The 57,513-nt window shown below is 68.4% G+C and carries 54 protein-coding genes, 1 rRNA gene, 1 pseudogene and 2 riboswitches (1 of these 58 only partly in view); of the genes and pseudogenes, 16 read left to right on the top strand and 40 right to left on the bottom strand.

Annotated features, from left to right (window positions below; all coding sequences use genetic code 11):
• Window positions 1-100, bottom strand: partial view of an NAD(P)/FAD-dependent oxidoreductase gene (locus EV192_RS18480; protein WP_132116965.1) — the start only. 983 nt of this gene lie to the left of the window's left edge; the window shows 100 of its 1,083 coding nt (coding positions 1-100); its start codon is at window positions 98-100; the stop codon falls past the left edge of the window.
• A gap of 318 nt (window positions 101-418) precedes the next feature.
• Between EV192_RS18480 and EV192_RS18475 the strand changes: the two genes are divergently transcribed.
• Window positions 419-679 (top strand): hypothetical protein, encoded by a 261-nt coding sequence (locus EV192_RS18475; protein WP_132116963.1) that lies wholly within the window; start codon window positions 419-421, stop codon window positions 677-679.
• A gap of 203 nt (window positions 680-882) precedes the next feature.
• Here EV192_RS18475 and EV192_RS18470 read toward each other — a convergent pair whose 3' ends face one another.
• Together EV192_RS18470 and EV192_RS18465 are read right to left on the bottom strand one after the other, a co-directional pair.
• Entirely contained in the window at window positions 883-2,502 is a 1,620-nt protein-coding gene (locus tag EV192_RS18470; RefSeq protein WP_132116962.1) for a glycosyl hydrolase family 18 protein, read from the bottom strand.
• Window positions 2,503-2,680: 178 nt separating this feature from the next.
• Entirely contained in the window at window positions 2,681-3,769 is a 1,089-nt protein-coding gene (locus tag EV192_RS18465) for a hypothetical protein (RefSeq protein ID WP_243726925.1), read from the bottom strand.
• A 48-nt stretch (window positions 3,770-3,817) separates the two neighbouring features.
• On the opposite strand from EV192_RS18465, the gene EV192_RS18460 reads away from it, so the two are divergent.
• On the top strand, window positions 3,818-4,264 hold the full coding sequence (locus EV192_RS18460; protein WP_132116960.1) for a protein-tyrosine phosphatase family protein: 447 nt from the start codon (window positions 3,818-3,820) through the stop codon (window positions 4,262-4,264).
• Here EV192_RS18460 and EV192_RS18455 read toward each other — a convergent pair.
• From EV192_RS18455 to xerD, 8 genes are all read right to left on the bottom strand, one after another.
• Entirely contained in the window at window positions 4,233-5,249 is a 1,017-nt protein-coding gene (locus tag EV192_RS18455; RefSeq protein ID WP_243726924.1) for a dihydrofolate reductase family protein, read from the bottom strand. The genes EV192_RS18460 and EV192_RS18455 overlap by 32 nt on opposite strands.
• A complete protein-coding gene (locus tag EV192_RS18450) occupies window positions 5,246-5,995 on the bottom strand; it encodes a pseudouridine synthase (protein ID WP_132116958.1) in 750 nt (249 codons plus the stop codon). The genes EV192_RS18455 and EV192_RS18450 overlap by 4 nt, the downstream gene beginning before the upstream one ends.
• A complete protein-coding gene (gene scpB, locus EV192_RS18445; protein ID WP_132116956.1) occupies window positions 5,988-6,980 on the bottom strand; it encodes an SMC-Scp complex subunit ScpB in 993 nt (330 codons plus the stop codon). Before scpB ends, EV192_RS18450 begins: the two co-directional genes overlap by 8 nt.
• Window positions 6,977-7,807, bottom strand: coding sequence for a segregation and condensation protein A (locus EV192_RS18440; protein ID WP_243726923.1), 831 nt, complete (start codon window positions 7,805-7,807; stop codon window positions 6,977-6,979). Before EV192_RS18440 ends, scpB begins: the two co-directional genes overlap by 4 nt.
• An 11-nt stretch (window positions 7,808-7,818) precedes the next feature.
• Window positions 7,819-8,139: a hypothetical protein gene (locus tag EV192_RS18435; RefSeq protein ID WP_132116951.1), complete on the bottom strand. Its 321-nt coding sequence runs from the start codon at window positions 8,137-8,139 to the stop codon at window positions 7,819-7,821.
• Window positions 8,136-9,023, bottom strand: a complete 888-nt coding sequence (locus EV192_RS18430) for a ParA family protein (RefSeq protein WP_424923369.1) — start codon at window positions 9,021-9,023, stop codon at window positions 8,136-8,138. The genes EV192_RS18435 and EV192_RS18430 overlap by 4 nt, the downstream gene beginning before the upstream one ends.
• 582 nt (window positions 9,024-9,605) lie before the next feature.
• Window positions 9,606-10,082 (bottom strand): ArsR/SmtB family transcription factor, encoded by a 477-nt coding sequence (locus EV192_RS57135; RefSeq protein WP_132116949.1) that lies wholly within the window; start codon window positions 10,080-10,082, stop codon window positions 9,606-9,608.
• A 36-nt stretch (window positions 10,083-10,118) separates the two neighbouring features.
• Window positions 10,119-11,006: a site-specific tyrosine recombinase XerD gene (gene xerD, locus EV192_RS18420; RefSeq protein WP_132116946.1), complete on the bottom strand. Its 888-nt coding sequence runs from the start codon at window positions 11,004-11,006 to the stop codon at window positions 10,119-10,121.
• A 30-nt stretch (window positions 11,007-11,036) separates the two neighbouring features.
• Here xerD and EV192_RS56840 point away from each other — a divergent pair, with 30 nt between their 5' ends.
• From EV192_RS56840 to EV192_RS57130, 4 genes and pseudogenes are all read left to right on the top strand, one after another.
• Window positions 11,037-11,159, top strand: coding sequence for a hypothetical protein (locus tag EV192_RS56840; protein ID WP_279493588.1), 123 nt, complete (start codon window positions 11,037-11,039; stop codon window positions 11,157-11,159).
• Window positions 11,160-11,168: 9 nt separating this feature from the next.
• Window positions 11,169-12,833: a dihydroxy-acid dehydratase gene (gene ilvD, locus EV192_RS18415; protein WP_132116944.1), complete on the top strand. Its 1,665-nt coding sequence runs from the start codon at window positions 11,169-11,171 to the stop codon at window positions 12,831-12,833.
• Window positions 12,834-12,989: 156 nt separating this feature from the next.
• On the top strand, window positions 12,990-13,181 hold the full coding sequence (locus EV192_RS18410) for a hypothetical protein (RefSeq protein ID WP_132116942.1): 192 nt from the start codon (window positions 12,990-12,992) through the stop codon (window positions 13,179-13,181).
• Window positions 13,182-13,447: 266 nt separating this feature from the next.
• Window positions 13,448-14,365 (top strand): annotated as a pseudogene (locus tag EV192_RS57130) (HEXXH motif domain-containing protein); the annotation flags it as partial.
• Between the two features lie 696 nt (window positions 14,366-15,061).
• Here EV192_RS57130 and fxsT read toward each other — a convergent pair.
• The 6 genes from fxsT to EV192_RS18375 form a co-directional block, all read right to left on the bottom strand.
• Window positions 15,062-19,426 (bottom strand): FxSxx-COOH system tetratricopeptide repeat protein, encoded by a 4,365-nt coding sequence (fxsT, locus tag EV192_RS18400; RefSeq protein WP_279493586.1) that lies wholly within the window; start codon window positions 19,424-19,426, stop codon window positions 15,062-15,064.
• A 132-nt stretch (window positions 19,427-19,558) separates the two neighbouring features.
• The gene (locus tag EV192_RS18395) at window positions 19,559-20,662 is read right to left on the bottom strand and encodes an AAA family ATPase (RefSeq protein ID WP_132116938.1); all 1,104 of its coding nucleotides are present in this window, start codon (window positions 20,660-20,662) and stop codon (window positions 19,559-19,561) included.
• Window positions 20,652-22,451, bottom strand: coding sequence for a VMAP-C domain-containing protein (locus tag EV192_RS18390; protein ID WP_132116936.1), 1,800 nt, complete (start codon window positions 22,449-22,451; stop codon window positions 20,652-20,654). Before EV192_RS18390 ends, EV192_RS18395 begins: the two co-directional genes overlap by 11 nt.
• Before the next feature lie 250 nt (window positions 22,452-22,701).
• The gene (locus EV192_RS18385; RefSeq protein WP_132116934.1) at window positions 22,702-22,929 is read right to left on the bottom strand and encodes a hypothetical protein; all 228 of its coding nucleotides are present in this window, start codon (window positions 22,927-22,929) and stop codon (window positions 22,702-22,704) included.
• A 490-nt stretch (window positions 22,930-23,419) separates the two neighbouring features.
• Entirely contained in the window at window positions 23,420-24,019 is a 600-nt protein-coding gene (locus EV192_RS18380) for a DoxX family membrane protein (RefSeq protein ID WP_132116932.1), read from the bottom strand.
• 90 nt (window positions 24,020-24,109) lie between these two features.
• A complete protein-coding gene (locus tag EV192_RS18375; RefSeq protein ID WP_132116930.1) occupies window positions 24,110-25,033 on the bottom strand; it encodes an SMP-30/gluconolactonase/LRE family protein in 924 nt (307 codons plus the stop codon).
• A gap of 157 nt (window positions 25,034-25,190) precedes the next feature.
• Between EV192_RS18375 and EV192_RS18370 the strand changes: the two genes are divergently transcribed.
• Together EV192_RS18370 and EV192_RS18365 are read left to right on the top strand one after the other, a co-directional pair.
• A complete protein-coding gene (locus EV192_RS18370; protein WP_207926128.1) occupies window positions 25,191-25,877 on the top strand; it encodes a response regulator transcription factor in 687 nt (228 codons plus the stop codon).
• The gene (locus EV192_RS18365) at window positions 25,874-26,851 is read left to right on the top strand and encodes a HAMP domain-containing sensor histidine kinase (RefSeq protein ID WP_132116928.1); all 978 of its coding nucleotides are present in this window, start codon (window positions 25,874-25,876) and stop codon (window positions 26,849-26,851) included. The genes EV192_RS18370 and EV192_RS18365 overlap by 4 nt, the downstream gene beginning before the upstream one ends.
• Window position 26,852: 1 nt before the next feature.
• Here EV192_RS18365 and EV192_RS18360 read toward each other — a convergent pair whose 3' ends face one another.
• From EV192_RS18360 to glyA, 3 genes are read right to left on the bottom strand one after another with little or no spacing between them, the layout of a single operon-like run.
• A complete protein-coding gene (locus EV192_RS18360) occupies window positions 26,853-27,584 on the bottom strand; it encodes a FadR/GntR family transcriptional regulator (protein WP_243726921.1) in 732 nt (243 codons plus the stop codon).
• A gap of 18 nt (window positions 27,585-27,602) precedes the next feature.
• Entirely contained in the window at window positions 27,603-28,976 is a 1,374-nt protein-coding gene (locus tag EV192_RS18355; RefSeq protein ID WP_132116926.1) for an L-serine ammonia-lyase, read from the bottom strand.
• Window positions 28,973-30,223, bottom strand: a complete 1,251-nt coding sequence (gene glyA / locus EV192_RS18350) for a serine hydroxymethyltransferase (protein ID WP_424923365.1) — start codon at window positions 30,221-30,223, stop codon at window positions 28,973-28,975. The genes EV192_RS18355 and glyA overlap by 4 nt, the downstream gene beginning before the upstream one ends.
• Window positions 30,224-30,251: 28 nt before the next feature.
• Window positions 30,252-30,345, bottom strand: a riboswitch (glycine riboswitch).
• A riboswitch (glycine riboswitch) is annotated at window positions 30,346-30,439 on the bottom strand.
• A gap of 126 nt (window positions 30,440-30,565) precedes the next feature.
• Between glyA and EV192_RS18345 the strand changes: the two genes are divergently transcribed.
• Complete coding sequence (locus EV192_RS18345) at window positions 30,566-30,979, top strand: OsmC family protein (RefSeq protein WP_132116922.1); 414 nt, start codon at window positions 30,566-30,568, stop codon at window positions 30,977-30,979.
• On the opposite strand, the gene EV192_RS18340 is transcribed toward EV192_RS18345, so the two are convergent.
• Together EV192_RS18340 and EV192_RS18335 are read right to left on the bottom strand one after the other, a co-directional pair.
• Entirely contained in the window at window positions 30,976-31,701 is a 726-nt protein-coding gene (locus tag EV192_RS18340) for an ABC-2 transporter permease (protein ID WP_132116920.1), read from the bottom strand. The genes EV192_RS18345 and EV192_RS18340 overlap by 4 nt on opposite strands.
• The gene (locus EV192_RS18335) at window positions 31,695-32,384 is read right to left on the bottom strand and encodes an ABC transporter ATP-binding protein (RefSeq protein ID WP_132116918.1); all 690 of its coding nucleotides are present in this window, start codon (window positions 32,382-32,384) and stop codon (window positions 31,695-31,697) included. The genes EV192_RS18340 and EV192_RS18335 overlap by 7 nt, the downstream gene beginning before the upstream one ends.
• A gap of 109 nt (window positions 32,385-32,493) precedes the next feature.
• Between EV192_RS18335 and EV192_RS18330 the strand changes: the two genes are divergently transcribed.
• A complete protein-coding gene (locus EV192_RS18330; RefSeq protein ID WP_132116916.1) occupies window positions 32,494-33,573 on the top strand; it encodes a sensor histidine kinase in 1,080 nt (359 codons plus the stop codon).
• Complete coding sequence (locus tag EV192_RS18325; RefSeq protein WP_132116914.1) at window positions 33,570-34,196, top strand: response regulator; 627 nt, start codon at window positions 33,570-33,572, stop codon at window positions 34,194-34,196. Before EV192_RS18330 ends, EV192_RS18325 begins: the two co-directional genes overlap by 4 nt.
• Here the strand turns inward: EV192_RS18325 and EV192_RS18320 are convergent.
• The 4 genes from EV192_RS18320 to EV192_RS18305 are packed head-to-tail and all read right to left on the bottom strand — an operon-like array spanning window position 34,183 to window position 38,380.
• Window positions 34,183-34,944: a 3-oxoacyl-ACP reductase gene (locus tag EV192_RS18320; protein ID WP_132116911.1), complete on the bottom strand. Its 762-nt coding sequence runs from the start codon at window positions 34,942-34,944 to the stop codon at window positions 34,183-34,185. The genes EV192_RS18325 and EV192_RS18320 overlap by 14 nt on opposite strands.
• Before the next feature lie 10 nt (window positions 34,945-34,954).
• Entirely contained in the window at window positions 34,955-36,316 is a 1,362-nt protein-coding gene (locus EV192_RS18315; protein WP_165960461.1) for an aldehyde dehydrogenase family protein, read from the bottom strand.
• A complete protein-coding gene (locus EV192_RS18310; RefSeq protein WP_132116909.1) occupies window positions 36,313-37,035 on the bottom strand; it encodes a gamma-glutamyl-gamma-aminobutyrate hydrolase family protein in 723 nt (240 codons plus the stop codon). The genes EV192_RS18315 and EV192_RS18310 overlap by 4 nt, the downstream gene beginning before the upstream one ends.
• A complete protein-coding gene (locus tag EV192_RS18305) occupies window positions 37,016-38,380 on the bottom strand; it encodes a glutamine synthetase family protein (RefSeq protein WP_165960460.1) in 1,365 nt (454 codons plus the stop codon). Before EV192_RS18305 ends, EV192_RS18310 begins: the two co-directional genes overlap by 20 nt.
• 253 nt (window positions 38,381-38,633) lie before the next feature.
• Between EV192_RS18305 and EV192_RS18300 the strand changes: the two genes are divergently transcribed.
• Window positions 38,634-40,070, top strand: coding sequence for an amino acid permease (locus EV192_RS18300; protein ID WP_132118196.1), 1,437 nt, complete (start codon window positions 38,634-38,636; stop codon window positions 40,068-40,070).
• Here EV192_RS18300 and EV192_RS18295 read toward each other — a convergent pair.
• The 6 genes from EV192_RS18295 to steA form a co-directional block, all read right to left on the bottom strand.
• Entirely contained in the window at window positions 40,000-41,343 is a 1,344-nt protein-coding gene (locus tag EV192_RS18295; protein WP_132116907.1) for an MFS transporter, read from the bottom strand. The two genes, EV192_RS18300 and EV192_RS18295, sit on opposite strands and share 71 nt — an antisense overlap.
• A 68-nt stretch (window positions 41,344-41,411) precedes the next feature.
• On the bottom strand, window positions 41,412-42,221 hold the full coding sequence (locus EV192_RS18290; RefSeq protein ID WP_132116905.1) for a helix-turn-helix domain-containing protein: 810 nt from the start codon (window positions 42,219-42,221) through the stop codon (window positions 41,412-41,414).
• Window positions 42,222-42,270: 49 nt separating this feature from the next.
• Window positions 42,271-42,891, bottom strand: a complete 621-nt coding sequence (locus EV192_RS18285; RefSeq protein WP_207926127.1) for an NUDIX domain-containing protein — start codon at window positions 42,889-42,891, stop codon at window positions 42,271-42,273.
• Window positions 42,888-44,612, bottom strand: a complete 1,725-nt coding sequence (locus tag EV192_RS18280) for a CTP synthase (RefSeq protein WP_132118192.1) — start codon at window positions 44,610-44,612, stop codon at window positions 42,888-42,890. The genes EV192_RS18285 and EV192_RS18280 overlap by 4 nt, the downstream gene beginning before the upstream one ends.
• An 87-nt stretch (window positions 44,613-44,699) precedes the next feature.
• Complete coding sequence (locus EV192_RS18275) at window positions 44,700-45,626, bottom strand: copper transporter (RefSeq protein ID WP_132116903.1); 927 nt, start codon at window positions 45,624-45,626, stop codon at window positions 44,700-44,702.
• A complete protein-coding gene (gene steA, locus EV192_RS18270; RefSeq protein ID WP_132116901.1) occupies window positions 45,623-46,807 on the bottom strand; it encodes a putative cytokinetic ring protein SteA in 1,185 nt (394 codons plus the stop codon). Before steA ends, EV192_RS18275 begins: the two co-directional genes overlap by 4 nt.
• 283 nt (window positions 46,808-47,090) lie before the next feature.
• Here steA and EV192_RS18265 point away from each other — a divergent pair, with 283 nt between their 5' ends.
• Together EV192_RS18265 and EV192_RS18260 are read left to right on the top strand one after the other, a co-directional pair.
• Window positions 47,091-47,795: a helix-turn-helix transcriptional regulator gene (locus tag EV192_RS18265; protein ID WP_132116899.1), complete on the top strand. Its 705-nt coding sequence runs from the start codon at window positions 47,091-47,093 to the stop codon at window positions 47,793-47,795.
• Between the two features lie 67 nt (window positions 47,796-47,862).
• The gene (locus EV192_RS18260) at window positions 47,863-48,231 is read left to right on the top strand and encodes a VOC family protein (RefSeq protein ID WP_165960459.1); all 369 of its coding nucleotides are present in this window, start codon (window positions 47,863-47,865) and stop codon (window positions 48,229-48,231) included.
• Window positions 48,232-48,271: 40 nt separating this feature from the next.
• On the opposite strand, the gene EV192_RS18255 is transcribed toward EV192_RS18260, so the two are convergent.
• Window positions 48,272-48,937, bottom strand: coding sequence for an SDR family NAD(P)-dependent oxidoreductase (locus tag EV192_RS18255; RefSeq protein WP_132116895.1), 666 nt, complete (start codon window positions 48,935-48,937; stop codon window positions 48,272-48,274).
• Window positions 48,938-49,035: 98 nt separating this feature from the next.
• Here EV192_RS18255 and EV192_RS18250 point away from each other — a divergent pair, with 98 nt between their 5' ends.
• Entirely contained in the window at window positions 49,036-49,863 is an 828-nt protein-coding gene (locus EV192_RS18250; RefSeq protein WP_132116893.1) for a LysR family transcriptional regulator, read from the top strand.
• 53 nt (window positions 49,864-49,916) lie between these two features.
• On the opposite strand, the gene recN is transcribed toward EV192_RS18250, so the two are convergent.
• From recN to EV192_RS54830, 6 genes are read right to left on the bottom strand one after another with little or no spacing between them, the layout of a single operon-like run.
• Window positions 49,917-51,686 carry a DNA repair protein RecN gene (recN, locus tag EV192_RS18245; RefSeq protein WP_132118190.1) on the bottom strand — a complete coding sequence of 590 codons (1,770 nt, stop codon included), beginning with the start codon at window positions 51,684-51,686 and terminating at the stop codon, window positions 49,917-49,919.
• A 42-nt stretch (window positions 51,687-51,728) separates the two neighbouring features.
• On the bottom strand, window positions 51,729-52,613 hold the full coding sequence (locus EV192_RS18240) for an NAD kinase (protein ID WP_132116891.1): 885 nt from the start codon (window positions 52,611-52,613) through the stop codon (window positions 51,729-51,731).
• Window positions 52,610-53,419 (bottom strand): TlyA family RNA methyltransferase, encoded by an 810-nt coding sequence (locus EV192_RS18235; protein WP_132116889.1) that lies wholly within the window; start codon window positions 53,417-53,419, stop codon window positions 52,610-52,612. Before EV192_RS18235 ends, EV192_RS18240 begins: the two co-directional genes overlap by 4 nt.
• Window positions 53,420-53,422: 3 nt before the next feature.
• Window positions 53,423-53,617, bottom strand: coding sequence for a hypothetical protein (locus EV192_RS18230; RefSeq protein ID WP_132116887.1), 195 nt, complete (start codon window positions 53,615-53,617; stop codon window positions 53,423-53,425).
• A gap of 4 nt (window positions 53,618-53,621) precedes the next feature.
• Entirely contained in the window at window positions 53,622-54,650 is a 1,029-nt protein-coding gene (locus tag EV192_RS18225) for an HAD-IIA family hydrolase (RefSeq protein ID WP_132116885.1), read from the bottom strand.
• Window positions 54,647-55,309, bottom strand: a complete 663-nt coding sequence (locus EV192_RS54830; RefSeq protein ID WP_207926126.1) for a tetratricopeptide repeat protein — start codon at window positions 55,307-55,309, stop codon at window positions 54,647-54,649. Before EV192_RS54830 ends, EV192_RS18225 begins: the two co-directional genes overlap by 4 nt.
• A 33-nt stretch (window positions 55,310-55,342) precedes the next feature.
• On the opposite strand from EV192_RS54830, the gene EV192_RS54825 reads away from it, so the two are divergent.
• Complete coding sequence (locus EV192_RS54825) at window positions 55,343-57,085, top strand: hypothetical protein (RefSeq protein ID WP_207926125.1); 1,743 nt, start codon at window positions 55,343-55,345, stop codon at window positions 57,083-57,085.
• Between the two features lie 250 nt (window positions 57,086-57,335).
• On the opposite strand, the gene rrf is transcribed toward EV192_RS54825, so the two are convergent.
• A 5S ribosomal RNA gene (gene rrf / locus EV192_RS18215) occupies window positions 57,336-57,452 on the bottom strand.
• Window positions 57,453-57,513: the final 61 nt, after the last annotated feature.

The raw sequence follows: 57,513 nt of genomic DNA, 5'->3' as shown, positions 1-57,513 counted from the left end.
AAAATCCGGCGTCCACGGTGAGTACCTCGGCACCGTCCGCGGCCAGGTGATAGCTGGTCACCGCCCCGACGACGCCCGACCCGACCACGATGACGCGCATACCCACAAACGTAACTACCGGGCACCCCCGTGAGAACCCCCTGTTGTCTCACGAGGATGCCGCGCCCGGTCCCTGCATTGCCGGTGTCGCCCAGTGTGTCCGTGCCGTCATGGACAAACCTTGTATTCATCTTGAATCCGAAGGAACCAGGTGACGGTCGAGTTCCGAGCGCTCGGCGAAGTCGAGGCACGGCTGAACGGCCAGCCGGACCGGTGAACTCAGGTACCTGGCCGAGCACATGGCGGGTTCGGTCGCGGCGATCGACAGAATGGCGCGCCGGACCGGATTTCGACGTGCCCGCGGCGGCCGCGCTCGCCGATGTCCCGGTGCCGGAGGCCGACCGGCTGCTGGAGCGGCTGTTCGACGTGCACCGGGAACGACAAGTACACCAGCCGGCTGTCCGCGACGATCTGGCGGTACCGGTACCTGCGCGGTCACCGTCTTCGCCGCCGGGACCCGGCTGCTGGAGTCGAAGTCCTGATCAGCCTCGGGGGGAACAGTCTGCCGATGGACGACCCCGGTCGGGCCCGCGACCACCTGCGGCAGGCGCTGGCGATCAGCGACGAGACTGGGCTGTAGGTCGGGCAGGCGCACGCCCGTCACCGGCTCGGCCGCGCCTACCGCGGTCTCGGTGACACGGAGACCGCGAAATACCACTGGAAGCTGGCGCCGCGGATATCCGACGACCTCGGCCTGCCCGAGGCCCGTACCGTGCGCGAGCTGTTGGAAACCCCGTGAGTGGCAGGGTATCGGGGGCCCAGCCACTCACGAGGTGGCCTACTCTAGTTCAATCCTCCACGTAGTGCGGTGATGAGTTCCCCGTTGCTGGTGTCACCGGTCATCTCCCAGAAGAACGCGCCGCCCAGCCCCTGGGACTTGACGTAGCCCATCTTCCCGTTGATGGTGCTCGGCGTGTCGTAGCTCCACCAGTTGTTGCCGCAGAAGGCGTACGCCGTGCCGGCCACGGTCCCGTTCGACGGGCAGGAGTTCTTCAGAACCTTGTAGTCCTCGATGCCCTGCTCGTACGTTCCGGGCGCGGGGCCGGTCGCGGTCCCGCCGGGCGCGGCCTGCGAGACACCTGTCCAGCCGCGGCCGTAGAACCCGACACCCAGCAACAACTTGTTCGCCGGGACGCCCTTCGACCTGAGCTTCTGGATCGCCGAGTCAGCGTAGAACCCGGCGATCGGGATGCCGTTGTACGAGGTCAGCGGCGAGTGCGGGGCCGTCGGTCCCTGCGCCGCCCAACCGCCGAAGAAGTCATAGGTCATCACGTTGTACCAGTCCACGTACTGCGAAGCGCCGGCGTAGTCGGCCGCGTCGATCTTGCCGCCGCTGGTGCCGTCGGCGGTGATGGCCGCGGTGACCAGCATCGACGAGCCGAACCGGGTGCGCAGCGCCTGCAGCAGGGTCTTGAGCGCGGCGGGACCGCTGGTGTCACAGCTCAGGCCGCACGCGTTCGGGTACTCCCAGTCGATGTCGATGCCGTCGAACACATCGGCCCACCGCGGGTCCTTGACCAGGTTGTAGCAGGAGTTCGCGAACGCGGTCGCGTTGGCCGCGGCCTGGCCGAAGCCGCTGGACCAGGTCCAGCCGCCGAACGAGTAGATGACCTTCAGGCCGGGGTGCTTCTTCTTCAGCTCGCGCAACTGGTTGAAGCTGCCGCGCAGGGCACCCGCGTCCCACGTGTCGCTCGTGCCGTCCACGCTGGACGAAGCGTCGTAGAACCGGTCGTAGTCCGCGTAGCTGTCGCCGATGGCGCACTGGCCGTTGGTGACGTTGCCGAACGCGAAGTTGATGTAGTTCAGTTTCGCGGCCGTGCCGCTGGTCTCGATGTTCTTCACGTGGTAGTTGCGCCCGTAGACGCCCCAGTCCACGAAGTAGCCCATCGACTTCAGCCCACCGGGCGGCGGCGGGGTCGAAGTGGTCGTGCTGGACGACGGCGGGGTGGTCGTCGACGACGATGACGAACTGGAGGTGCTGCTGGGCGGGGTGGTTCCGCCCGCGTCACAGGAACCGCCGTCGAGCTTGCAGCCGGTCGGCGGGGAGTACGTGCCGGTGTAGGACACGTTGAAGCCGAAGCTGGCCGTGCCACCGGGCGCGATGTTCCCGTTCCACGAGTTCTTGGCGGTCACGTGCTGGCCGCTGGCGGTGTAGGTGCCGTCCCACAGCGAGGCGATCTTGGCGCCCGCGGGCAGGTCGAACTCGACCGTCCAGGACGTCCTGGCGGCCGTGGAGCCGTTGCTGATCGTGTACTTGCCCTCGTATCCGGTTCCCCAGTCGGAACCCTTGCTGAAGGTGGCCGACACACCACCTGCACCGGCCGCGGGCACGACGGCGATGCCGAGCACCAGCGCGGCAAGGGCCGCGAGCAGGCCCAGATAGTGCCATGTGAACTTGGACATCGGTCTCCTTGGAAAAGGCAGGGTGAGAGACGATGCCTGAACGATGTGGTTTGGACCACTCCGAACGCAAGGGTCTAGACCACTCCGTCACTCGAACGGAGTAACATTTCGGTTCACCTCCATGAAAATCGCAGGCCAAACCCTGTCCTCACTTGGTCAACTTCTCACCGACCTCCCGTCAACTTCTCGCCGACTTCCCCAAGCAGAACCGTGTAACGGTCCCGCCCGAACGCGACGACACCCGCGTACAGCGCCCGGAAACAACCCGTAACGGATCCTCCTCACTCGCCGCCAACAATGCCGGAAACGCCATCGCTTGCTGGAGAGCGTTGTCGTACCTGCGGTCCAGTGTGGTCACGAGCGTCCGCGGCACATCCGGGTCGGACAGCAGATGATCCCACCCTTCGCGGTCGCCGAACGGCAACGGCTCACCACGTTCCACCGCCGACAGGGCATCCGCGATCCAGCCGACACCCGTCAGCTGCGCCTCGGCGAGCACACGACGGATCACCCAGTACGCGATCTCCTTGTGGGCAGCCGGATCCGTCGCGGCGATGGCCTCGGCCAAGTCGCGGTCCAGAGCGACGATCGTCAGCGCCTCGCCACGTAACTGGCGCAGGCGCTCGCTGGGTAACCGGCCACCCCAGTCCTTGAGCTCACGTCGTCGGCTCGCCTCCTCGGCCTCGCGTTCTCGTTCGACCGCGGCTAGCCGCTCGGCCTCGGCGATCTCCTCCGGCGTCGGCGGCGGAGGTGGCGGCGGCTGCTCACGCGCGAACGCGTGCCAGTAGGCGGCTTGTTCGCTGGTCTCCTTCACTATCCGGTCCGCCTCGGGCGGCGCGGGCCAGAACTGCAGCAGGTACCGGTCGACTTCGGGCTCATCGTCCCACCGCGAGTCCTGGGCTCGGGCGGCGTCCATCCCGCTGCCGCAGTACCGGACGCGGTAGTCGGTCTCCGCCAGTTCGAGCGGCCACCCGTGCTCGCCGCCCCACGTGACGAGCGCGGCCTCGCCACGGGGGCGGTAGGAGACCTCGACGACCTCCTCCCACCTGTCGTCCGGAGGCGGCGGCGATTCATGGACCTCCACGGTGAAGCCGACTGTGCCCGTGTGCCGACCGGTGATCATGAACAACACGCCAGGCATGGCCGCGCCACACAGGCCGTTGCGTTGGCCGCCGAAACACATGCCAAGGTCCGGCGCGTGATCCGCGCTCTCCACGTAGATCTGGCCATAGTGGACGTGGGCTTCGCCGCTCATCATTGTTCTCATGAGGGCATCATGGCGTACGGCACCGACAATTTCGTGGCACCATGAATCATGACTGATTCGGCACTGCCTGGTGCGGTCCGGCTCCCCGACGGGAGCTGGGTCCGTGGCCGAGGGCTGCGCAATCCCACACCGGCCGGACCGTCACCGGAGTACGGCCTGTACCTGGGCTCCAAGAAGATGCGCGAAAAGTACACCATCGAGTGGGCGCACGACTGGATCGAGTGGCCCGATTTCCTGCTGCCGCGCGACTCCGCGCGGGCTCTTGTCCTCATCCGCGGGCTGCATGAGCGCGCCAAGGCGGGCGAGGCCGTGGAAGTGGCGTGTGGCGGCGGTATCGGGCGGACGGGCACGGTGATGTCCGTTCTCGCCGTGCTTGCCGGGGTCGCGCCCGCCGAAGCGGTGGCGTGGACGCGAGTCAACTATCACCCCAAGGCCGTGGAAACTCCGTGGCAGCGCAGGTGGATCATGCGGAGTACAGCGGACTTACCTGCCTGACCTCGTCGGCGAGGTCCGCCCGTTCGACAACTTCCACACCGGCGGCCGCGAGCCGTTCCGCGCCTTCACCGACAACGAAGCGGGACGGCTCGCGCAGGCCGAACACAACCTTGGGGAGGCCTACGTCGATTATCCACTGTGTACAGGAACGAGGTCGGGATTTCCTTGTGCTGCACGGTTCCAGCGAGCTGTAGATGGTCGCGGTCGACAGCCTGGGGTCCCCGGCGGCTTTGGTGAGCGCGACTTCTTCGGCGTGCGAGATCGGATCGGTCTCCCGGGAGTAGCCGCGCGCGATCTCGGTACCGTCGACGTCGATGATCACGGCGCCGACGGGATACGCGGTGTCCGAGGGCGGGCACTTGCGTGACTCCTCGACGCACTGCCGCAGCCAGTACCGGTCGGCGTCGGGAAAGTACTGCAGCACAGTCACATCACCGACTCTGGACACGTCACCGAGGACCATCCGCCCGACCGGGAACGTGCCGTCGTTGACGAACCGGGGCGCTTTCCGGTCCCCGACGAAGATGGGCGCCACCGCGAGCAGCAGCTCGTCGGCCAGGCCTTGGGTGAGGAACGCGGTGTGCACGGCGCTGCCGCCCTCCACCATGAGCCGGCGCACTCCCCTGCCGAACAGCTCACTGACCACAGTGGACAGTGATGCGCCCTGGTACACCACGTGGTGGTCGTCGGCGAAGAAGTTCGCGGCCGGGTCGATGTCGCCGGACCCGGTGACGGTCACCCGCAACGGGTTCGCGGGCAGGCCACGGGCCTCCCGCTCGGCCCGGCGCCGCTCGGAACGGACCTTGAGCCGGGGGTTGTCGGCGCGGATCGTGTTGGCGCCGACCAGGATCGCGTCGCTGCCGGCCCGCAGCTCGTCCACCCGGTCCCAGTCGGCGTCGTTGGACAGGATCAGGCGTTCGTCGGTGGCGTCGTCGATGTAGCCGTCGACCGACATCGCGACGCTGAGGATGGTGTACGGCCTCACAGGCCGACCGCGTTGAACAAGGCACCCACCTCGGCCCTGGTCAACGCGCGCAGCGTGCCCGGTCGCTGGTTGCCCAGCCGGATGTCGCCCACCGCCGTCCGCACCAGCCGCTGCACCGGGTGCCCGACCTCGGCGAGCAGCCGGCGGACAATGTGCTTGCGGCCCTCGTGCAGGACGATCTCCACGGTTGCCTTGCCCGGCAGCGAGTCGACGAGTTTGAACGAGTCCGCCTTCGCGAACCCGTCATCGAGCTCCACCCCGTCCCGGAGTCGCCGGCCGAGATCGCGCGGGATCGGGCCGGGCACCTCGGCCAGGTACGTCTTGGGCACCTCGAACGACGGGTGCGTCAACCGGTGCCCCAGGTCGCCGTCATTGGTGAGCAGCAGCAGGCCCTCGGTGTCGGCGTCAAGGCGACCGACGTGGAAGATGCCCGCGTTGGCGTTCCGTTCGTACTTGTGTATGTAGTCGCCGACACACGGCCGGCCGCGGTCGTCGGTCATCGTGCTGTACACCCCGACCGGCTTGTTGAACGCGAGATACACCAGGTCCTCGCTGAGCACGACCCGCACGCCGTCCACGTGGATCACGGCGTTGACCGGGTCGACCCGGGTGCCGAACTCGCGCACCACCTTGCCGTCCACACTGACCCGGCCCTCGGCGATCAGGTCCTCCGCCGCCCGCCGGCTCGCCACCCCCGCCTTGGACAGCACTTTCTGCAGCCGGACACCCTCCGGGCTTTCAGACATCGTCGATCGCATCCACTTCAGGCAACAGGGGGGCGATCGGTGGCAGATCCTCCAACGAGGACAGCCCCAACCGCTCCAGGAAAAGTTCGGTCGTCCGGTAAAGGATGCCACCAGTGTCCCGGTCCGTGCCGGTCTCCTCGATCAGCCCCCGCACAAGCAGCGTCCGGATCACCCCGTCGACGTTCACCCCACGCACAGCCGCGACCCGTGCCCTGGTCACAGGCTGGCGGTACGCGATGACGGCAAGGGACTCCAACGCGGCCCTGGTCAACTTGGCGCGCTGCCCGCCGAGCAGGAGCTTCTCCACGAACGGCGCGAACCGGTCCCGCGTGTAAAACCGCCAGCCGCCGCCGACATTCCGCAGGTCGATGCCCCGATCGTGGACGTGATAGTGCTCGGCCAGGGCTTCCAGGGCCTCGCGGACGCGTTTGACCGGCTGGTCGAGGGCGTCGGCCAGGCTCTCCTCCTCGGCCGGGCCGTCGATGACCAGCAGGAGGGCTTCAAGGGCGGCGTGGAGAGCGGGGTCCGCGCTGAGATCCGGCAGGTCGGAGGTGGTGGTGCCCTCTTCGCCGGCCTGGTCCGCCGGATCGGGCTCGGCCTCGGCGGGCTCGACCCCGGGGGAATCGGACCCAGCAGGCTGGGCATCAGCGGGCTCGACCTCAGCGGACTCGGACCCAGCGGGCTCGACCTCGGGGGACTCGATCCCAGCGGGCTCGACCTCGGAGGACTCGGACCCAGCGGGCTGGGCATCAGCGGGGGCGGACTCCGGCCCGACGAACTCCGGCCCGACCGGCTCAGACTCCGCCGACTCCTGGTCGGCGGGCTCCGGGCCAGTCGGCTCCGGGTCGGAGGGGTGGGCCCCGGCGACAGGAGGTTCGCCGTCGGTGACCGAGTCTGATTCGGTCTCGGCCGAGTTCGCCGAATCAGGTTCAGCTTTCTCGGTCGGGGGCGAATCTGATTCAGGGGGTGATGGGGGCGTGGTCACCCGTACTCCTCTTCTTCGGTGCTGGCCCGGGATGCTTCGGCCGCCGCGGTGGCTTCCTCGACTGTTCCGCCGGTCCAGGTCACGCGCAGCGAACCCAGGGGTTCGTCCTGCTCGAACAGCACAGTCGCTTCGCGGTACAGCTCCAGCAGTGCCAGGAACCGGGCGACCACGTCCATGGTGTGCTCGCAGTCGGCGACCAGTTCCGCGAAGGTGGCCGTGCCCGCCGCGGCCAGTCGGATCCGGAGCATGGCCGCGGTTTCCCGGACCGAGACCTTGCCCATGTGCAGGTGGTCGAGGTTGACCGTGGGTGGCGGTTTCGGGCGGAACACGGCCGCCGCTATCTCCGCGAACTTCTCCGGGGTGACGCCGAGCATCACCTCGGGCAACAGCGCTGTGTACCGCTCCTCCAGCGCGACCGACCGTGGGTAGCGCCGCAGAGCGTTGGCTTCCAGTTCGGCGAAGAGGGCCGCGACCTGTTTGTACGCCCGGTACTGCAGGAGGCGCGCGAACAGCAGGTCGCGGGCTTCGAGCAGGGCCAGGTCCTCTTCGTCCTCGACGTCCCCCGCCGGCAGGAGCCGGGCCGCTTTCAGGTCCAGGAGGGTGGCCGCGACCACCAGGAACTCCGTGGTCTCGTCGAGGTCGAAGTCCTTGCCGAGGGCACGGATGTACGCGATGAAGTCGTCGGTGACCCGGTGCAGGGCGACCTCGGTGACGTCCATCTCGTGCTGCGAGATCAGTTGCAGCAGCAGGTCGAACGGCCCTTCGAAGTTCGCCAGCTTGACGGTGAACTTCGATGCGGTCGGTGCGGCGGCGGGATCCTCGGACACAGAACTTATTGTCACTGCCCCGATTCCTGGCGGAGCCTTCGGACGAGCATGGATTCCTCGCCGTACTCCTCCAAGTCGGCCAGGAGCACCGCGATCGCCTCACGGACCACGCGGCCACGGTCGACCGCGAGCCCGTGCCGGGCGCGCAGGGACAGGCGGGCCTGTTCCAGGGCGAGAAGTTCTTCGTCGGACACGTAGACCGTGATCTTCGTGTCGTGTTTCTGGCGCGGCGAGCCGCCTCGGTCCACCCGCGGACGAGGGGTGTCCGACGTCGGTGGGGTCGTTGGGCGGAAGAGCTCGGCCGCGCCCGGCAGGGGGGCGCGACGGGTCACCTGGCGATCACCTCGCGGGCGAGCGCGCGGTATGCCTTCGCACCAGCCGACCGCGGCGCCCAGCGGGTGATCGGCTCGCCGGCGACCGTGGTCTCCGGAAAGCGGACAGTTCTGTTGATCACGGTGTCGAACACGATATCCCCGAACGCCTCCACAACGCGGGCCATCACCTCGCGTGAGTGCAGCGTACGCGGGTCGAACATGGTGGCGAGGATGCCGGTGATCTCCAGCTTCGGGTTCAGCCGTTCGCGTACTTTTTGAATGGTGTCGATCAACAGCGCGGCACCACGCAGGCTGAAGAACTCACACTCCAGGGGGATCAGGACGCCGTCGGCCGCGGCCAGGGCGTTCACTGTGAGCAACCCCAGCGACGGCTGGCAGTCCACCAGGATGTAGTCGTACTTGTCCAGCACCGGACGCAACGTGCGCAGCAGCGTGTGCTCCCGGCCGACCTCGGCGACGAGCTGGACCTCGGCCGCGGACAGGTCGATGTTGCTGGGCAGCAGGTCCATGTCGTCGACGACGGTCCGGATGACGACCTCGTCCACCTCGACCGACCGCTCGATGATCACGTTGTAGATCGTCTGCTCCAGCGAGTGCGCCGGGATGCCCAGGCCGACCGACAACGCGCCCTGCGGGTCGAAGTCGACGAGCAGCACCCGCCTGCCGTACTCGGCGAGCGCCGCGCCCAGGTTGATGGTCGACGTGGTCTTGCCCACACCGCCCTTCTGGTTGCAGATCGCCAGGACCTTCGCGGGACCGTGCTGCGGCAGCGTCGCCGGCTCGGGCACATGCCGGCGCGGGCGGCCGGTCGGGCCGATCGCGCCGTCCGGGCCACTCGACGGGTCCTCCTCGTCGGTGTCCGGTGCGGCCTTGGCTGGCAGACTCAGGTCTTCCTCGCTCGGTCGGGGCGGCGCCGAAATGCTGGCCCGCTGGGGCTGAACAGGTGGAACGGGATCCGGCTGGGGCCGCGGTTGCTCGTACTGCGGCTGCGGATACTGCTGACCAGGCGGTGGGTACTGCGGCTCCACTGGCGGCTGCTGGTACTGCGGTTGCACCGGCTGCTGGTAAGCGGGTTCGACCGGCTGTTCGTACTGCGGCTGGGCCGGCTGCTGGTAGGCAGGCTGCGGCGGCTGCTCGTACGGCGGCTGGCCGGGCTGCTGGTATTCCGGCTGGCCGGGCTGCTGGTAGGCGGGCTGCTGGGGCTGGACGGGCTGCTGGTAGGTGGGCGGCTCGTACTGTGGCTGCGGCGCGGAGGCCTGCGGGTACGGTGTGTACGGCTCTGCCGAGGCGTGCCCCGGCACGCCGTAAGGCTGCGCCGCTGACTCGAATGTCGACATGCCGACCTAGCTCCTTGTCGTCCGGTCTGGGCGCAGCCTAAGGGCGACCTTGCCAGGCGGCAACGCGCCTCGCCGGGGAACAGGTCAGATTACGTGCTGGCAGAGTCGAGCGTCGGCGCAGACCCGTCAGCAGGGGTCGAGCATCGGCGCGGACTCGACCATCGGTGCGACAGACCTGCTCGCGGAGTCGAGCACCTGCGCGGACTGCCTGCTCACAGCGTCGACCATCGGCACGGAAGACCTGCTCACGACCTCAGTCATCGACGCGGACGACGTGCTTGCCGCGTTGACCATCGACACGGGGGTCGAGCGTGAATGCGCGGCCAGAACCGCGTCCAGCAGGTTCGGGAACTCCGTGTCCAGTGCCTCCCGGCGGATCGACAGCCAGCGCTGGTTGCCGTCCGGTCTGGTGTGCGTGACACCGGCTTCTCTGAGTACGCGCAGATGTTGCGACAGGGTGGACTTGGCTACCGAGACGTCCAGACAGCCACAGGACATCTCGCCGACGTGGTCGAGCTGGGCGACCACCGCCAGGCGAGTCGGGTCGCTGAGCGCGTGCAGCACGGCCGTGAGGTCGAACTGCTCAAGTGTCGGGTCGGCCACCCCAAATCACACCCTCCGTCTGCCAGTTGCCAGGTTCTACCCGTTCGCACGAGGGTGCGCCGTCGCGTACACCTCGCGGAGCGTGTTCACCGTTACTAGCGTGTAGATCTGCGTTGTGGTTACGGACGCATGGCCGAGAAGCTCCTGAACCACCCGAACGTCGGCGCCTCCTTCCATAAGGTGTGTGGCAAACGAGTGACGCAAGGTGTGCGGCGACACGATCGTGGTGATTCCCACCCGTTCGGCCGAGTCCTTCAGGACCTGCCAGGCGCTTTGCCGGGAGAACCGCCCACCGCGCCGGTTCAGGAACACCGCTGGGGTTCCTCGCCGGACGAGTGCGGGGCGTTCGCGCACGAGATACGCGTCGAGCGCGGCCAGCGCCGGCCGTCCAACTGGGACAAGGCGTTGTTTGCCGCCTTTGCCGTCCAGCAGCACGGTTCGCTGTTCCGCGTCGATGTCGTCGATGTCCAGGCCCACGGCCTCGGAGATCCGGGCGCCGGTGGAGTAGAGGAGTTCCAGTAACGCCCGGTCCCGCAGCCCGGCCGGTGCCTCGATCAGCCGCAGGACGTCGTCCACGGGCAGCGCCTTCGGCAGGCGCCTCGGGGTGTTCGGCGGCTTCACGTCCCGCGCCGGATCGTGATCGACAACGCCTTCCCGCACGGCGAACTTGTGCAACCCGCGGACCGCGACCAGTGCGCGGGCGGCGGATGTCGCCGCGAGCGGAGGGTGCTGCTCGTCGCCTTCCCGCAGCACGGCGAGGAACGCGGCCACTTCTCGTTCGGTGACCGCGTCGAACTTGGTCTCCCCCAAGTGTTCGGCGTACCGCCGCAGGTCGCGCGCGTAGCTGTCGAGGGTGTTGCGCGCGGTGCCGCGCTCCACCGCCAGATGATCGAGATAACCGGCGACGACATCCTCGACGGACATGGCCGCAGCCTACCGAGCGACGCTCCTGAGGTGCTCGAACCCGGCGGCGGCCATGTCCGGCAGCCGCTGGATCCGCCCGGCCCGCCGGCGCGGTGGGTCGTCGTGCCGGGGATGGGGCGGCCGACCTGGCCGACCACGTCGGCGCCGGGTTAGGGTCGCGGGATGGACCTGAAGCCGCGCAGCCGGGATGTCACCGACGGGTTGGAACGGGCCGCGGCCAGGGGGATGTTGCGGGCCGTCGGCATGGGCGACGAGGACTTCGCCAAACCGCAGATCGGGATCGCGTCGTCGTGGAACGAGATCACGCCGTGCAACCTGTCGTTGCAGCGGCTGGCGCAGGCGAGCAAGCAGGGTGTGCACGCGGCCGGCGGCTTCCCGATGGAGTTCGGGACCATCTCGGTGTCCGACGGCATCTCCATGGGGCACGACGGGATGCACTTCTCGTTGGTGTCCCGTGAGGTGATCGCGGACTCCGTGGAGACCGTCATGCAGGCCGAACGTCTCGACGGCGCGGTGCTGCTCGCGGGCTGCGACAAGAGCCTGCCGGGGATGTTGATGGCGGCCGCGCGGCTCGACGTGGCGGCCGTGTTCCTCTACGCCGGCTCGATCCTGCCGGGCACGGTCGACGGCCGTGAGGTCACGATCATCGACGCGTTCGAGGCTGTCGGCGCGTGCGCGCGTGGGCTGATCTCCCGCGAGGAGGTCGACAAGATCGAACGGGCCATCTGCCCCGGCGAGGGTGCCTGCGGCGGGATGTACACGGCGAACACCATGGCCTGCGCCGCGGAGGCGTTGGGGATGTCCCTGCCCGGCTCGGCCAGTCCGCCCTCAGTGGACCGGCGGCGGGACCGGTTCGCCCGGTCCAGCGGTGAGGCCGTGGTCGGCATGCTGGCCAAGGGGATCACCGCGCGGCAGATCCTGACCCGGGCGGCCTTCGAGAACGCGATCGCGGTGGTGATGGCCCTCGGCGGCTCGACCAACGCCGTCCTGCACCTGCTCGCGATCGCCCACGAGGCCGAGGTCGAGCTCACGCTCGCGGACTTCACCCGGATCGGCGACCGGGTGCCGCACCTCGCCGACGTGAAACCGTTCGGCCGGCACGTGATGACCGCGGTCGACCGGGTCGGCGGCGTGCCCGTGGTGATGAAGGCCCTGCTGGACGCGGGTTTGCTGAACGGCGACTGTCTCACCGTGACCGGCCGCACGCTCGCCGAGAACCTGACCCAACTGGCCCCGCCGGACCTGGACGGCGACGTGATCCGCGCCCTGGCCAACCCGATCCACCCCACCGGCGGCATCACGATCCTGCACGGCAGCCTCGCGCCCGACGGAGCCGTGGTGAAGAGCGCCGGCTTCGACTCGTCCCGGTTCGAAGGGACCGCGCGGGTCTTCGACGGCGAGAAAGCCGCCATGGACGCCCTCGGCACCTTGCGTGCCGGCGACGTGGTCGTCATCCGCAACGAAGGGCCACGGGGTGGACCGGGAATGCGAGAGATGCTCGCCGTCACCGGCGCCATCAAGGGCGCTGGCCTGGGCAAAGACGTCCTGTTGCTGACCGACGGCCGGTTCTCCGGCGGCACCACCGGACTGTGCGTGGGCCACGTCGCCCCCGAAGCCGCCCACGGCGGCCCCATCGCCCTGGTCCACGACGGTGACGCCATCGTCCTCGATATGGCGGCCCGGACTCTGGACCTCGTGATCGACCCGGCCGAACTGGACCGCCGCCGGCAGGAGTGGACCGCGCCGGAGCCGGCCCGCCGCACCGGCGTGCTGGCGAAGTACGCCCGCCTGGTCGGATCGGCCGCACAAGGCGCGATCTGCTCGTAACCTGCGCGGCAACCGAACTTGACCACTATTTGTCACCCGCCTGGATCAAGGACTGACCGCAAGACAACAAGTACACGCCCATCGGAGCCTTCCCGTGGCTCGGTCCGATACGACATCATGAATGTGGGCTGGAGAACGTCGTGGAGGGATAACGCCATGAACACACTCTCGGCAGACTCGCAGCAGGGCATCACGTCCAATTTGATCGACCTCGCCTCAGTTCCACTCGCGGTATTGCGTGGGCTGGACAACGATGAGTTGCACCGTTCAGTGGGTCATGTGGTCGAGCAAGCGGGCCACCCGACGATGTCGAAGGGCAACTCCTCCACAGTTGACGCGATCCACTGACCACCGGCGTGCCGACACAGGACCACGGCCTCGGACTGCACCGACTGTGCTGGGCTGACTTCGACGCGCTCGCCAGCGGAGCCGCGGGGCCCCGGGTGATCCGGGTCCTGCGGCGCGCCGAACGTAGTCGACGCCTGCTCCTGTTGCGTGCCTTGATCGACGAGACAACGAAGTCCTCGAACTTGACCGGTTCGCTCCCCGCACCGGACACCGGGTGGGAACTGCTTGCCCGAGTTCAGCAGCACGCGCCGCGCGTCCTCGACCGCATGCTCGCCCACCCCTACACCGGCAGTTGGCTGGGGTATACGACAAGACTGCTGAGCAAGCAGATCGACGGCGTATGTCCGCTGTGGATACACGTGGGCCATCTGCACGCGATCGCTGCGGCAGCGGCGATCCGGGCGCACATCGTGTTCGAGACGCGCATACCTGTGTGGCGAGGTGGCGCAGCCCTGCCGACACTCGGAATGGCCTGTTTCCCGGCCGAAGAATCCTGGTCCTCGGCCGAGATCCACGGCAACGGCAAGACGGTTGAGATCAAGGCCGGAGAGCACGTGGTTGTCCTTCCCGAGGACTGTTCCGCTGACACGACCGGCTGGTGGGGCGTGCGGCAGCTGAAGACGGACGCGTACGGCAAGCGACTCACGGTCCGGCTGGACGATCTCGACCCGTACCGAGGTCTGTACGAGCCAGTCCCACCTCAGCGGCTGACCGAACGCGAGGTGGCGGCATGGCGATCACTGCTGGACGACGCTTGGGAACTGGTCGTGTCGCTCCTCCCCGACTACGCCGACGCGATGACAGCGGGCCTGGACTCGCTGGTGCCGCAGCCGGCAGTCCCCTTCGAGAATCCCAGTGCTTCCACGGGCGAGGCGTTCGGCAGCGCCATCATCGCGATGCCCACCGACGCGGCCGCGCTCGCAGCCACTCTGGTCCATGAATTCCATCACATCCGGCTCGACGGACTGCTTCATCTGGCGCAGTTGTACGAAGACGATCCGCAGGAACGTTTCTACACTCCTTGGCGGGACGATCCACGCCCGGTCGGCGGCGTCCTTCAAGGCGTTTACGCGTTCTTCGGGGTGACCGCCTTCTGGCGCGCTCTCGCCAATTCCGCCAGCGGGATCCAGTCCACACGTGCGGCTTACGAATTCGCTTACTGGCGGGCTGGAGCGTGGCGCACATTGCAGGCGTTACGCAAAGATCCCGCCCTCACCGATCCCGGCCGGCGGTTCGTGGACGGTATCGCCGAGCGACTCGGCCCGTGGCAGCATGACCCGGTACCGCCCACTGTCGCGGCTCTGGCCGCGTCGATCACCGCGGACGACTACGCGGGTTGGCGCATCAGATACCTGCGGGCCGCGCCTGATGTCACGCGCAAGCTGGCTGACGGATGGATCAACAACCGGACATGGCCACTGGACGTCACGCTCGAGCCTGACCCGACCCCAACCCCGGTCCCCGACGGCTCGTGGACGACCAGGCGGGCGCGCCTGTCGAAGGTTGCCCTCCTCCAACCTGCTCTGTTCGAAACGGTATCGGGCACCAACACCGCGGACACTGCCTACGCCGCAGGCCACCTGGTCGAGGCAATGGACGAGTACCGGCTTGTTCTCGCCGCCGATCCGGACCGCGCGGAGGCCTGGGTCGGCCTGGGCCTGTGTCTGTCCGCCGTCGGGATGAACCTCAGCGCCGCTCGGGCATGCTGCGATACCCGGAAGTCGTGCGCGCGGTGCACCGGCAGGTCCGCAAACTCACCGACCGGGCCCCTGTCCCCGAGGAACTCGCGACATGGATCGGTCGTTACGCGCACTGACCGCTGGAACAACGAAACCCGTCGTCGTGATCGGCGACCACGACGACGGTTGCGACCCGTCACATCAGCCCGGCAGCGGGTCGATGTCGCAGTCGGCTCGAACACTCCGGTCGGCTGCGACCGTCGCCGGGTGTACGTCGGTCAACACTTTGCGGTACCGCGCGACCGTGTCATCGTACAAGCTCTTCGATTCTTCGGTCGCACCGAGCAAACGCTTGTCCAGAGCCAGGTTCAGGGCGGCTGCCAGTGTTGTCGGATGGTCCTGGCCCAGCACACGTTTCGACCGTTCGAGCGCCTCCGTCCCGGTGCTCACCGCGACCTCGGTCTCCTTCAGCGCGGCGATGTCGCTGGCAAGGTTGATCATGCAGACCACAGCGTGTGGATGGTCCGGGCCGAGCGCGACCCGGAACTGCTCCAGTGAACGTTCGGTCAACTGTCGAGCATTCATCGCTTCACCTTGCAACCGCAGGGTCACCGCCAAGTCCACCGCGGCCGACAACGTGTGCGGATGATGTTCACCCAGCTTGTTGCGATATCGCTCGAACGTCCCCTCGCCCAGGGCACGGGCGTCCTCCAACCGGTCCGCGTGCCGCAGATCGATGGAATGCGCGATGGCCGCCGCCATCGTGTTCGGATGGTCGTCGCCGTAACGCTGGCGGGAGAGGTGCAACGTCTCCTGCGACAGCAGGAGAGCCTCCGCGTGCGCACCGTCCTTGCGTTTGGCCACAGCGAGATAGCTGTTGCGGCGCAGCGTGTCTGCCTTGTCATCACCGAGGATCTCACGAACGCGCTTGGCGACCTGTTCGTGCTCGACCCGTGCGCGCGGATAATCCCCGAGCTCTTGTCGGTCCAGGATCAGACCGGTCAATGTGTTGAGGGTCCCCATATTGTCGTAGCCAAGGACCTCGCTGCGACGTTGGTAGGTGCGCTCGTCCAGGTCGAACGCCACCCGGTAGTCGCCGCACAGTCGCAGGGTGACGGCCAGGTCGTGTGCGGTCTGGAGGGTGATCGGGTCGTCCTCGCCGTAGAGCCCCTTGGCTTTCTGGTAAATCCGTTCGTTCATCTCCCGGGCCGCTGCGAACTCGCCACGCGCCTTGACATCCGCCGCCACCCGGAGCTCCGCCAGAATCGTCTCCTCGGAGTTCTCGCCGGACACCTGACGACGCAACGACAACGTCCGCTCGTTGATCTCGGCCGCCTCCGGGAACCGGCCGAGAGCCCAGAGGCACAACCCCAGGAAGCTGGCCGCCTGCAGCGAATACTGGTCGTTCTCGCCCAACTGCACCGACCAGTTGTCGAGAGCCTGCTTGAGCAGCGCCGCCGCTTCCTGGTGGTCACCCCAGAAGTACAGGAACCGGCCGATATTGATGACCAGCTGACGTACCCAGGGATCCTCGCACTCGACAACCTCCGCGTTGGCGATGTGCGGCAGCACTTCCTGATACCGCGGCCACACCTTCGACGACGTCGGGTCTCTTGGGTCCATGTTGGCGAGCAACAGATGGGCCCCATGCCGCATGTCGGCGTGCCGCTTCGGACTCATCCTGTTGCGTAGGACCGCCTGCACCAGCCTGTGCAACAGCAACGTGTTGCTACGGTGATCGATCTTGGCGAGACTGTACAGATAGATGTCCCGGATCGCCCGACTGAGCTGCATGGGGTCGCGCAGGGCCGCATCCAGCTCCGGTGAGATCTCCACGCCGCGCGCACCGGCGAACAGGTCACGGGAAATCGGCTCCGGCGCGAAGAAGGCGCACACCTGCAACAGTCGGTGAGCCGCTGGGTTGCGGTTCTTCAACTCGTCGAACGACACGTTCCACGCGGCAGCCACTGAGAGGTCGTATCCGGTCGCCGGCGAGGTATCCAGGATCTCGTTGACCTTCTCGTCGAACAGTCGCAGGTACTCGGCGACCGGCATGCCTGTCACCGCGCGCCAAGCCGCCGCTTGTTCGATGGCGAGTGGTAGGTCGCCGAGTTTGTCCGCGAGCGTGTTCGCATCCTCGTTGTTGACCTCGGGCCCACGGCGCCTGAGCAGTTCGATGCTCTCCTCGCGGCGGAACACAGTCACCTCAAGCGGACGGGCGATCCCGGCCCAGTCCGGGTTTCGGGACGTGACCAGGATTTCGCCGGGTCCGTTCGTCGGGAAGAACGGCCGCACGGCATCTGGACTCTCCGCCGAATCGAACACCAGCAGCCAACGACGATACGGCCTGCCGATCCGCAACGCCTCGCGTACCGCGGGCACCGCGGTGTGCGCCTCCTGGCTGCCCGGCAAGCCCATGTACTGGGCCAACTCGGTCAACCCCGCTCGAATCTGCGCCGGCTGGGTGGCCTGCAGCCACCACACGATGTCGTATCGGTGCAGACGACGATAGATGTACTCGACTGCCATCTGCGTCTTCCCGATCCCGCCCATGCCGTGCAGCGCGGCAGGCAGGATAGCGGTCGTACCACCGGCGACGAGCCGCTTGCTCAACTGGTCGAGCAGTTCCGCCCGGCCGGTGAAGTTCAGGTTGCGGGGCGGCACGTTCCCCCAGATAGGCGGAATGCCCTCGATTCCGGTATCTGCGACCTGGCTCACGACACCGAGCGGGCTCCGCGCCTCGCCGGCCGCGATGGTCTCGGTGCTGCCCGAAACCTCGCCAGCAGAGATCTCCGCCGGCGGGGCGTGTGTTGTGATAGCTGACTGCCTGAGCGAATCCGTACTCTGGGCTGTCTCCGTGTTGGGCATCTCGTTGCCTGTCTGCTCGTCCGTTCTGTTAACGTAGGACCCCTTCTTCGGGCTAGCACGAGATGTCACGGGTGACTGTATCGATCTCTGGATCGGTTCAGAAGGAGTGGGTTCTGGCAAACCCACAGGATTTAAGCGGTCCGCACGCGACGCGTACGGCCCACTAAGGGCGCGCATCACTACCCGGTCGTGGGCGATCTCATCGGCAAGAACAGGATCCGGCGTGGTGTCCGGGTCGCGCAGCGCGTCACGCAGACGGCCGAGTTGAGGGATGTCGTCACCGAATCTCGATGCCGCGACGTGGATCGCCTTCGCGGTGGCCGACCGACGTGCACCGCTGAGCAACAGCGCCCGCGCGGCGGCCACCATGTGAAACCGGATCTCATCCCAGTTGGCCAACCCGGCATCGTTCGCGGCTGGCTGTACCAGGCCGCTGACCAAGATCTCGACCAGATGCTCCGGCCCGGACTCGGGCGCCAGTTCCCGCTGCAGCATGCGGGCGATCGACACGTTGATCGGGACCGCGGCCAGCAAGGTCGCCAGCCTGAACGCCTCCGGCGAAGCCACGCTGCGAAAGTGGTCCACCTGTTCCCGCACCGACCGCGTCTCGTCCGGCAGCACGCAAGGCCGAGGCTTGGCGCCGGTGAGGAGGGCACGTGCCCGCACCGCCTGCCGATGCCCACCTGTGGCCGTTCGAGCCCACCAGCCCAGCCAGTCCGGCTCCAGTTCGACCATCGGCACCGGCACGGCGTCCACCGGCAGCGCGCCCTTCGGCCGCAGCCAGGCGTCAACAAGTTGGCACGACCAGCGGCGGTTCGGCGTCACCCCGGGCGGCTGGCTGAGCTGAACGCGTTCCACCGGCATCCCGGTGCGGCTCCACATCCGCTCCGGCAGCAGGTTGACGACACAGACCTGGGACGTCTGCCCCCAGCGCGCCAGGACCGGGCCGACCAGGTCCTGGCGCCAGCACTCGGCGATGCCGTCGGTGACGACCAGGATCATCCGCCGCCCACTCGGATCCCGAAGCTCGGCGGAACCCCGTACAAGGGCATTCGCGGCACCGCCACGCAACACAGGCTGTCCGCCCGCATCCCCACTGGTATCCAGCCGACGCAACTGAATCGTCCGAAACGCGCCGCGATTCTCAAGCGCGGACAGAAGGGCTGTGAACTGCGAACGCCACAAGGTCATCGACGGGCTGCCGTCCACCACCACCGTGAGGTCGAACAACCGTTGGCTGTCCGGCTTGGTGACCGGCCACCACAGGTTGTCCCGCACCGCACGTTCCGCTGTGGCCTCCGCATCAAAGATCAAGTCGTCCTCGCGCCAGGAATTCATCGACTTCTTCAATGGCCAGAGTGCCCGCACTATCGCGGCCACTGCAACCGGCGCATGGACGACCTCTTCTCGACGCGGCCCCCTGACCAAACGCAGTTCGGAGTCCGCACCGCCACCGCCGGCCACATGCCGGTCGGCCACAGCGGTGTCACGCACCGGCTCTTCAGGGCGATGATCAGCGATTCTCTCTTTGCCTTGAGTGCCAGAGTCTCCCGTCCCCAGTGCCGAGGGATGGTCGGCCGGCGGTGGAGAAACTCGCTTGGCCGCAGCGAAGTCGGCGTCCGGCTGCTCGGCGGATGGACTGCCTTCAGTCCGCCAGGACCGGTCCATGATCGAGGCGAGGTAGAGACTGTCGGCCACTTCCCACCATGTCGCCTCGGTGGCACTCAACGACGTGTGGCCGTGCACCTGCTGTGACGGCGCACTGCTGTCTGCGAGGTTCGCCGGTACATCAGGGTGGGATCGGGGAACTCCCGCTGGCCGTCCCATGCGTCACGACACCGGGCTCAGACGCCGCCAGAGGCTGTCAAGCAACCGTGGCCACGCGGTGTCGTTGTCCTGGTAAGCGCCGGACGTGGCCAGATAGATCGCGTCAAGAAGGCGATCTGTTGGCAGCCCGTCGACTTCCGCGCTTCTGGCCAGGAAGTCGTGGATCAGCCGTGCTTTGTGCTCCCCCTGTTCGTCAAGCATGTGACCGGCCACGATCGCAGCGAGCTTGTCAGCGTCCGGCTGACTGATCTCCAGTTGGAGGCATCGACGAAGGAACGCCGGCGGAAAATCACGTTCGCCGTTACTGGTAATAACGACAAAAGGAAAAGCGCGGCAGCCGATGTGCCCGTCGACAACAGTCGCCTCGACACCAGGGTCGTCGGTGAACACCGATACGCGCGGCAACCGGCTACGAACCCGTTCGAGCTCAGGAATACGGAAGTCGCCGTCTTCGAAAATGCTCAGCAAGTCGTTGGGTAGGTCGGCCTCGCTCTTGTCCAGCTCGTCAATGAGCAGTACTCTCGGCAACCGACCGGCCAGAAACGCCGTCCCGAGTGGCCCCAGCCTGATGAATTCGCCGATGGACGAGTCGTCGCCGGCAACCTCGGCGCCCCGCAGCGAGGCGGCGTTCTTTTGTCCCGCAGCTTCCGCACGAGCGATCGCGTCGTAGTGATAAAGCCCGGACCTGTAGGTTGTGCGACTGCTGATCGGCCACCGCAGAACGCGACCGAGTCGCAGCTCTCTGGCCACCCGGAACGCGAGACTGGATTTCCCGACACCTGGATTCCCGGTCACGAGAAGCGGCCGGCGCAGAAACAGCGCGGCATTGACCATGTCGATCTCGTGCGGATCGGCCCGATACTCGCGGACATGGATCTCAGCGCCCAGCCGGCGATCGGTCTCCCCATCATCGTGCGGCGGTGCCTCCCGGGCCGGCAGCGGACCCCCTTGGAAATCTCGATAGGGTGGAGGTGGCGGCAGGACCTGGTCCAACTGAACGTCTTGGAGAGGGTGCCCGGTGCCGCGGTAGACCCACCATTCAGGTACGTCCAACCGCTGCGAGTACTGGGCCGCCGCTACCTCGGCGGATTGCTCGTCAGTGCTCATCCGCCGATTCCTTCGCGGCTCCGGAGGAAGTGCCAGGCAAATCCAACTCTACTCGACGTTCCGGCGAGTCCCACAGTACCACCAAACCATGAAGTATGTTGATATTGGGCGAACCTTGTGACGCCGCCAGGGCCCCGCGCAGCTCGGTATGCACTCGTTCTGGGAGAGCACCAAGCCCCTCATCGTCGAGCAACGAGTCCACAACTTCACGAAGTTCATCCGGCAAACCGTCCTGATGCCAGATAAGCGCTGGTAGGCCGCATTGCAGTGCCGCGGTGTACTCATCAACTCCAGGCTGTGCCGGTGGCTTGGTCGGTGGTGCCGCCGACAGCACCGACGACACCAACTGAGGGTTGCTCAGCAAAGCATCGACCTGATATGGCCGCTCATGGTCAGACGGTTGACTGAAATGGACACGTTGGGGTGACGGGTCCGCCACGAGCAGGCGCCAGCGATGATGCCACATGCGGTGCCAATGTATGGACGACATCCGCTCGAGGCTCCGCAACACGATCGGGTAGTCCAGCCGCAGGGGTCTCGGATTCGTGGAACGCTTGTCCTTCTCCCACTCATGTATGTGCAGGTCAATCAAGCTACGTGGCACCAAGAACTCGATCATGACCGCGGCAAGCGAGTCACTCCACGTCCTCTCGGCGGCGAGCACGACCTGTTCCACCGCCCGCTCAAGATCAGCCAGTGCGACCAAGCCGACCCTCGCGCGGTTCGGCGGCCACGCCTCCGGGTCGTCCTGCCGCCAGTACGAGAGCCAGTACTGGTTCTCGTAGAGACTGTGCGGCTCGAACGCGATCAGCAGATGCAGTCGTGGGTTCTCCGGCACATGCGACTCCGCTGTCACGCGTTCCCGGAACCTGGACTCCAACCGCAACCTGCGCGCCTGGGTATTCGCCCACTCCGTTACGTCGGCCCCGCGCTGCCCATCCAACTGGTGCGCGACCAGTCCGAGGAACACCAGGGCGGGCGGCAGGCCGTCCTCGCCCGCGTTGATGTCGTTGAGCTCCAGGAACATGTCCCACGCGTTGTGGCTGCGCGGTATCGGTGTGTTCGGATTGGCCGCCCGCCGGACGATCGTGGCCGGATGCGCCACCGTGACGTCGGCAAGCCACCCCGCCAGGCTCTCAAGGTCCGCGTCAGCGAGAACAGGCAGCGCATTCTCCGTGTGCGGCTGCGCGGCCAGGTCTCTCGGCGTTGGAATCCCGCGAAGGCACATCCACGCGTCGCCGGAGAAGTCCTTGACCTCGACGCGGATCTGCTGATAAGAGTCCGGATCGGCCGCCGGATCCTGCAGGATGACCTCGCGGTAGAACAGATCAGAGGCGATGAACGCCACCATACCAGCGGACTTCTTGAGAGCGGCTTTGGCTGCGGAGGCGTCCAAGATCCGAAAAGCGTCGTTGACCGCCCTGCTGACGACTCCGTTCTTGTTCTTGTAAACCTCGCCGAAGTGCAGGCCGATCCGCAACTGGAACGTTGCGCTGCGGGCATGATCGGCATTGTACCGGCGCAGCCCCGCGACCACCCGGTCCGGAAACTGATCTGTCAACCGAGTCTTGGAGACGTCTGCCGGAATCAGGATCATGACACCGTCACCGCGGTCCTCGATCGCACACAAGTCCCACGGTATCCCTGACTCGGCAAAAGCCTTCTCCAGTACTACGTACAGTCCCTCCTGCACCGCGACGAGGTGCGGCAGCCGTCTCGCCGGGTTGGTGAACCCGGCGACGTCAACGACCATGATCGCGCGATGTTCAGCCCGCACGGCGAGCGCCAACTCCTCCCCAAGGACTGTCAGTGGTGGCCGAGACCAATCGGCCGAGCTGATAGTGATGATTATGTGCCGTCATCGCCGTCTGGCACAGACCATCGATTGGAAAGGGAGCGCGACCTGCGACTATCGCATCCAGGCCGATCTCGCCAGGATATGTACCGCGAACGTCATCCAATGTGCCACATGACATTGACAATGTCGCCGACTCATGAGGCATGCGTTCGGTCTGTCCTGGATTTGTGGAAGCCGACCGCTATGACCAGGCCCGCGGCCATGAACACGGGTCGATGACGAGCCCTCCCTCGATGGTCAAGAGGAACGGGTTGTCGTACTGGAGGGTGGCGCTGGGCTGCGTCACGAGGTCCAGGAACGTGCCGACCAACTGGCACGTCAGGGCGACACACACGATGGTCGAATATTCGGTCAGCACCATCGTTACCTGTCGCGGAACGCTCAGCAGCGCGTCAATGCGATAGGACACGTTCGCGTACGCAAACTCACCGGAATCGAAGCACAGCGACCGATGTCGGCTATGTCGACCTGGCGAGCGGGCCGGGATCCGCAGGGCCGGAGGCACCCCGTCCCGGGCCCGCGTTGACGTCGGTCAGTTCGCGGTGGACGTCTCACGCGTTGGTACACCAGCGCAATGCGGCGACCCACTCTGCTCGGAAACCGGTCGGCCATCCACGCCTTGGGCACTTCCAGCGGAATAAGGATCATGGCGCCAACTCCAGCGACACCGCACCCTCCTCACCGGCCACCGGCGGCCAAGGGCGGTCAGTCGGGGCCGACACCCAGGATCATGTGCCGCCGTACGGCTGACAGCCCAGCCCTACCGGACGAAGAGACCGCGTTGGAAGTGCATCACCTCGTGATCTTCACACTGACCAGTTCATGTCCACCGACCCGCCCCGCCAGGCGGGTCGTCGTGGGTGGCGACACCGTGCCGGGCGCCACCACCCACGCCGTGATCAACCGGTCTTACGTGAATTGTTGAAGCGTGCCGCGACGACCAGGCCGGCGGCAATGAAAACGAGGTTCTTGATGACGAACTCTCCTTCCGTCGTCAGCAGGAACGGGTTGCCGTGCTGGAAGGTGACGCTGGGCTGCATCACGAGGGCCAGGAACGTGCCGACCAGGTGACACGTCAGGGCGACGCACACGATGGTCAGATAACGGCCGACGATCATGGCCAGACCGAGGAGCATCTCGAACACGCCGAGCGCGGGCACGACCCAGGCACGGTCGAACCACGGCAGCGTGTTGGCCACGAAATCACTCACCGGTGAGGTGTTGTCTATCTTCAGCGCACCGAACCAGATGAAGACGACACCTATCGCCCCCCGCAGCAACGGAACACTTATCCGTCGCAACGACACGACCAGCCGCGCTTCGAGCGCGAGGTACCGGTCAAAACGGTCGGCAGGGGAGGTGGCGATCACTGGTTGGTGGGCGGTATCTTTCGTCGTCATCCCGGTAAATCCCCTTTTCATAACTTCAAAAGGCTCGCACTCCGCCCAGTGCGACGTATTCTGGAGTGTGCGGGGAGTTGATGTCGCCAGACAAGACACTCAGGTATTTCCACCTGGTCAAGACAGCCGAAGACCCCGTGAGTAATTTGCATGCATGCAACAGGCAAAAATCGCACGGGGCCGAGCTGATCAGGGCCGTGGAATGGCGACAGCGGTATACGGTGTATCCGGTGTGGGCGGCGTGCTGAACCGGGCGTTCGGCAGATACAGACGGTGACCGAAGGAGGCGACCGTGCTCGGCACGTCGAACCGCGGGTCAGTGGCCTTGGCCAGTAGCTTCCCGGTCGAGCCGGTTCGGTCCAGGGCGAACTTCTCGACCGTGTTCAAGCGGTTCTGCACCACGAACAGGGTGTTCCCCTCGCGCAGCAGGCCGTCGCCCGCGGTCAACACCTCGCCGGCCAGGTCGACCTGCTTGGTCACGCCGGTGGCCGGGTCGACCTTGAACAGCTTTCCGGTGCTGCTCTGCACGATCAGCAGCGACCGGCCGTCGGGGGTGGTGGCGATGCCGTTCGCGTTGGTTCCCGGCGTCAGCACGAAGTCGCCGGTCAGTGGCAGGGTCTCGAACGTCTTCGGCAGCCGGCCGTGCCGCAACGGGAGCTTGTACAGGACCGCCCCGCGTGACTCGGTGAACCAGGCCGCGTGGTCGGTGACGACGACGTCGTTGATGAACGTGTCGGTGGTGGTGGCGAACTTGTAGCTGGCCAGGACCTTCCCGGACCGGGCGTCGACCACCCGGCCGTCACCGCCGGACGCGCCGGACACGAACAGCCGGCCCCGCCTGTCGATCTTCAGTCCGGTGGACGGGGTTCCCGGGCCCTGGCTGAAAAACTCACCCCGACCTGTGACCAAATTCACTCGGAACAGCGAGCCGTCCTTGCGGGAACCGAAGTACGCGACCGGCGCGTCCCCGATGGCGATCCCTTCGGGCATGAAGCCGTTCGGCAGGGCGAACTGGGTGGGAAATGCGCGGCCGGTCTCGGCGGTGGCCGGTACGGCGCCGACGAGGGTGACGCCGAGGGCCGCCACGGCCAGCACACCGAATCTTCGGAACATGCTCACTCCAATCGTCTTGTCCGCTTACTCCCCGCAGTCTTTCGCAGCCACAGCCGGTCGTGGGGAAACCGACAGCGAACCGACAGTCGGCCGACATCCACAGGACATTCACATATCCCCCGTCAGCCGACCACTGTTCCGCCATAGGGTCGGCGGCATGACAGAGGGGCGTCGGATCCTGGTGGTGGAGGACGAGCTCACGATCGCCGAGTCGGTGGCCGCACGGCTGCGCGCGGAAGGGTACGACGTCGAACTCGCGCACGACGGGCCGAGCGCGGTGCGGTCGGCGGTGGCGCGGCCACCGGACCTGATCGTGCTTGACCTGATGCTGCCCGGATTCGACGGCCTGGAGGTGTGCCGGCGGGTGCACGCGCACACGCCGGTGCCTGTGCTGATGCTGACCGCCCGGGACGACGAGACCGACCTGCTGGTCGGCCTCGCTGTCGGCGCGGACGACTACATCACCAAGCCGTTCTCCATCCGCGAGCTGGCCGCGCGGGTGCACGCGCTGCTGCGCCGGGTCGACCGGGCCACCCAGCCACCGGCGCCGACGGCCCGGATCGTCCTCGGCGACCTGGAGATCGACCAGGTGGAGCGACGGGTGCTCCGGGCCGGCACGCAAACGCACCTGACCCCGACCGAGTTCGACCTGCTGGTGCACCTCGCCGGGCGGCCGCGGGCGGTCGTGCCGCGCGACCGGCTGCTGACGGAGGTGTGGGGATGGGCCGACCCGGGCGGCACGCGGACGGTCGACAGCCACATCAAGGCGTTGCGCCGCAAGCTCGGCGCCGACCTGATCAGGACCGTGCACGGCGTCGGCTACGCGTTGGAGGTACCGAAATGATGCTGCCCCGGCCGTTGGACCCGATCCGGTCGATCAAGCTGAAGATGGGTCTGATCGTGCTCGGCGGCGGCGGCGCCGCGCTGGCGTTCTTCTGGCTGCGAATGGGCTGGCTGCCCGCCTTCAACACCTCCATCATCGCCATCGGGATCGGCCTGGCCACCTCCCAGGTCCTCGCGCACGGCATCACGAAGCCGCTGCGCCAGATGACCGCCGCGGCCCGCGCCATGGCCCGTGGGGACTACACGCGTCAGGTCCGGGCGACGTCCCGCGACGAAGTCGGCGAACTGGCGCGGGCGTTCAACCAGATGGCCGCGGACCTCGCCGCGGCGGACCGGCAACGGCGGGAACTGATCGCGAACGTGTCGCACGAGCTGCGCACCCCGATCACGGCGTTGCAGGCGGTGCTGGAGAACGTCGTCGATGGCGTCGCCGAGCCGGACCCGGCGACACTGCGGACCGCGCTCGCGCAGACCGAACGCCTCGGCCGCCTGGTCACCGAGCTGCTCGATCTGTCCAGAGTGGACGCCGGGGTGACCCCGCTGGACCGCGAGTTCTTCGAGCTGGCGCCGATGCTCGGCGAGGTGGTGGCCGAGGCCGAGGTGGCCGGCCGGGGTGTTCGGTTCACTGTGGACGTTCCGGACGGCAAGGTGTTCGCCGACCGGGAACGCCTGCACCAGGTGGTGTGGAACCTGCTGGACAACGCCGCCCGGCACGGCCCGCAGGGCGGCGAGGTCCTGCTGGCCGCCCGGTTCACCGACTCGGCCGTGGTGCTCGACGTCCGCGACGACGGCCCCGGGATCGCCCCGGCCGACCGGGAACGGGTGTTCCACCGGTTCGTCCGCGGCGAGCGCGCCGGCGGCGGCACCGGGCTGGGGTTGGCCATCGCCCGCTGGGTCGTGGACCTGCACGGCGGCGACATCCGCGTGGTCGAACCGGCGACCATCCGGGTCACGCTGCCCCAGGACCAGCCTTGACCTAGGAGAGGAAGCCGCGCAGCAGGGAGGCGGTGCCGGCCAGGTGCTCGGCCATCGCGTCCCTGGCTTTCGCCGGGTCGCCGTCCAGGATCCGCTGCACGATCTGCTCGTGCTGCGCGTTGGAGTGGTCCAGGTTGGTGTCCAGCAACGGGATCGCGTCCAGCAGCTCGTTGATCCGCACCCGCACGTCGGCCACTGCTGAAGTCAGCGTCGGCGACCCCGCCACCTCGGCGATCGCCAGGTGCAGCCGGGAGTCCTTGCGCCGGTACTCCGAGAGCGCGCCCGTCGCCGAATCGGCCAGGTGCGCCCGCAGGTACTGGCGTTCCTCCGGGGTCAGCGTCCGGGCGGCCGCCGCCTCCGCGGCGCCGACCTCCAGGATCCGCCGCATGGTCAGCACGTCGTCCAGCTCGGTGGTGGTGACTTCCTTGGTCCGCTTGCCCGTGGGCAGCGTCTCGTTGACGAACGTGCCGCCGTACCGGCCGCGCCTGGACTCCACGTACCCGGACTCCTGCAGCGCGCGGATGGCTTCGCGCAGGGTGACCCGGCTGATGTTCAACCGGGTCGCCAGCTCCCGTTCCGCCGGCAGCCGCTCCCCCGGGCCGGCCACGCCGAGCCGGATCGCCTGCAGCAGCCGCTCCACCGTCTCCTCGAACGCGTTCCCCGTACGAACCGGCCGGAACAGCGCGTCACCGGCGCTGGCCAACGTGGAGGTCCGGGCAGGGGAGTCGGTCACACAAGCGAGTCTAGGTGGTCAGCATTCGATTACGTTGAGAGCAAGGCCGCCGCGCGCTGTCTCCTTGTATTTGGTGCTCATGTCCGCACCTGTCTCGCGCATGGTTTTGATCGCCTTGTCCAGCGGCACCACGTGCGTTCCGTCACCACGCAGGGCGATCCTGGCCGCGTGCACGGCCTTGGTGGAGCCCACCGCGTTGCGTTCGATGCACGGGATCTGCACGAGCCCGCCAACCGGATCGCATGTGAGGCCGAGGTGGTGTTCCAGCCCGATCTCGGCCGCGTTCTCGGCCTGCGCCGGGGTGCCGCCGAGCACGGCCGCCAACGCGGCCGCGGCCATCGCGCACGCCGAGCCGACCTCGCCCTGGCACCCGACCTCGGCGCCGGAGATGGACCCGGTCTCCTTCAGGATCACGCCGATCGCGCCGGCCGTCAGCAGGAACCGGACCACGCCGTCGTCGTCCGCGCCGGGCACGAACCGCATGTAGTAGTGCAGGACCGCGGGGATGATGCCGGCGGCGCCGTTCGTGGGCGCGGTCACCACCCGGCCGCCGGACGCGTTCTCCTCGTTGACCGCCAACGCGTACAGGCTGATCCAGTCCATCACGTACAGCGGGTCGGCGTCGCCGTCCTCGGCCAACAGCTTGTCGTACAACGCTTTCGCGCGCCTCGGCACGCGCAGGCCACCCGGCAGCGACCCCTCCTTCGAGCAGCCGCTGGTCACGCACGCCTGCATCACGTCCCAGATCCGCAGCAGACCCGCGCGGATCTCCGGCTCGGACCGCCAGGCCAGCTCGTTGGCCATCATGACGTCGCTGACCGTGAGACCGTGAGCGGAGCAGTGCTCCAGTAGTTCGGCACCGGTCCTGAACGGGTACGTGACCACGGTCGTGTCCGGGACGATCCGCAGCTCCCCGGTGGTCTCCGCGTCCACCACGAACCCACCGCCGACCGAGTAGTACATGTGCGACGTGAGCTCTGTCCCAGCGGCGTCCGTGGCCGCGAACCGCATGCCGTTCGGGTGCGCCGGCAGGGTCTTCCGCCGGTGCATGACCAGGTCGTCGTCCTCGTTGAACGCAATCTCGTGGGTCCCCATCAGCCGCAGCCGATGCCGGTCGCGGATCTCGGCCACGCGCGGCGCGACCGTTTCCGTGTCGACGTCCTCCGGCCGTTCCCCTTCTAGGCCGAGCATGACGGCGGCTGGGCTGCCGTGGCCGTAGCCGGTCGCACCGAGCGAGCCGAACAGCTCGGCGTGCACGGTCGCGGTGCGGTCCAGGACGCCGGCCTCGGCGAGACCGGCGACGAACGTGCGGGCGGCCCGCATCGGACCGACCGTGTGTGAGCTGGACGGCCCGATGCCGATGCTGAACAGGTCGAACACGCTGATGGTCATGACAGTCCCGGGTAGAGGGGGTGTTTGGCGGCCAGTGCCTCCACGCGGGCACGTGCCGCCGCTAGATCCGCGCCTGGCTTGAGGACCTCGGCGATCACGTCCGAGACCTCGGTGAACTCGGTCGGCCCGAAGCCGCGGGTGGCCAACGCGGCGGTGCCGATCCGCAGGCCGGATGTGACCATCGGCGGCCGCGGGTCGAACGGAACGGCGTTCCGGTTGACCGTGATCCCGACGTCGTGCAGCAGGTCCTCGGCCTGCTGCCCGTCCAGCTCGGAGTCCCGCAGGTCGACCAGGACCAGGTGGACGTCCGTGCCGCCGGTCAGCACCCGCACGCCGGCCATGTCCGGCGCGGTCAGCCGCGCGGCCAGGATCCGGGCACCCTCCAGGGTACGCCGCTGCCGGTCGGCGAACTCGGGGCTCGCGGCGACCTTGAAGGCCACCGCCTTCGCCGCGATGACGTGCTCCAACGGGCCGCCCTGCCAGCCGGGGAACACCGACGAGTTGATCTTCTTGGCGTACTGGAGGCGGGCCAGGATCACTCCGCCGCGCGGGCCACCGAGGGTCTTGTGGGTGGTCGTGGTGACGATGTCCGCGTGCGGCACCGGGCTCGGGTGCAGCCCGGCCGCGACCAGGCCGGCGAAGTGCGCCATGTCGACCAGCAGCTTGGCGTCCACCAGGTCGGCGATCCGGCGGAACTCGGCGAAGTCCAGGTGCCGGGGGTACGCCGACCAGCCGGCGACGATCATCTTCGGCCGGTGCTCGACCGCGAGACGTTCCACTTCGGCCATGTCGACCAGCCCGGTTTCCGCGTCGACGCGGTAGGCGACGACGTTGAACAGCCGGCCGGAGAAGTTGATCCGCATCCCGTGCGTGAGGTGCCCGCCGTGCGCCAGGTCCAGGCCGAGAATCGTGTCACCCGGGTCGAGCACCGCGAACATGGCGGCCGCGTTGGCCTGCGCGCCCGAATGCGGCTGCACGTTGGCGTACTCGGCGCCGAACAGCTCCTTCACCCGGTCGATGGCCAGCCGCTCGATCACGTCCACGTGCTCGCAGCCGCCGTAGTAGCGCCGGCCGGGGTAGCCCTCGGCGTACTTGTTGGTGAGCACCGACCCCTGTGCCTCGATCACGGCGACCGGCGCGAAGTTCTCCGAGGCGATCATCTCCAGCGTGCCACGCTGACGGGCGAGTTCGGCATCGATGGCAGCGTAGACCTCGGGGTCCACAGTGGACAAATTAGCGTCGAGCACGGGAGCTCCTTCCACTCGCGGGTTTCGGAACTCCCCCTCTGTCATGGGTACCTGAGAGCTTCGCCGCGGCTGCGGCTTGCACCGTTGGTGAGGCTCCTGGCGAGCCTGCTTTCCAGAGTGGTCTGGCCGTGGCGGTAGCTGGACCTGAGAGATTGTGGGGAACTTTGCTCCTTCGGTGCTCCAGGCTTCCGCTGGAGACTCTCCCGCCGCGGCTCGTGGCGACCCATATTGAGTTTGGGTCAACCTACGCCCCCGCCCACCGGTGGTCCACCTCACGTCGGGGATGATGACCAACCGCCACCGCGTTGACATGGTGGTATCGCGAACGATGGGAGAAGTGAGATGAACCCCGCACCGGTTCGGATCAGTCGGGACGCGCCGGCGAAGTTCACCGCGACCAACGGGCGCGGCGCCTCGATCAAGGTGGGCCGGTCCCAGGACGGCGCCGACTTCTCCCCGGTCGAACTGCTGATGGCCGCCTTGGGCGCGTGCGCCGCGCTGTCCGCCGACCACGTGATCTCCCGGCGGCTTGGCGACGACGCCCCGATCGACGTGGAGGTCACCGCCGAGAAGGACGAGGAAGCCGACCGGCTGACCAGCATGGCGACCCGGTTCGACCTGGACATGTCCGTGTTGGGCCAGACCGACCAGGACACCCTCGTCAAGCTCGTCGCCCGCGCCGTCGAGCGGACCTGCACGGTCAGCCACACGATCGAGCCCGGTGTCCCGGTGGCACTCAGCGTCGACCAGGTCTAGGTGACGTCCCGGCGCACGCTGATCACTCGTGCGCCGGCCGCCACGACCCCGCAGTACGCCAGGAACACGACGATCGCGGCCCACTGCGGAAGCAGGTCGCCCGGGGTGGCGAACCCGGCCCGGCTCATCCCGATCACCGCCTTGGACACGCCCGTCGGCGTCCAACGGCCGACCGCGGGCACCAACGCGATCAGCACCCACTCGACGTAGAAGAACCACACGAACGCGATCACAACTGCGGCTGTCTGGTTACGGATCAGCAGGCCCAGGGCGGCGCCGAACACACCCCACAGCGCGGTGGTCAGCACGGACGCCACGAGGACACCGGGAACCCCAGGCGTGTAAACGGCACGATCGGTCGCGCTGAGCATGATCGCCGCCGCGGGCGCTGTGACGATGACCGCGGCGATACCGAGCACTGCTCCGATTACGGCGTTCGTGACGAGCTTGGCGGTGATCACCCGGCCACGTCCGGGGGTGACGAGGAACGCCCAGGTGATGGTCTGGTGACGGTACTCGCCGGCGGTCAACAAGATCCCGAGGATCAGCGCGAACAAGTAGCCCTGCTGGGCCATTCCGTACGCGTCCTCGGACCGGCCGCCGAACACGAACACGTCCAGCGCCGCCCAGCCGACGCAGAACACCACACCGATGGCACCGATCACCCAGAACGACCTCGTGGCGGCGGCTTTGCCCAGTTCGGCCCTGACCAGGGTCACCATTCCTTCACCAGCTCCAGGTAGGCCTCCTCAAGATCGCCGAAGTCGGCCATGGGCGCTTCCACCACGAGCCGACCCTTGTTGACGACGATCACCCGGTCCGCGACCACGGACATCTCAGCGAGGACGTGACTGGACACCAGAACCGTGCAGCCGCCGGCCGCGAGCGCCCGCAGGAACCCACGCAGCCAGTGGATCCCCTCGGGGTCCAGGCCGTTGGCCGGTTCGTCCAGGATGAGCACGGCCGGGTCGCCGAGCAGGGCCGACGCCAGGGCGAGCCGTTGCCGCATCCCGAGGGAGAAGCCGCCCACCCTGCGGTCACCGGCGGCCAGCCCGACCTGGTCCAGCACCTGGCCGACCCGGTCGGTGGACAGCCCGCTCGCCACACAGAGCGCGGTGAGATGGGCACGTGCGGTCCGACCCGGGTGGAACGAGGTGGCCTCCAGCACCGCGCCGACTGTCGTGTTAGGACGCCGCAGATGCAGGTACGGTGTCCCGTGGATGGTCGCCGTGCCCCGATCGGGCTTGACCAGGCCAAGGATCATCCGGAGCGTCGTGGTCTTCCCGGCGCCGTTGGGCCCCAGAAATGCCGTCACAGTGCCGGATCCCACCGTGAACGAGAGATCCGAGACGGCCCGTACCTTCCCGAAGGACTTGCTGATGTTGGTGACGGCTATCGCTGACATGCGATCAGCTTGATGACGATCCGCGCCCGGCACATCGGGCCGGAGCTAGAGGGCCAATCCATAACCACGGGTGGAGGCGGCGCCCGTGGCCGCGAGTTACCGTGGATGGATGCGGCGTCCATGGTGGCATTACCTGGCGGGGGTGGCCTCGGCCATCTACCTGCTGGGCGGCATGGTGTGGGCGGTCGTCGGCAGCGCCCAGGACTTCGGATGGCTCACGGCATCCGGAATGTTCGTGACGCACGTCGTCGCGCTCGGGTGCGGCGTGCTTGCGTTGCGGCGAGTCGGTGAACCATCTGTGCTGTTGCCTGTCGCCGTGGCAGCCGGGATCGGCGCCGAAGCACTACATGTGTACAGCGGGATAGCGCTGCTGTACTTCGCGGTGTCGGTTGCGCCGTACAGGATGCGTCCGCTGCCGGCGTTCTTGTTGACAGCAGTGGCCATCGCGGGGTTCGTCTGGCTCTCCTATCTGGATGCCATGCCGGCGTCTGCCCTTTTCGGTGTGGCGTTCGGGATGATGTGGGTCGAGTTCTTCAGTGCGATCCTGAACCAGTTGGGGGTCGCCCGCCGACAGGCCGCCGCACTGGCGGAGGCGAAGATGCTGGCCGAACGGCAGCGCCTGGCCAGGGAGATCCACGACGTGCTCGCGCATTCGCTGTCCGCCCAGGTGGTCCACCTGGAGGGCACCCGGATGCTGCTGGAGAACGGGTACAGCCGGGAGCAGGCGCTGGATCGCGTGATCCAGGCCGGTGACCTCGCGCGTGTCGGGCTGGAGGAGACGAAACGGGCCGTTGCGGCGCTGCGCGGCGACCAGACACCGCTCGCCGACCAACTGGAGTCGTTGGCCACGGAGTTCCGTGGGTTGACCGGGCGGCCCTGTTCGGTGGAGGTGCGCGGTGATCCGGACGAGATGGCTGCGGAGACGCGGTTGGCCGTGCTGCGAACGGTTCAGGAGGCGTTGACGAACGTCCGCAAGCATTCGCCCGGTGCTTCGGTGACCGTGGTGTTGAAGCTCGTCAACGGGTGGTGTTCGCTCGAAGTCGTGGACACCGGCGGGGATTCGGCCGAGCCCACCGGGACGGGATACGGGCTGGTGGGGATGCGTGAGCGGGCCGAGTTGATCGGCGGCAGCTTGGAGGCGGGGCCGACCGGCGGCGGGTTCCGAGTGGGGTTGCGGGTGCCGGCATGAGAGTTGTCGTGGTGGACGACCAGACGGTCGTGCGTGAAGGTCTGGTGCTGATCCTCGGGCTGCTGCCGGACGTCGATGTCGTTGGGGCCGTCGCGAACGGTGCAGAAGCGGTGCGCCTGGCCGCGGCCGAACGTCCGGACATCGTGCTGATGGACCTGCGAATGCCCAAAATGGACGGTGTGGAGGCGACGCGCCGGATCAGCACGGACACCAAAGTCATCGTGTTGACCACGTACTCGGACGACGAGTCCATTCTGGCCGCGTTGAAGGCGGGCGCGCGCGGCTACATCACGAAGAACGCCCGCGCCAACGAGATCGCCCAGGCGCTCCACGACGTCCACAGTGGAGAGACCCACTTCGACCCGGTCGTCCAGCGGCGCCTGGTCGACCTGGCGACCCGCGAGCGGCCCACCGGGCTGCCCGACGGCCTGACGCCACGGGAACTGGACGTGCTGAAGCTGATCGCCGAGGGGAAGTCCAACAGCGAGATAGCCCAGCAGCTGTACATCACCGAAGGCACGGTCAAGACGCACGTCAACAACCTGTTCGCCAAGGCCGGCCTGCGCGACCGGGCGCAGGCCGTCACCTACGCCTTCCGCCACGGCCTCGCTACAGCGGGGTGACGTACGCGCCCGATATCCCGCCGTCGACCAGGAAGCTGGACGCCGTCATGAACGACGAGTCGTCGCTGGCCAGGAACGCGACGGCGGCGGCGATCTCCTCAGGTTCGGCGAACCGGCCCATCGGCACGTGCACCAGCCGGCGCTGGGCCCGTTCCTGGTCCTTGGCGAACAGCTCCTGCAACAACGGCGTGTTCACCGGACCGGGGCACAGGGCGTTGACCCGGATGTTCTGCCGGGCGAACTGCACGCCCAGCTCACGGCTCATCGCGAGCACGCCGCCCTTGGACGCGGTGTACGAGATCTGGGACGTCGCCGCGCCCATCACGGCCACGAACGACGCCGTGTTGATGATCGAACCCCGGCCGCCGCGCAGCATGTGCGGTATCGCCGCCTTGCAGCACAGGTAGACCGAGGTGAGGTTGATGGTCTGGACCTTCTGCCAAGCCTCGATGCCGGTGTCCAGGATCGAGTCGTCGTCGGGCGGGGAGATGCCGGCGTTGTTGAACGCGACGTCCAACGAGCCGTAGGTGTCCACCGTGGTCTGGAAGAGCGCGGCGACCTGTTCGGGGTCGGTCACGTCGGTGCGGATGAAGAGGCCGTCGACCTCATCCGCGGCGACCTTGCCCGAGTCCGAGTCGATGTCGGCAATGACGACATGGGCGCCCTCACTGGCCAGGCGGTGCGCCGACGCCAGGCCGATGCCGCTGCCGCCGCCGGTCACGACCGCGACTCTGCCCTGCAACCGCATGTCAAGCTCCTCAGTCGTTCGCGAAAAACACGGTCTTGGTCTCGGTGAACGCCGCCACGGCGTCCGGCCCCAGTTCCCGGCCGAGGCCGGACTGTTTGAACCCGCCGAACGGGGTCCAGTACCGCACCGACGAGTGCGAGTTCACCGACAGGTTCCCGGCTTCGACACCGCGCGCGACCCGCAGCGCACGGCCGACGTCCCGGGTCCAGATCGACCCGGACAGCCCGTACTCGGTGTCGTTGGCCAGCCGCAGGGCATCGGCTTCGTCGTCAAACGGGATGACGGCGACGACCGGCCCGAAGACCTCATCGGTGACCGCTCGGTCGGTCGGCGACACGGGCGCGAGAACCGTTGGGGGAAACCAGAATCCCGGACCAGCAGGCGCGTCGCCACGGAACGCCACCGGCGCGTCCTCCGGCACGTATGAGGCCACTGTGGACCGATGGGCGGCCGAGATCAACGGGCCCATCTCGGTCGCCGGCAGCCCGGGATCGCCGACGACGACACCTTTCACCGCGGGTTCGAGCAACTCCATGAACTTCTCGTACGCGCTGCGTTCCACCAGGATCCGCGACCGCGCGCAGCAGTCCTGGCCCGCGTTGTCGAACACCCCGTACGGCGCCGTGGCCGCGGCCTTCTCCAGATCGGCGTCGGCGAAGACGATGTTGGCGTTCTTCCCGCCCAGTTCCAGGGTCAGCCGTTTCACCTGGCGCGAGCAGCCCGCCATGATCTGCTTGCCGACCTCGGTTGACCCGGTGAACACCACCTTGCGAACCAGCGGGTGATCCACGAACCGTTGCCCTACAACGGATCCCTTGCCGGGAAGCACCTGGAACACGTCTTGCGGGATACCGGCCTGAACGGCCAGCTCGCCCAGCCGGATCGCGGTCAGCGGGGTCAGCTCGGCCGGTTTCAGCACGACCGTGTTGCCCGCGGCCAACGCGGGCGCGAACCCCCAGCCGGCGATGGGCATCGGGAAGTTCCACGGCACGATCACGCCGACCACGCCGAGCGGCTCGGCGAACGTGACGCTCACCCCGCCGGGTACCGGGATCTGCCGGCCGAACAGCCGTTCCGGGGCGGCCGAGTAGTAGTCCAGGACATCGCGGACGTTGCCCGCCTCCCACCGGGCGTTGCCGATGGTGTGCCCGGCGTTGGCGACCTCCAACAGTGCCAGGTTCTCCAGGTCGGCGTCGACGGCAGCGGCGAACCGGCGCAGCAGCCGCGCCCGGTCACCGGGTGTCACCGCGCGCCACGCCGGCCACGCCGCGTGGGCGCGCTCGATGGCCGCGTCGGTGTCTTCCTGGGAGGTGAGTGGGACGGTCCGGACGATCTGCTCGGTGGCCGGGTTGATGACGTCGAACGTGGTCAAGATTTCTTCCTTCGGGCGGCTTGGACAAGTCCTTCGAACAGGCGGACGTCCGCCGCGTCCTCCTCCGGGTGCCACTGCACGCCGAGGACGAAGCCCGCCTCCGGCATCTCGACGGCCTCGATCGTGCCGTCCGCCGCCCAGCCGACCGCCACCAGCCCGGTCGCGAGCTGGTCGATCGCCTGATGGTGGTGGCACCGCACGGACACATGGTCACCGATGAACCCGGCCACCGCACTTCCGGACGCCAGCTTGACCTCGTTGGTGCCGAACACGCCCGGCTTCGGGCAGTGCGACTCGGTCTCGACGACGTCCGGCAGGTGCTGGTGCAGCGTGCCGCCCAGGGCGACGTTGACGAGCTGGAGACCGCGGCAGACCGCCAGGACGGGCAGGTCCGCCTCGAGCGCCAGGTGGAACAGGCTGAACTCGGACATGTCCCGTTCCAGCCGCAGCGCCCCGGTCCGCTGGTGCGTCGCCTGGCCGTAGCGGCTCGGGTCGATGTCCGCGCCGCCGGCGAGCACCAGTCCGTCCAACCGCGACAGATGCTCGGGCAGCCACCGGCCGACCGGCGGCAGCAACACGGGCATCCCGCCCGCGGCGACCACAGTGTCCACATAGGTGCGGGCGAGCACGGCCGCGGGCACGTCCCACAGCCCGAAACTGGACTGCTCCAGGTACGACGTGACGCCGATCAGCGGCACGTCAGAGCCGTTCGAAACCACGGAACATCTCCCAGTCGGTCACGGCGGCGTCGAACGCGGCCACTTCCACCTTCGCCGCGTTCAAGTAGTGCTCGACCACGTCGTCCCCGAACGCGGCCCGGGCCAGCTTGCTCTCCGCGAGCAGCTCGGCCGCGTGCCGCAAGGTCGACGGCACAACGGGTTTCGCCGAGCCGTACGCGTTCCCGGTGAACGCGGGCTCCAGCGCCAGCTCGTTCTCGATGCCGTACAGGCCGGCCGCGACCAGGGCGGCGACCGCGAGGTACGGGTTGACATCCCCGCCCGGCACCCGGTTCTCCACCCGCAGGGACTCGCCGTGCCCGACGACCCGCAGCGCGCAGGTCCGGTTGTCCTCGCCCCACGCCACCGCGGTCGGCGCGAAGCTGCCCGGGACGAACCGCTTGTAGGAGTTGATGTTCGGCGCGAAGAAGTACGTGAACTCGCGCAGGCACGCCAGCTGCCCGGCGAGGAAGTGCTCCATCAGCGGGGAGAAGCCGTGGTCGCCGTCGCCGGCCATGACCGCGTTCCCGTCGGTGTCGCGGACGCTGATGTGGATATGGCAGGAGTTGCCCTCGCGTTCGTTGTACTTGGCCATGAACGTGAGCGCCTTGCCGTACCGGGCCGCGATCTCCTTGGCACCCATCTTGTAGATGCTGTGGTTGTCGCACGTGGCCAACGCGTTCGTGTACCGGAACGCGATCTCGTGCTGCCCGGGGTTGCACTCGCCCTTGGCTGACTCGACGTACATCCCGGCGCCGGTCATGCTGTTTCGGATGTCCCGCAGCAGCGGCTCGACCCGTCCGGTGCCGAGCAGCGAATAGTCCACATTGTACTGGTTCGAGGGGGTCAGCGAGCGGTAGCCGGTACGCCACGCCTGCTCGTAGGAGTCGTCGAAGAGGATGAACTCCAGCTCGGTCCCGACGAACGCCGCCAGGTTGTGCGCGGCCAGCCGGTCGAGTTGCCGGCGCAGCACCTGCCGAGGGGACGGTCCGACCGCGCCGCCCTCCACCCACTCGATGTCGGCGAGCACCATGGCGGTGCCTTCGTGCCAGGGGATACGACGGAGGGTGGCTAGGTCCGGGCGCAGCACGAAGTCGCCGTAGCCGCGCTCCCAGGACGAGATGTCGTACCCGCTGACGGTGTTCATGTCGACGTCGACCGCGAGCAGGTAGTTGCACGCCTCGGTGGCGTGCCGGAGGACCTCTTCGACGAAGTATCCGGCCGAGCACCGCTTGCCCTGCAGCCTGCCCTGCATGTCGGTCATGGCCACGAGCACGGTGTCGATCTCGCCGGCGTCGACCAGCTCGCGCAGCCGCTCGACGGTCAGCAGGCCCTCAGTGGTTCGCATCGGCACCTCGACTCCCAAAGGGTCACGTCTGGCCCATTGATGGACATTGCTACCCGAGTGACAAGGTACTCGTCAACACCTGCTTTAACGGATCCTTGACATGCGGGCCCCGAGGAGAGTCAATGTACGGCCAATGGCCCGTAGTTGACCCATTCGGCCATTGATCGACTTCGCGGAGGCCCTGGTGAGCGAACTGTCGTCCGACGAGAAGCGGTTGCACGAACTGGGCTACGCCCAGGAACTGTCGAGGACCATGTCCGGGTTCTCGAACTTCGCGGTGTCCTTCACGATCATCTCGGTGCTGTCCGGCTGCCTCACCCTGTACGGGACGGGCATGTCCGCGGGCGGGCCGGCGCTGATCTCGTGGGGCTGGCCGTTCGTCGGCCTGATGACCCTGCTGGTCGGCCTGGCCATGGCCGAGGTGTGTTCGAGCTACCCGACCGCGGGCGGGCTGTACTACTGGGCCGCGAAGCTGGCGCCCCGCAACGGCGCCGCCTGGTCGTGGTTCACCGGCTGGTTCAACTTCCTCGGCCAGGTCGCGGTGACCGCCGGCATCGACTTCGGCGCGGCCACGTTCATCAACGCCCTGCTGGGCATGCAGTTCGGCTACGACGTGACATCGGAACACACGATCATCATCTTCGCGGTCGTGTTGCTGGTTCACGGACTGCTGAACACGTTCGGCGTTCGGTTGGTGGCCCGGCTCAACGACGTCAGCGTGTGGTGGCACATCATCGGGGTCGTCGTGATCGTCGGCTCGTTGGCCCTCTTCCCGTCGCGCCACCAGTCAGCCGAGTTCGTGTTCGGGCAGTTCGTCAACACCACCGGCTGGACCTCCGGCTTCTACGTGGGCCTGCTGGGCCTGTTGCTCGCCCAGTACACGTTCACCGGCTACGACGCCTCGGCGCACATGACCGAGGAGACCCACGACGCCGCCCGAAGCGGCCCGCGCGGCATCGTGATGTCCATCGTCGTGTCCCTGATCGCCGGCTGGGTGCTGCTGATCGGCATCACGTTCGCCATCCAGGACTACGACGCCGAGGCGGGCGCCACGGTCCCGCCGGCACAGATCTTCGTCGACGCGCTCGGCGACACCGGCGGCCGGCTGCTGCTGTTGGTCGCGATCGGCGCGCAGCTGTTCTGCGGCATGTCGTCGGTGACCGCGAACTCGCGGATGATCTACGCGTTCTCCCGGGACGGCGCGCTGCCCGGGTCCAGCTTCTGGCACAAGATCAACAAGCGGACCCGGACACCCACGAACGCGATCTGGCTGGCCGCGGGCGGCGCGTTCATCCTCGGCCTGCCGTCCCTGTGGAACAACACCGCGTACACCGCCGTCACGTCGATCGCGGTCATCGGGCTCTACATCGCCTACGTGCTGCCGACTTTCCTGCGTCTGTTGCAGGGCAGCCGGTTCCAGCGCGGTCCGTGGCACCTCGGTCGGTGGAGCAGGCTCGTCGGGACCGTCGCGGTGGTGTGGGTCGTGTTCATCTCGATCCTGTTCATGCTGCCGCCGAAGTCGCCGGTGACCGCCGAGACGTTCAACTACACGCCGGTCGCCGTCCTGGTGGTGCTGGGCTTCGCCGGGATCTGGTGGCTGGTGTCCGCCCGCAAGTGGTTCACCGGGCCGAAGGTGCAAGGGACGCCTGAGGAACTGGCCGAGATCGAACGGGACCTCGACTCAGTTTGACGGCGACGAGGACCGCGGTCGCCGCGCACAGGGCGGCGTTGACGTAGATCGCCGTCGTGACCCCACCGGTCATGACGGCGCTCATCACCGGGATGCCCACGGTGATGCCGACCTGCTGGCTCATCGTGGCCAACCCGGTGGCGAGGCCCTGCTCGCCGTCCGGCAGGCCGCTGGTGGCGGTGACCATGAACCCGACGATGGCCACCAGGTTGGCCACTCCGCCGACGAACGTGGCCGGCAGCAGCAGCGCGAGGCCACCGTGTCCAATGAGGACCAACGGCAGCGTGGCGGCGGCCTGGACGGCGAACCCGGCCACCACGGTCCGTTTGTTGCCAAGCCGGGCGAGGATCTTCGGCGCGACGATTCCGCCCAGGACCGTGCCCACTCCGAGCACGGCGAACGACAGCCCGGCACCCAGCGGGGTGTAGCCGAGCTGGCCCTGCAGGTACACCGTCAGCACGAACACCAGCGACGTCTCGGTCATGAACGCGAGCAACCCGGCCACGTTGCCCCAGCGGACGTCCCGTTTCCTCACGATCGACACCGGTACCAGCGGCGCGGCGACCCGGTTCTCGATGATCCAGAAAGCTCCCAACAACACCGCGCCGGCGATCAGCGCGTAGGGCGACGTGGTCAGCCCGTAGACGATGGCCAGCAAGCCGAGCGTGACCGTGATCGCGCCGGGAACGTCCAGCCTGGGTCGTTCGGCCGGCCGGCTCTCGACCAGAACCGCCGGTGCGACAAGGAGAACGGCCACCGCCACGGGCACGTTGACGAAGAACGCCCACCGCCAGCTGAGCAGGTCGGTGAGCACACCGCCGAGGATCGCCCCGGTCGTGAACCCGGCGGCCATCAACGCGCCGTTGAGCCCCAACGCCTTGTCCCGCAACGCTCCCTCCGGAAACGACGTCGTCAGCAACGACAACGCCGCCGGCGTGACCGCGGCCGTGGCCAACCCCTGCGCGACCCGAGCGACCAGCAACAACCAAGGAACCGTCGCCACACCACCGACCAGCGACCCGATCCCCAGCAACACCATGCCCACGAGGAACAGTCTCCGCCGGCCGAACAGGTCCGCGATCCGCCCGAATAGCAACGTGAACCCGGCCGCGCACAAGGCGAACGCGGTCGCGACCCATTGCAGGGCGCCCGCGGAGAACCCGACATCAGCCCCGATGGCGGGCAGGGCGACGTTGAGGATGGAGAAGTCGACGGCGAGGGTGAAGCCCGCGCTGAGCAGGACGATCAAAGTGATCCGTTGTCGTGAGGTCATACGTTCACGATCGTCCCGGGTGGACCAGGCAACCAGCACCCTGGCCCGCCTACCACTCCCAGTGCCGGTTACAGCAGGCGCAAAGCGGCCTCGGACGGCGATCCCGGCTCCGCGCTGTACACCAGGACCCGTTGCCCGGAGTCGTCCGGCAGCTGCAGCATCTCGAACCGCAGCTCCAGCCGGCCGATCACGGGATGGTGCAGGTACTTCGTGCCGGTCGTGCAGTTCAGCACCGGGTGCCGGGACCACAGCGAGGCGAACTCCGGGCTCTTCAACGACAACTCCCCGACCAACTCGGCGAGCCGCCGGTCATCCGCGTAACGACCAGCGACCAGCCGCAGGGACGCCACGGACCGCTTGGCTTCCTCGTCCCACCGCGTGTACAGCTCACGCGTGTGCGCGTCCAGGAACAGCATCCGGGTCAGGTTCGGCCGGTCGTTGTCCGGGATGTCGTACGGGCAGTGACCGGCCAGCACCTGGTGTCCCAGGGTGTTCCACGCGAGCACGTCACTGGTCCGGTCCATGGCCACCGCGGCGACCCCCTGCATGGCCGCGATCATCTGCCGGACGCCGGGCCGCAGGGACTCCTGCCGGACCGGACGACGTTTGCGCTTGGTCGGGCGCGCGAGGTCACGCATGTGCGCGGTCTCGTCCTCATTCAGCTGCAACGCCCGCGCGATCGCGTCGAGCACGTCGTCCGACGCGTTCTGGCTCTGCCCCTGCTCCAGCCGTGTGTAGTACGTCACGCTCACACCTGCGAGCTGCGCCAGCTCCTCACGCCGCAGCCCGGGGACGCGGCGGGCGCCGTACGACGTGACGCCCACCGACTCCGGCCGCAGCCGAGCGCGCATGGTCCGCAGGAACTCACCCAACTCCATGGCCCCAGTGTTACTCGCCGGACGCCCCGCGTGCCGCACCCTGTGAGTGCTACCTCTGGCGTTTGGCGAACGCCGTCGGCCGGTCCGCCCAGGGCGCGTCGGCCGGTCGCGCCGTCGCCACCCCCGTTTCCACGGCGTACGCGGCGAGGATTCCGGCGACCGTGGCGGCGTTGATGATCTCGCCGCGCATCACCATGGCCAACGCCTCGGCCAGCGGGACGCGACGGACCACGATGTCGGCCTCCTCGTCGCCCTGCGGGTCCTCCCGGTCCGCCGCACGCAGCCCGTGCGCCAGGAAGACGCGGACCACCTCGTCGGTGAAGCCCGGCGAAGCCGCGACCTCCACCAGGGTGGCCCACTCGTCCGCCGCCAGGCTCACTTCCTCGGCCAGTTCGCGGGCCGCGCACACCTGCGGGTCCTCACCGTCGACGTCGAGCAGGCCGGCCGGCAGCTCCCACAGCCGGTGCCCCAGCGGGTGCCGGTACTGGTGGATGAGGACGACCTGGCCCTCGTCGTCCAGCGCGACCACGGCGACCGCGCCGAGATGCTCGACGACCTCACGCCCGGCGGTCTGGCCGCCGGGCATCGAGACCTGGTCCAGCCGTAACCCGACCACCCGGCCGACATGAATGTCCCTTGAGGACAGGACCTGGAACTCGTGCCGGTTCACGCGCCCACCACCACGTGGTTCGCCGCGGTCTCCGGCAGGTCCGTCTCCGGCAGCTCCACCGGCAGCCGGTCGGCGGTCCGGTACGCCAGCGCGGCCCGGACGAACCCGGCGAACAGCGGGTGCGGCCGGGTCGGCCGCGACTTCAGCTCCGGGTGCGCCTGGGTGCCGACGAAGAACGGGTGCTGGTCGGCCGGCAACTCGACGAACTCCACCAGGTGCCCGTCCGGCGACGTCCCGGAGAACACCAGCCCGGCTTTGGCCAGACGGTCCCGGTAGGCGTTGTTCACCTCGTAACGGTGCCTGTGCCGCTCGGAGACGTTCGGCTCGCCGTAGGCGGCGGCCACGACCGTGCCAGGCGCCAGCGCCGCCGGGTACGCGCCCAGCCGCATCGTGCCGCCCATGTCCCGCTCGCCCGCGACCACGTCCTCCTGGTCGGCCATGGTGCTGATCACCGGATGGTCGGTGATCTCCTCGAACTCGGCCGAGTTGGCGCCGGCGAGCCCGGCCAGGTTGCGTGCCGTCTCGATCACCATGCACTGCAGGCCGAGGCACAGGCCCAGGACCGGGATCCGGCGCTCCCGGGCGTACGTGATCGCCCCGATCTTGCCCTCGATGCCGCGCACCCCGAACCCGCCGGGCACCAGCACACCGTCCACACCGGACAGTGCGTGCGCGGCGCCCGACGGGGTCTCGCACGAGTCGGAGGCGACCCACACGATCTCCACCTTGGCCCGGTTGGCGAACCCGCCGGCGCGCAGCGCCTCGGTCACCGACAGGTAGGCGTCGGGCAGGTCGACGTACTTGCCGACGACCGCGACCCGCACGGTCTCCTTCGGGTTGTGCACCCGCCCAAGCAGGTCGCCCCAGACCGCCCAGTCGACGTCCCGGAACGGCAGGCCCAGGCGGCGCACCACGTACGCGTCCAGCCCCTCGTTGTGCAGGACCTTGGGGATGTCGTAGATCGACGGCGCGTCCGGCGCGGCCACGACCGCGTCGGTGTCCACATCGCACATCAGCGCGATCTTGCGCTTGAGGCCGTCCGGGATCTCCCGGTCGGCGCGGCACACGATGGCGTCCGGCTGGATACCGATGTTGCGCAGCGCGGCCACCGAGTGCTGGGTCGGCTTGGTCTTCAGCTCGCCGGACGGCGCCAGGTACGGCACCAGCGAGACGTGCAGGAAGAAGCAGTTGTCCCGGCCGACGTCGTGCCGGACCTGCCGGCACGCCTCCAGGAACGGCAGCGACTCGATGTCGCCGACCGTGCCGCCTACCTCGGTGATGACCACATCCGGCACGCGGCCGTGCACGTCCGGCAGGGCCATCGCCTGGATGCGGGCCTTGATCTCGTCGGTGATGTGCGGGATGACCTGCACGGTGTCGCCCAGGTACTCGCCGCGGCGCTCCTTGGCGATGACCGTGGAGTAGATCTGGCCGGTGGTCACGTTCGCCGAGCCGGACAGGTCGCGGTCCAGGAACCGCTCGTAGTGGCCGATGTCCAGGTCGGTCTCGGCGCCGTCCTCGGTGACGAACACCTCGCCGTGCTGGAACGGGTTCATCGTGCCCGGGTCGACGTTCAGGTACGGGTCGAGCTTCTGCATGGTGACGCGCAGGCCGCGCGAGGTGAGCAACTGGCCGAGGCTGGACGCGGTGAGTCCCTTGCCCAGAGAGGAGGCGACGCCTCCCGTCACGAAAACGTGCTTGGTCGTCCGTGCTTGAGGCAGCCGCCTACTGTTTTCCACGGGGTTTCACGGTAACACCTATCGGCCATTGACCGTACAACCAGGTGTCGGTGTGTCCCCGAACGCACGTCAGGGCACGACGGACTGCGCGTTGCCCGCGTTGCCGTACCGGCCGGACTTGCCGTCGAGCTGCTCGCGCAGCGCCAGCACGGTCACCACCCGCCCGGCACTGCTCTCCGCGTTGTCCACAGTGGACAGAATGGAGGTGGCCGCGGTGTCCGCCCGCACCACGCCGACCGCACCGGTGCCGTCCGCCGACCCGGTGTCCCCGGCGAGCACGGCCCCCGCGCCCGACCGGTCGATCTGAGTGGCGAACCGGGCCAGGGTGGCCGCCTTGTCCCCGGCGCCGTTCCCGGACTGGGCGGTGCCGGTCAGGATCACCGCCAGCTGGGCCGGCAGGATCTTGTCCGGCATCCGGACGAACCCGCCGTCGGCCAGCCCGGTCAGCGCGGCGGTCACCTCCGCGGGCTTGGCCTGCGGCTGGTTCGTGTCCTTGTTGATCAGCACCAGCGACCCGATCAGGCCGCCGGCCAGCGTGCCCGGGTCGGACGCGGTCGGCAGCTGCACCCCGGCCGGCAACAGCCGGGTCACCACGTCCCGCAGCTGGTCGGCCCGCTGCGGGTCGGCGAACCCGTCGGTCAGCTGCAGCTCCCCGGTGACGCTGCCACCGGCGTTGCCGATCAGGTTGCGGATCGCGTCCCGGTCGGCCGGTTTCGCGTCCGCCGTGGTCACCAGCACGACCGTCCGCTGGTCCAGCTCGCCGCGCAACGCCATCGGCCCGATCGACCCGGCGAAGGCGTCCTCACCGGCCAGCCGCGCGTTCAGGGCGTTGCGCTGCGCCTGCAGGTCGGACACCTGTTTGGCGAGGTCGCTGCGCTCGTCCGACAGTCCGCCGAGGACGGTCCGGGACAACGTGCTCGACCCCAGCAGGACCCCCACAGCCAGCGCGAGGAACACCGCGGCGATCGTGATGATGTGGTAGCGCATCGAGATCACGTGAACAGCCCCTTGACCCAGTCGACGAAGTCCTGCCAGGTGTGCACCGCCCAGTCGACGTACGTGTGCCCCACGCCGGACACGGCGAGACCGGCGGCCACGGCGACGAGCGCGGCCAGCACCAGCAGCACGATCGCGAACGTGGACACGCGGCTGCGGTGCAGGCTGGCCACCGCCTTGCCGTCGACCAGCTTGCCGCCGAGTTTCAGTCTGGTGAGGAACGTCGACGGGTTCGACCCGGACCGGCCGCTGTCCAGGAACTCCCGCAGCGTCGCCTGGAACCCGACGGTGACCACCAGATCCGCGCCGTGGGCGTCCGCCAGCAGCAGGGCCAGGTCCTCGGCGTTGCCGGACGCGGGGAACGTGACCGCGCCGATCCCCAGGTCCTGGATGCGTTCCAGGCCAGGCGCGTGCCCGTCCGGCTGAGCCGGGATGACCACCTCGGCGCCGCTGGTGAGGGTGTCGGTGCCGATCCGGTCCGGGTCGCCGACGATGATGTCGACCTTGTACCCGGCCGCGACGAGCGCGTCGGTGCCGCCGTCCACCCCGACCATGACCGGCCGGTGCTCGGAGATGTAGCGCCTGAGCTGCTTGAGGTCCGTGGCGTGGTCGGCACCGGACGCGACCACCAGCACCTGGCGGCCTTTGAGCGGCTTCCGCAGCTCGGGCACGCCGATGCCGTCCAGGATGAGCGTGCGCTCCCGGCGGAGGAACTCGATGGTGTTCGCCGAGAACGCCTCCAGCTGGGCGGACATCCCGGCCTTGGCCTCGATCATCTGGTCGGCGATGGTCTCCGCGGACTGGTGGGTGCCCCGCGCGAGCTCCTTTTCTCCACAGTAGACAGTGCCGGCGTGCAGCCGGAGCTTGCTGCCCTCCCGGATCTCCCGCAGCGCGTGCACACCCACCCCGTCGACCAGCGGGATACCGGCCTCCAACAGCAGCTCAGGCCCCAGATTCGGGAACCGCCCGGAAATGGACGGCGACGCGTTGACCACCCCCGCGACCCCCGCCGCCACCAAGGCGTCCGCGGTGGCACGGTCGAGATCCAGCTGGTCCAGCACGACAATGTCGCCGGCACCGACGCGTTTCAACACCTCACCAGTGCGCCGGTCGACCCGCGCCACCCCGGTGACCCCGGGAAGGCTCTGGCTGGAACGACTGAGCAGTCCGGGCAGCCTCATACCTCGGATGGTGACAAAAGGACTGTCCACAGTGGTTCCGCCACGCCGGGACCTCACCCACGCGGGGTAGGATCATCCGAACGCGCAACCGGCCGTCACAGCCCACCCACCCGCGCTTGGCCGCAGGCCGAAGTCAACATCGCCCGGAATTGTCAGCCCCTTCCGCTAACGTGGAAATTGGGGGACCCCCGGCGGGGACGCCCGTCGCGGCGTGGGCCTGGGCCTGGCCCTGGGCTGGGATCGGGGACCGGAATTGTCGGTCCCCCTGGCTACGGTCCGCCTTATGAACCGCACCGACCGCCTGTACGCGATCGTCGAGGACCTCCGAGCTGTCGCGCCCCGGCCACGCTCGGCCCGGCAGCTCGCGGGCGACTACGAGGTCAGCGTCCGCACGATCGAGCGCGACATCAGTGCCCTGCAGCAGGCGGGCGTCCCCATCTACGCCAACACGGGCCGGCGCGGTGGCTACGCCCTGGACCCGGCGATGACGCTCCCGCCGCTGAACTTCACGCCGGAGGAGGCGGTGGCAGTGTCCGTGGCGCTGCAGCACGCCGCCGGCTCACCGTTCGCACACGCGGCCCGCACGGCTTTACGCAAGATCGTGGCCGCGATGCCCGCTCGTGAAGCTTCTGCCGCCCACGAGTTGGCCTCGCGTGTCCGGTTCATGACGCCGGTGGGCACGTCCCGCCCCGCGGCCATCCCCGGGATCATCCAGAAGGCGGTCGCCGACCGCCGGGTGCTGCGCCTGGACTACCTGGACCGGTACGACCAGCCGACCGAACGCGTGGTGGAGCCGGTGATGTTCGTGGCTTCGCCGAACGGCTGGTACCTGACCGGCTGGTGTCGGCTGCGGGACAGCCTGCGGACGTTCCGGCTCGACCGGATCGTCACTGTCGAGGAGACCGGGGAACAGGCGCCGGTCCGTCCACCCGGCCCGGTCCCGGCCGAGATCGCGGGCTTCGAGGTCCAGGTGGCCGCATTGGCCTGAAAACACCGACAGGGGGTTGTCGCCAACCATGGGAATCCTGGTGTCCCCATCACCAAGGAGGCATCACATGACCCACGGCACGGTCGGCTGGGTCCAGGTCGGCACGACCAACCCGGAGGAGGCGAAGCACTTCTACGGCGAGCTGTTCGACTGGACCTTCGCCACGGACCCCAACGGTGGCGGCAAGTACGACATGGCCCTTTACGCCGGGGCCGACGGCCCGCATGGCGGGATCGCCCACACCGACGACAGCTCCGCCAACCACGCGATCTTCATGGTGATCGTGTCGGACGTGGCGAAAGCGGTGGCGCACGCCGAGCAACTGGGCGGCAAGGCCCTCACGCCGCCCATCACCACAGGCAACGGCCTGATCTTCGCGCACCTGCGCGACCCGGCCGGCAACGAGTTCGGCGTGTTCACCCCACCCACCGCGTAAACCGGGGGTGGCGGGCCGCTGGGACCAGCCCGCCACCTCCTCACGCGGTGACGAGGCGTTCGGCCTGGTCACGGGTGGTGTACAGGTTCCAGTAGACGGCGGCGATGTCGTCCGGGTGCATCGTCACCACTCCTGCGGGCGCCGGGGTTCCCTCGATCCACGCGCCGATGGCGACATGGCCGACATAGACGCCCTTTTCGCCCAGGGCCTCGTGGAGGTTGAGGACCCAGTTGCGCAGGGCGGCTCCCGCGATGCCGGCACTGCCGAAGGCCGCCCTCGGCACGACCGAGCTGGCGCCGGTGGTGAACAGCAGCGTCCCGGTGCCGGCGGCCACCATCGCGGGCAGCACAGCCTGCGTCGCGGTGATCGCTCCGTAGCAGACGCACTCCATCTGCGGCCGTACGTTCGCCACGGTCACGTCGAGCGCCTCGACGAAATCAACCGGCGGAACGGAGAACTCCAGCACGTCGATGCCGCCGAACTGGTCGGCGGCCCGGTTCAGCGCGCCGACCAGTGCTTGTGGGTCCGTGACGTCGGCGGGGAACCCGACCGCCTTGACGCCGTCGGTGGCCAACCGAGCGGTGAACCCGCCGAGCTTCTCCTCGTTCCGGGCGATCAGGGCGACGTCGAAGCCGTGCCGGCCGAAGACCTTGGCGATGGACAGGCCAAGTCCGGCCCCGGACCCGACGATGGCGATTGCGGGCAAGTTCGTCTCCTTAAGGGTTTGTCCTTGTGCCTCAACCACATCACCGGCACCGCGGGCACGTCCAAGACCCACTCGGCCACGATCGATAACCTGGAGGCATGGATCGGCTGGAGACGCGGGAACTGGCTCACTTCCTGGCCGTGGCGGACGAGCTGCATTTCGGCCGGGCCGCCGCACGGCTGGGTATCGCCCAGCCGGCACTGTCCAAGACGATCCGGCAGCTGGAACGCCGCCTGGGGCTCAGCCTGTTCGAACGCACCAGCCGCTCGGTCGCGCTGACCCCCGCCGGTGAGGTACTCGCCGGCGAAGCCCGCCATGCGCTGGACGTGGTGTCCGCGGCGGTGCGGCGCACCCAGCGGGCGGCCAGCCCCGATCCGCGCCTGGTCCTGGCCATGAAGCCGGGTGGGGACGCGGGCCTGCTCCCGGCCATCCTCGCGGCCTACCACCAGGAGCCGCAGTCGGTGCCGGTGCGTGTGATCTTCGGCGACGACCGCGCCCGGCTCCTGCACGACGGGCACGCCGACGCCGCGCTGCTGTACAGCCCGCCCGACGACGTGCGCGGGCTCGACACCCAACCGCTGCTCACCGGACCCGCGACAGCCGTGCTGGTCGCGACCCACCCACTCGCCGCCCGGTCGAGCGTGCGCATCGCCGACATCCCCGGCGACAAACTGCACCGCCGGCCCACGGACACCGCCGATGTCGGCAGCATCAGCGAGTTGATGCAGATCATCGCCCTGGGGCAGAAAATCGCCGTGCTACCTCAGTTCCTGACCACACCGCTGCGCGACGACCTGGTCACCGTGCCCGTCAGCGACATCCCGGCCACCACGCTGTTGCTCGCCTGGCCCACGCACAGCACATCCCCAGCTGTCGCGGCCCTTGCCCGCGCCGCCGACACAGTCACGGTGCCATCCCCCGGCTAGCCACATTGTCCACAGTGGTCACTTTCTCGGGGTACGCGTCCACACAGGCGTGCTTACCGTTTGCGGCGGGATTTCTTGCCGTTGACGGCTTCTTTCTTCGCCGCTTCGGCCACCGCGAGGAGTTCCTCCGCGTGGGCACGGCCAGTCTCGGTGGATTCCATGCCCGCGAGCATCCGGGCGAGCTCCACCACCCGGTCCTTCTCGTCGAGCACCTTCACGCCGCTGCGGGTGAGGCCGCCGGCCGTGTTCTTGTCCACCACCAGGTGCCGGTCCGCGAACGCCGCCACCTGCGCCAGGTGGGTCACCACCACGACCTGGTGGCTGCGGGCGAGGCGAGCCAGCCGACGGCCGATCTCGACCGCGGCCCGGCCGCCCACACCGGCGTCGACCTCGTCGAAAACCATGGTCGGCACGGGGTCCGCGTGGGCCAGGACCACCTCGATGGCCAGCATCACCCGGGACAGTTCACCGCCCGAGGCCGCTTTGTGCACGGGCAGCGGGACGGCGCCGTCGTGGGCTTTGAGCCGCAGTTCGACTTCGTCCACGCCGTCCGGGCCGGCGTTCAACGTGGCCGAGCCGACCTTCAGGGCATGCGCGTCTTCAGCGGAGGCCAGGCGGGGTCGCACGGCGACGTCGATGGCGGACTGGCCCATGGCCAGGCCGGCCAGTTCGGCGGTCACCTCGGCCGCCAGGTCGACGGCTGCCTTCTCGCGCTCCTCGGTCAACGTGGCCGCATGCCGCGCCAGCTCCACGGCCAACCCGTCCCGGCGGCGGGCCAGTTCGGCCAGTGCCTCGTCGGAAGTGTCCAGGCTGCCCAGTTTCGCGGCCGCGTCCTGCGCCCAGGCGAGCACGCCGGCGATGTCCGCGGCGTACTTCCTGGTCAGCAGCTTCAGCTCGGCCTGACGCGCCAGCACCTGCTCAAGCCGCCCCGGATCCGCCTCCAGCGCCTCCAGGTACGAGCTGAGTTCGTTGCTCACGTCGCTCAGCAGCACGGACGCCTCGGTCAACCGTGGCTCCAGGTCACGCAGCCGGGGATCTTCCGACGCGGCCAGCCTGCGGCGCGCCTCGTCCACCAGACCCATGGCGCCGGCACTGTCCGCGGGGTCGTCCACGTTCCCGCTCAGCCCGTAGTGCGCCCCGGTCGCGGCCTCCCGCAACTGGTCGACGTCCGCCAGGCGCCGGGCCTCGTCGACCAGTTCGGCGTCCTCGCCGGGCTTGGGGTCGACCGCTTCGATCTCCTGCAGGCCCATCTTGAACATCTCGGCCTGTTTGGCCAGTTCACGAGCTCGCTCGGTGCGTTCCCGCAGCTCCTCGGCGACCTCGATCCATTCGGCGCGCGTGGAACGGTACGCGGCCAGCGCCTTCGTGACCGCGTCGCCGGCGAACGTGTCCAGCACGGCGCGTTGCTCGGTGGGGTGCAGCAGGCGCAACTGGTCGTTCTGGCCGTGCACCGCGATGAGTTCCTCAGCCAGCTCGGACAGCACGCCGACCGGCACGGAACGGCCGCCGAGGTGGGCGCGGGACCGGCCATCGGAGCCGACCGTGCGCAACGCGATCAGGCTGCCGTCCTCGTCGGGTTCGGCGGCCGCGTCGACCGCCACCTTGGCCGCGGGGGAGTCCGGCGGCACGGTGAACCGCCCCTCCACCACGGCCCGGCTCGCACCGCTGCGGACTCTGGACGCCTCGGCCCGACCACCGGACAGCAGATGCAGCCCGGTCACGACCATGGTCTTACCCGCCCCGGTCTCACCTGTGACGACGGTGAATCCGGGGTGCAGGAGCAGGGTGGCCTCGTCGATGACGCCGAGGCCCTGGATGCGCATCTCGGCCAGCACAGTGCGAACCCTACCCACTCGGTACGACAGTTATCGAGATCGCCACCCTTGGACCGGCAAACCGAACTTCTTGACGAGCCGGTCGGTGAACGGCCCGTCCCACAACCGAACCAGCTTGACCGGCTCCGATCCGGCGGAGACCTCCACCCGCGAGCCCGGCGGCAACGAGAACGTGCGTTGACCGTCACAGAACAGGACCGCCGGATGGCCGCCCGGATCGACGGTCAGTCCGACCTTCGACGACGGCGAGACGACCAACGGACGGGCGAACATGGCGTGCGCGTTGCTCGGCACGACGAGCATCGCCTGCACGTCCGGCCAGATCACTGGCCCGCCCGCGGAGAACGCGTACGCCGTGGATCCGGTCGGCGTCGCGCACAACACGCCGTCGGACCCGAACGCCGACACCGGCCGGTCGTCGACCTCGATCAGCACGTCCAGGATGCGTTCCCGGCTGCTCTTCTCGACGCTGGCCTCGTTCAGCGCCCATGTCCGCGCGATCTCGTCACCGTCGTGCGTGGCGACGACCTCCAGGGTCATCCGCTCGTCGACGTGGAACTTGCCGTCCAGCACCCGGGACACCGCGACGTCCAGGTCGTCCGAGTCGGCCTCGGCGAGGAACCCGACCCGCCCCAGATTCACGCCGAGCACCGGCACCCGGGCCGGCCGGGCGAGTTCCGCGGCCCGCAGCAGCGTCCCGTCGCCGCCGAGGACGAACACCAGGTCGACGCCTTTGGCCGCGTTGTCGTCCGCGGACACGATCGCGAGGCCCTTGCTGAAGTCGTCGGCTTCGACGTCGAGCGCGCGAATGGACACACCCGCGCGGGAGAACTGCTCGGCGACCAGTTCGGCGGTGCGCCGGTTGGCGTGCCGCCCGGTGTGCACGACCATGAGGATCTCGTGGATCTCGCTCATTGCGGCCCCTTTTCCACGCTCACGCGTACCATGTCCGCGACCTGCTCAGGGTCGAGCGGCTCGCCACGACGCAGCCATGCGAAGAACTCCACGTTCCCGGACGGTCCCGGCAAGGGGCTGGCCACCACGCCGTGCGGACGCAGGCCCAGCTCGGCAGCGGCGGCGAGCACCTCGGTCACGGCCTCGGCGCGGAGTCCAGAATCGCGCACAACGCCGCCGGAGCCCAGTCGTTCTTTCCCGACCTCGAACTGCGGCTTGATCATCGGCACCAGGTCGCCGTCCGGTCGCGTGCACGACAGCAACGCCGGCAGCACGAGCCGCAACGAAATGAACGACAGGTCGGCGACGACGAGGTCCACTTCGCCGCCGATCACCTCAGGCGTGAGATTGCGGACGTTGGTCCTGTCCAGAACGACCACGCGCGGGTCCGTCATCAACCGCCAGACAAGCAGGCCACGCCCCACATCCGCGGCGACGACCTGCTCAGCTCCGTTACGTAGCAACACATCCGTGAAACCGCCGGTGGAGGCACCCGCGTCAAGGCAGCGCTTCCCGGTCACGGTCAGCCCGTCGAACGCCGCCAACGCGCCGACCAGCTTGTGCGCGCCGCGGGACGCCCAACCAGGGTCGTCAACGGCTTCCCGGACGACGACGGCCACGTCGGATTCCACCGCGGTGGCGGGTTTCCGGGCGACGACACCGCGGACAGTGACATGACCGTCGGTGATCAGCTGGGAAGCGTGTTCCCTCGATCGAGCGAGGCCGCGTCGAACCAGCTCGGCGTCGAGCCGGGACCTGCGGGGCACGGATCAGACCTTGTCGATGCTCGACAGCGCCTCGGTCAACGCCGAATGCACCGCGTCGAACCGGGCCACGTGTTCGGCCGGTTCCAGCTGGTCCAAACCGTCCAAGCCGGCGAGCGCGGCGTCCAGCTGCCGCGTCATCCAGCTGTCGCCCGAGGACCTGCTTTCCGGGTCGGGCATTCGCGCTGTGTCAGGCTGCACCTCATCACGGTACCGCCGTTTTGGCGATCCCAAGTGCGCGCAGCGCGTCCCGTGTCGTGTCGTCTTCCGCACGGACGAAGACGTCACCGCCGTCGATCGGCCGGTGCACCGCGCACAACGCCCGCAGCAGCGCGAACTCGTCGCCCCGGTGACCGCTGCCGGCGGCACGCACCGACACGGCCAGCTCACTGGTGCGTTCGACCTCCCAGCCGCGCTGGGGCGCGATCTCCAGCTCCGCCGGGGGAGTCCGGACGGAACCGATGTCCGCCGCGACATAGCGTGGCCGTAGCCACGCGGGAGCGGCCAGCAACTCGGCTGCCGTGGTGACACCGGACAGCACCAGGAGGGCGTCGACCTCGGCGGTGACAGCACCCGCGATGTCGGTGTCCAGCCGGTCGCCGACCACGAGCGGGTTGCGTGCGCCCGCGGAGTTGATGGCCTCGTCCATGAGCGGCCGTGCGGGCTTGCCGGCCACCACCGGCTCCTGGCTCGTCGCCGCCCGCAACGCCGCGACAAGGGCGCCGTTCCCGGGCAGCTCACCACGTTCCGTCGGCAACGTGGCGTCCATGTTGCACGCCACCCACAGCGCGCCGTTGCGGATCGCCAAGGCCGCTTCGGCGAGGTCCCGCCAGCCGACGTCCTTGGACAGTCCCTGGACCACTCCGGACACGGTCTCGGAGAACTCGTCGACGGGGGTCAGCCCGGCGGCTTCGACGATGTCCGCCAACGAACGAGTGCCGACCACGAGCACCTCGGCGCCCGCGCGCAGGCGGTCCTTGAGGACGGTGCCAGCGGCCTGCGCGCTGGTGCTGACCTCGATCGGCTTGGCGGGGATGCCCATGTCGGTTAAGTGCTCAGCGACGTCCTCAGGGCTGCGGGACGCGTTGTTGGTGACGAACCGCACGGCGGTGCCGTTCTCCCGCGCGGCCTTCACCGCCTCGGCAGCGCCCGGCACCGCCTCGTTGCCGCGGTAGACCGTGCCATCGAGGTCAAGCAGCAGGGCGTCGTAAATGTCCAGCAACCGACGTTTCACTGAAGTGCGGCCCCAAGTTCCACGGCCCGCTCGGCCGCGTCGGTTTCCTCGTCGTCATCGGCCTGCGCGGCGTTGAGGAACCAACGGATCGCCTCGTCGGTCCGGCCCGCCGCTTCGAGATTGTCCGCATACGCGTAGAACAACCGCGCGCTCCACGGGTTCTTGCGCTTCGGGTCCAGGTCCGGTCCCTGCAACGCGACCACAGCCGCGTCCAGCTGCCCCATGTCCCGACGCGCGCCGGCGGCCACGATCCGCAGCTCCACGGCGGTCGACGGACTCAGCTCGGTGCCGACGTCCTTGGCCAGGTCCAGGGCACGCTCCGGCCGGCCAAGGGCACGTTCACAGTCCGCCATGACGGCCACGTGCGCGTTGGAACCGGTCATCCGCCGGACCGCCCGCAGGTCAGAGAGGGCCTCGGCCCACTCACCGGCGTGGTAGGCGGCAAGACCGGCGGCTTCCCGAACGACCGCGACCCTCGACGCCTTGCCGCGTGCGATCCGCGCGTGGTCCAACGCCAACTCGGGATCCTCGTCGATGAGCATGCCGGCGGCGGCCAAGTGCTTGCCGACCTCCTCGGCCTGGGCCTTGGGCAGGCTCTTCAGCTCCTGCCGAGCCTCGGCATCGAGCTTGCCGATGTCCGCGCCCTCAGGCAAAGCCATCCGGTCCGGCACCACCTGCGGCTCATCACCCTGTTGCGCGGCAACAACTTCGTCCTCGACCGACGCCCCACCACGGAGAACGACGACCTCAACGGCCTCATCCGGGTGATCGTCGCGCCGGTCGGACGGCGTGTCGCGGTCAGAGCGCGCACTGTCCCGCAGGTCGTCGCGGCGTCCCGATGGCTTGTCGCGGTCGACCGGACGGTTCGAACGCGGGCCATCTCGCCGGTCATCACGAGAGGCGAAGTCACGCCGACCCGGCTGGTCCCGGTTGAACGGCTTGCTCGAACCAGGACCGTCCCGCCGATCATCGCGCGAACCGTAGTCACGGCGTTCGGTCGGCTTGTCCCGGTCGTACGGGCGGTTCGAGCGAGGAGCGTCACGACGGTCATCGCGCGAGCCGTAGTCGCGCCGACCCGACGGCTTGTCCCGATCGGAGCGGGGGCCGTCACGCCGGTCGTCACGGCGACCGGCTGGCTTGTCCCGGTCATCACGAGAGGCGTAGTCGCGCCGACCCGGCTGGTCCCGGTTGAACGGCTTGCTCGAACCAGGGGCATCCCGCCGGTCGTCACGGGAACCGAACTCGCGGCGGCCGGTCGGCTTGTCGCGGTCATACGGCCGGTTGTCACGGGAACCGAAGTCGCCGCGGCCGGCCGGCTTGTCCCGATCGAACCGTCGGTTCGAACCAGGGCCGTCTCGGCGGTCATCGCGCGAACCGTAGTCACGGCGGCCGGTCGGCTTGTCCCGGTCGGAACGAGGGCCATCGCGGCGGTCGTCGCGCGGAGCGAACTCCCGCCGGCCCGACGGCTTGTCCCGATCGAAGGACCGATTGGAGCGTGGCCCATCGCGCCAGTCGTCACGGGAGCCGAAGTCACGGCGTTCGTTCGGCTTGTCCCGGTCGTAGGGGCGATTCGAGCGTGGGCCATCTCGGCGGTCATCACGCGGGGCGAACTCCCGTCGACCCGACGGCTTATCCCGGTCGAACGGGCGGTTCGAACGGGGGCCATCTCGCCGATCGTCACGCGGGGCGAACTCCCGTCGACCCGACGGCTTATCCCGATCGAAGGACCGGTTCGAGCGCGGGCCATCTCGCCGATCGTCGCGTGGGGCGAACTCCCGGCGACCCGACGGCTTATCCCGATCGAAGGACCGGTTCGAGCGTGGGCCGTCGCGCCGGTCGTCGCGTGGGGCGAACTCCCGGCGGCCGTGCGGCTTGTCCCGCTCGAACGGGCGGTTGGAACGCGGGCCGTCACGGCGGTCATCGCGCGGGCCGAATTCTCGGCGGCCGTGCGGCTTGTCCCGCTCAAAGGGGCGGTTGGACCGAGGGCCATCTCGGCGGTCATCACGCGGGGCGAACTCTCGCCGGCCCGACGGCTTGTCGCGGTCGAACGGGCGGTTGGACCGCGGGCCGTCACGGCGGTCATCACGGGAGCCGAAGTCGCGCCGGCCCGACGGCTTGTCCCGGTCGTAGGGGCGGTTCGAGCGCGGGCCATCTCGGCGGTCGGCCGGTGTGTCCCGGCGGTCGTTGTCCCTGCGGTTGCCGGAGCGGGGGTCTCGGCGGTCGTTGTTGTCCCGCGGGTCGCGCCGGTCGTTTCGCCAGGGTTCGCGTTTTCCCTGGTCGTCGCGGGAACGTGGGTTGTCCCGGCCGCCCGTGCGGGGCTTCCGGTCGCCGGCGTTGCCACGCCGGCCGTCCTTACGACGATCGTTCTGCCGACCGCCGCCGGCGCCGCTGCCGCGCGGCTGGTCGCCGCCGCCCTCGGGCCGTTCGAACTCTGACACCTAGACCTCCAAGCCCCGACGTGTGGGGGCCAAGCAAAAAGCAAAGTAAGCCGTCGACCATGGTAACAACCGTGTTGGCCCGTTCGGCCGAGCCCAGCCTCGACGAGGGCTGAGGACATGCGAAAGGCCCCGCGGATGAACAGCTGGGCCTTTCGAAAAGGAAATCGGGGGGTCGCCCCCCTCAATATTACACTGAGGCCCCCTGGTTCGCGTCACAACAGCGAACAAGGGGGCCCCAGGGACGAAGCTACGGCGGTGTCCTACTCTCCCACACCCTACCGAGTGCAGTACCATCGGCGCTGGAAAGCTTAGCTTCCGGGTTCGGAATGAGACCGGGCGTCACCTCTCCGCTAAAACCACCGTAACACCATGAAACACACACACCGGAGGCGTGCTGTCTCAGAACCGTACAGTGGATGCGTAAC

The sequence above is a fragment of the Actinocrispum wychmicini genome (assembly GCF_004345645.1).
Lineage (GTDB): Bacteria > Actinomycetota > Actinomycetes > Mycobacteriales > Pseudonocardiaceae > Kibdelosporangium > Kibdelosporangium wychmicini.
The sequence above is the reverse complement of the archived record's forward strand: the minus strand, read 5'-3'. Positions and strand labels throughout refer to the sequence as shown.

Bases quoted from the DNA above. Each gene is read 5' to 3' on its own strand.
- EV192_RS18475 (WP_132116963.1), top strand. From the start codon at position 419: ATGTCCCGGTGCCGGAGGCCGACCGGCTGCTGGAGCGGCTGTTCGACG.
- EV192_RS18470 (WP_132116962.1), bottom strand. From the start codon at position 2,502: ATGTCCAAGTTCACATGGCACTATCTGGGCCTGCTCGCGGCCCTTGCC.
- EV192_RS18465 (WP_243726925.1), bottom strand. From the start codon at position 3,769: ATGAGAACAATGATGAGCGGCGAAGCCCACGTCCACTATGGCCAGATC.
- EV192_RS18460 (WP_132116960.1), top strand. From the start codon at position 3,818: ATGACTGATTCGGCACTGCCTGGTGCGGTCCGGCTCCCCGACGGGAGC.
- EV192_RS18450 (WP_132116958.1), bottom strand. From the start codon at position 5,995: ATGTCTGAAAGCCCGGAGGGTGTCCGGCTGCAGAAAGTGCTGTCCAAG.
- xerD (WP_132116946.1), bottom strand. From the start codon at position 11,006: ATGTCCGTCGAGGATGTCGTCGCCGGTTATCTCGATCATCTGGCGGTG.
- ilvD (WP_132116944.1), top strand. From the start codon at position 11,169: ATGGACCTGAAGCCGCGCAGCCGGGATGTCACCGACGGGTTGGAACGG.
- EV192_RS18410 (WP_132116942.1), top strand. From the start codon at position 12,990: ATGAACACACTCTCGGCAGACTCGCAGCAGGGCATCACGTCCAATTTG.
- EV192_RS18395 (WP_132116938.1), bottom strand. From the start codon at position 20,662: ATGAGCACTGACGAGCAATCCGCCGAGGTAGCGGCGGCCCAGTACTCG.
- EV192_RS18375 (WP_132116930.1), bottom strand. From the start codon at position 25,033: ATGTTCCGAAGATTCGGTGTGCTGGCCGTGGCGGCCCTCGGCGTCACC.
- EV192_RS18370 (WP_207926128.1), top strand. From the start codon at position 25,191: ATGACAGAGGGGCGTCGGATCCTGGTGGTGGAGGACGAGCTCACGATC.
- EV192_RS18365 (WP_132116928.1), top strand. From the start codon at position 25,874: ATGATGCTGCCCCGGCCGTTGGACCCGATCCGGTCGATCAAGCTGAAG.
- EV192_RS18355 (WP_132116926.1), bottom strand. From the start codon at position 28,976: ATGACCATCAGCGTGTTCGACCTGTTCAGCATCGGCATCGGGCCGTCC.
- EV192_RS18345 (WP_132116922.1), top strand. From the start codon at position 30,566: ATGAACCCCGCACCGGTTCGGATCAGTCGGGACGCGCCGGCGAAGTTC.
- EV192_RS18340 (WP_132116920.1), bottom strand. From the start codon at position 31,701: ATGGTGACCCTGGTCAGGGCCGAACTGGGCAAAGCCGCCGCCACGAGG.
- EV192_RS18335 (WP_132116918.1), bottom strand. From the start codon at position 32,384: ATGTCAGCGATAGCCGTCACCAACATCAGCAAGTCCTTCGGGAAGGTA.
- EV192_RS18330 (WP_132116916.1), top strand. From the start codon at position 32,494: ATGCGGCGTCCATGGTGGCATTACCTGGCGGGGGTGGCCTCGGCCATC.
- EV192_RS18325 (WP_132116914.1), top strand. From the start codon at position 33,570: ATGAGAGTTGTCGTGGTGGACGACCAGACGGTCGTGCGTGAAGGTCTG.
- EV192_RS18320 (WP_132116911.1), bottom strand. From the start codon at position 34,944: ATGCGGTTGCAGGGCAGAGTCGCGGTCGTGACCGGCGGCGGCAGCGGC.
- EV192_RS18305 (WP_165960460.1), bottom strand. From the start codon at position 38,380: ATGCGAACCACTGAGGGCCTGCTGACCGTCGAGCGGCTGCGCGAGCTG.
- EV192_RS18300 (WP_132118196.1), top strand. From the start codon at position 38,634: ATGTCCGGGTTCTCGAACTTCGCGGTGTCCTTCACGATCATCTCGGTG.
- EV192_RS18295 (WP_132116907.1), bottom strand. From the start codon at position 41,343: ATGACCTCACGACAACGGATCACTTTGATCGTCCTGCTCAGCGCGGGC.
- EV192_RS18290 (WP_132116905.1), bottom strand. From the start codon at position 42,221: ATGGAGTTGGGTGAGTTCCTGCGGACCATGCGCGCTCGGCTGCGGCCG.
- steA (WP_132116901.1), bottom strand. From the start codon at position 46,807: ATGAGGCTGCCCGGACTGCTCAGTCGTTCCAGCCAGAGCCTTCCCGGG.
- EV192_RS18265 (WP_132116899.1), top strand. From the start codon at position 47,091: ATGAACCGCACCGACCGCCTGTACGCGATCGTCGAGGACCTCCGAGCT.
- EV192_RS18260 (WP_165960459.1), top strand. From the start codon at position 47,863: ATGACCCACGGCACGGTCGGCTGGGTCCAGGTCGGCACGACCAACCCG.
- EV192_RS18250 (WP_132116893.1), top strand. From the start codon at position 49,036: ATGGATCGGCTGGAGACGCGGGAACTGGCTCACTTCCTGGCCGTGGCG.
- recN (WP_132118190.1), bottom strand. From the start codon at position 51,686: ATGCGCATCCAGGGCCTCGGCGTCATCGACGAGGCCACCCTGCTCCTG.
- EV192_RS18240 (WP_132116891.1), bottom strand. From the start codon at position 52,613: ATGAGCGAGATCCACGAGATCCTCATGGTCGTGCACACCGGGCGGCAC.
- EV192_RS54830 (WP_207926126.1), bottom strand. From the start codon at position 55,309: ATGGCTTTGCCTGAGGGCGCGGACATCGGCAAGCTCGATGCCGAGGCT.